General features: G+C 69.4%; 50 protein-coding genes and 1 tRNA gene (1 of these 51 running past the window's edge). 24 read left to right on the plus strand and 27 right to left on the minus strand.

The genetic code is table 11. The annotated features are described in order from the left end of the window. The 5 genes from rplA to LSF15_RS09170 form a co-directional block, all read right to left on the minus strand. Positions 1-16: the start of a 50S ribosomal protein L1 gene (rplA, locus tag LSF15_RS09150; protein ID WP_232498212.1), read on the minus strand. The gene continues 674 nt to the left of window position 1, outside the view; 16 of the gene's 690 nt are visible here — the first part of the coding sequence; it begins with the start codon at positions 14-16; the stop codon falls past the left edge of the window. Between the two features lie 145 nt (positions 17-161). Next, positions 162-590, minus strand: coding sequence for a 50S ribosomal protein L11 (rplK, locus tag LSF15_RS09155; protein ID WP_232498213.1), 429 nt, complete (start codon positions 588-590; stop codon positions 162-164). A 227-nt stretch (positions 591-817) separates the two neighbouring features. Then, a complete protein-coding gene (gene nusG, locus LSF15_RS09160; protein WP_232498214.1) occupies positions 818-1744 on the minus strand; it encodes a transcription termination/antitermination protein NusG in 927 nt (308 codons plus the stop codon). 70 nt (positions 1745-1814) lie between these two features. Beyond that, positions 1815-2084, minus strand: coding sequence for a preprotein translocase subunit SecE (gene secE / locus LSF15_RS09165; protein ID WP_232498215.1), 270 nt, complete (start codon positions 2082-2084; stop codon positions 1815-1817). A gap of 40 nt (positions 2085-2124) precedes the next feature. Next, positions 2125-2197: transfer RNA gene (locus tag LSF15_RS09170), tRNA-Trp, on the minus strand. A 314-nt stretch (positions 2198-2511) separates the two neighbouring features. On the opposite strand from LSF15_RS09170, the gene LSF15_RS09175 reads away from it, so the two are divergent. Together LSF15_RS09175 and dgt are read left to right on the plus strand one after the other, a co-directional pair. Next, a complete protein-coding gene (locus LSF15_RS09175; protein ID WP_232498216.1) occupies positions 2512-2922 on the plus strand; it encodes a DUF7144 family membrane protein in 411 nt (136 codons plus the stop codon). Positions 2923-2968: 46 nt separating this feature from the next. Next, on the plus strand, positions 2969-4486 hold the full coding sequence (gene dgt, locus LSF15_RS09180) for a dGTP triphosphohydrolase (protein WP_232498217.1): 1518 nt from the start codon (positions 2969-2971) through the stop codon (positions 4484-4486). Positions 4487-4493: 7 nt separating this feature from the next. On the opposite strand, the gene LSF15_RS09185 is transcribed toward dgt, so the two are convergent. Beyond that, positions 4494-4841 (minus strand): hypothetical protein, encoded by a 348-nt coding sequence (locus LSF15_RS09185; RefSeq protein WP_232498218.1) that lies wholly within the window; start codon positions 4839-4841, stop codon positions 4494-4496. Next, entirely contained in the window at positions 4822-5301 is a 480-nt protein-coding gene (locus tag LSF15_RS19195) for a Fic family protein (protein ID WP_486303316.1), read from the minus strand. The genes LSF15_RS09185 and LSF15_RS19195 overlap by 20 nt, the downstream gene beginning before the upstream one ends. 314 nt (positions 5302-5615) lie before the next feature. Between LSF15_RS19195 and LSF15_RS09195 the strand changes: the two genes are divergently transcribed. The 3 genes from LSF15_RS09195 to LSF15_RS09205 all read left to right on the plus strand — a co-directional run bounded on the left by LSF15_RS09195 (position 5616) and on the right by LSF15_RS09205 (position 9490). Continuing rightward, positions 5616-7868 carry an esterase-like activity of phytase family protein gene (locus LSF15_RS09195; RefSeq protein ID WP_232498219.1) on the plus strand — a complete coding sequence of 751 codons (2253 nt, stop codon included), beginning with the start codon at positions 5616-5618 and terminating at the stop codon, positions 7866-7868. 122 nt (positions 7869-7990) lie between these two features. Next, positions 7991-9208 (plus strand): pyridoxal phosphate-dependent aminotransferase, encoded by a 1218-nt coding sequence (locus tag LSF15_RS09200; RefSeq protein WP_232498220.1) that lies wholly within the window; start codon positions 7991-7993, stop codon positions 9206-9208. A 66-nt stretch (positions 9209-9274) separates the two neighbouring features. Next, positions 9275-9490: a dodecin gene (locus tag LSF15_RS09205; protein ID WP_232498221.1), complete on the plus strand. Its 216-nt coding sequence runs from the start codon at positions 9275-9277 to the stop codon at positions 9488-9490. Positions 9491-9499: 9 nt separating this feature from the next. Here the strand turns inward: LSF15_RS09205 and LSF15_RS09210 are convergent, their stop codons facing one another. Next, positions 9500-10414, minus strand: coding sequence for a LysR family transcriptional regulator ArgP (locus tag LSF15_RS09210; protein ID WP_232498222.1), 915 nt, complete (start codon positions 10412-10414; stop codon positions 9500-9502). A gap of 75 nt (positions 10415-10489) precedes the next feature. Between LSF15_RS09210 and LSF15_RS09215 the strand changes: the two genes are divergently transcribed. The 6 genes from LSF15_RS09215 to LSF15_RS09240 all read left to right on the plus strand — a co-directional run bounded on the left by LSF15_RS09215 (position 10490) and on the right by LSF15_RS09240 (position 16237). Further along, positions 10490-11215, plus strand: coding sequence for a LysE/ArgO family amino acid transporter (locus LSF15_RS09215; protein WP_232498273.1), 726 nt, complete (start codon positions 10490-10492; stop codon positions 11213-11215). A 296-nt stretch (positions 11216-11511) separates the two neighbouring features. Further along, positions 11512-12516: an isopenicillin N synthase family dioxygenase gene (locus LSF15_RS09220; protein WP_232498223.1), complete on the plus strand. Its 1005-nt coding sequence runs from the start codon at positions 11512-11514 to the stop codon at positions 12514-12516. A gap of 216 nt (positions 12517-12732) precedes the next feature. Further along, positions 12733-13617, plus strand: coding sequence for an ABC transporter ATP-binding protein (locus LSF15_RS09225; protein WP_232498224.1), 885 nt, complete (start codon positions 12733-12735; stop codon positions 13615-13617). After that, the gene (locus tag LSF15_RS09230; RefSeq protein ID WP_232498225.1) at positions 13614-14417 is read left to right on the plus strand and encodes an ABC transporter permease; all 804 of its coding nucleotides are present in this window, start codon (positions 13614-13616) and stop codon (positions 14415-14417) included. The genes LSF15_RS09225 and LSF15_RS09230 overlap by 4 nt, the downstream gene beginning before the upstream one ends. A 45-nt stretch (positions 14418-14462) precedes the next feature. After that, entirely contained in the window at positions 14463-15614 is a 1152-nt protein-coding gene (locus tag LSF15_RS09235; RefSeq protein ID WP_232498226.1) for a sensor histidine kinase, read from the plus strand. Continuing rightward, a complete protein-coding gene (locus LSF15_RS09240; protein WP_232498227.1) occupies positions 15611-16237 on the plus strand; it encodes a response regulator in 627 nt (208 codons plus the stop codon). Before LSF15_RS09235 ends, LSF15_RS09240 begins: the two co-directional genes overlap by 4 nt. Positions 16238-16248: 11 nt before the next feature. Here the strand turns inward: LSF15_RS09240 and LSF15_RS09245 are convergent, their stop codons facing one another. Next, positions 16249-16911: a response regulator gene (locus LSF15_RS09245; protein ID WP_232498228.1), complete on the minus strand. Its 663-nt coding sequence runs from the start codon at positions 16909-16911 to the stop codon at positions 16249-16251. After that, on the minus strand, positions 16908-17714 hold the full coding sequence (locus tag LSF15_RS19200) for a sensor histidine kinase (RefSeq protein WP_372459960.1): 807 nt from the start codon (positions 17712-17714) through the stop codon (positions 16908-16910). The genes LSF15_RS09245 and LSF15_RS19200 overlap by 4 nt, the downstream gene beginning before the upstream one ends. A gap of 278 nt (positions 17715-17992) precedes the next feature. Between LSF15_RS19200 and LSF15_RS09255 the strand changes: the two genes are divergently transcribed. The 5 genes from LSF15_RS09255 to LSF15_RS09275 all read left to right on the plus strand — a co-directional run bounded on the left by LSF15_RS09255 (position 17993) and on the right by LSF15_RS09275 (position 28195). Continuing rightward, on the plus strand, positions 17993-20428 hold the full coding sequence (locus tag LSF15_RS09255) for a glycosyltransferase (protein ID WP_232498230.1): 2436 nt from the start codon (positions 17993-17995) through the stop codon (positions 20426-20428). Between the two features lie 21 nt (positions 20429-20449). Beyond that, positions 20450-22021: an ArnT family glycosyltransferase gene (locus LSF15_RS09260; protein ID WP_232498231.1), complete on the plus strand. Its 1572-nt coding sequence runs from the start codon at positions 20450-20452 to the stop codon at positions 22019-22021. Next, positions 22018-23400 (plus strand): alkaline phosphatase family protein, encoded by a 1383-nt coding sequence (locus LSF15_RS09265; RefSeq protein WP_232498232.1) that lies wholly within the window; start codon positions 22018-22020, stop codon positions 23398-23400. The genes LSF15_RS09260 and LSF15_RS09265 overlap by 4 nt, the downstream gene beginning before the upstream one ends. Next, on the plus strand, positions 23397-25568 hold the full coding sequence (locus LSF15_RS09270; protein WP_232498233.1) for an endo-1,3-alpha-glucanase family glycosylhydrolase: 2172 nt from the start codon (positions 23397-23399) through the stop codon (positions 25566-25568). The genes LSF15_RS09265 and LSF15_RS09270 overlap by 4 nt, the downstream gene beginning before the upstream one ends. A 176-nt stretch (positions 25569-25744) precedes the next feature. Further along, positions 25745-28195, plus strand: coding sequence for a metallophosphoesterase (locus LSF15_RS09275; RefSeq protein WP_232498234.1), 2451 nt, complete (start codon positions 25745-25747; stop codon positions 28193-28195). Positions 28196-28212: 17 nt separating this feature from the next. Here LSF15_RS09275 and LSF15_RS09280 read toward each other — a convergent pair whose 3' ends face one another. After that, positions 28213-28911, minus strand: coding sequence for a LuxR C-terminal-related transcriptional regulator (locus LSF15_RS09280; protein WP_232498235.1), 699 nt, complete (start codon positions 28909-28911; stop codon positions 28213-28215). After that, positions 28904-30226, minus strand: coding sequence for an ATP-binding protein (locus LSF15_RS09285; protein ID WP_232498236.1), 1323 nt, complete (start codon positions 30224-30226; stop codon positions 28904-28906). Before LSF15_RS09285 ends, LSF15_RS09280 begins: the two co-directional genes overlap by 8 nt. Before the next feature lie 115 nt (positions 30227-30341). Between LSF15_RS09285 and LSF15_RS09290 the strand changes: the two genes are divergently transcribed. Together LSF15_RS09290 and LSF15_RS09295 are read left to right on the plus strand one after the other, a co-directional pair. Beyond that, positions 30342-32003 carry a PspC domain-containing protein gene (locus tag LSF15_RS09290; RefSeq protein WP_232498237.1) on the plus strand — a complete coding sequence of 554 codons (1662 nt, stop codon included), beginning with the start codon at positions 30342-30344 and terminating at the stop codon, positions 32001-32003. Positions 32004-32005: 2 nt separating this feature from the next. Next, positions 32006-32491, plus strand: a complete 486-nt coding sequence (locus LSF15_RS09295) for a tetraspanin family protein (RefSeq protein ID WP_232498238.1) — start codon at positions 32006-32008, stop codon at positions 32489-32491. Positions 32492-32547: 56 nt separating this feature from the next. Here the strand turns inward: LSF15_RS09295 and LSF15_RS09300 are convergent, their stop codons facing one another. From LSF15_RS09300 to LSF15_RS09320, 5 genes are all read right to left on the minus strand, one after another. Further along, positions 32548-33816 carry a UDP-N-acetylmuramate dehydrogenase gene (locus tag LSF15_RS09300; protein WP_232498239.1) on the minus strand — a complete coding sequence of 423 codons (1269 nt, stop codon included), beginning with the start codon at positions 33814-33816 and terminating at the stop codon, positions 32548-32550. Position 33817: 1 nt separating this feature from the next. Then, a complete protein-coding gene (locus LSF15_RS09305; protein WP_232498240.1) occupies positions 33818-34255 on the minus strand; it encodes a MaoC family dehydratase in 438 nt (145 codons plus the stop codon). Beyond that, positions 34255-34701, minus strand: coding sequence for an FAS1-like dehydratase domain-containing protein (locus LSF15_RS09310; RefSeq protein ID WP_232498241.1), 447 nt, complete (start codon positions 34699-34701; stop codon positions 34255-34257). The genes LSF15_RS09305 and LSF15_RS09310 overlap by 1 nt, the downstream gene beginning before the upstream one ends. Positions 34702-34883: 182 nt before the next feature. Further along, a complete protein-coding gene (locus LSF15_RS09315) occupies positions 34884-35528 on the minus strand; it encodes a DUF937 domain-containing protein (protein ID WP_232498242.1) in 645 nt (214 codons plus the stop codon). A 109-nt stretch (positions 35529-35637) separates the two neighbouring features. Further along, positions 35638-36252 (minus strand): TetR/AcrR family transcriptional regulator, encoded by a 615-nt coding sequence (locus LSF15_RS09320; protein ID WP_232498243.1) that lies wholly within the window; start codon positions 36250-36252, stop codon positions 35638-35640. Positions 36253-36389: 137 nt separating this feature from the next. Between LSF15_RS09320 and LSF15_RS09325 the strand changes: the two genes are divergently transcribed. Together LSF15_RS09325 and LSF15_RS09330 are read left to right on the plus strand one after the other, a co-directional pair. Beyond that, complete coding sequence (locus tag LSF15_RS09325; RefSeq protein ID WP_232498244.1) at positions 36390-37622, plus strand: MFS transporter; 1233 nt, start codon at positions 36390-36392, stop codon at positions 37620-37622. Further along, entirely contained in the window at positions 37619-39250 is a 1632-nt protein-coding gene (locus tag LSF15_RS09330) for an amidohydrolase (RefSeq protein ID WP_232498245.1), read from the plus strand. Before LSF15_RS09325 ends, LSF15_RS09330 begins: the two co-directional genes overlap by 4 nt. 84 nt (positions 39251-39334) lie before the next feature. Here LSF15_RS09330 and LSF15_RS09335 read toward each other — a convergent pair whose 3' ends face one another. The 6 genes from LSF15_RS09335 to gabT all read right to left on the minus strand — a co-directional run bounded on the left by LSF15_RS09335 (position 39335) and on the right by gabT (position 47649). Further along, entirely contained in the window at positions 39335-40888 is a 1554-nt protein-coding gene (locus LSF15_RS09335; RefSeq protein ID WP_232498246.1) for an APC family permease, read from the minus strand. A 42-nt stretch (positions 40889-40930) separates the two neighbouring features. Beyond that, positions 40931-41809 (minus strand): universal stress protein, encoded by an 879-nt coding sequence (locus LSF15_RS09340; protein WP_232498247.1) that lies wholly within the window; start codon positions 41807-41809, stop codon positions 40931-40933. Then, complete coding sequence (locus tag LSF15_RS09345) at positions 41809-43191, minus strand: flavin monoamine oxidase family protein (RefSeq protein WP_232498248.1); 1383 nt, start codon at positions 43189-43191, stop codon at positions 41809-41811. The genes LSF15_RS09340 and LSF15_RS09345 overlap by 1 nt, the downstream gene beginning before the upstream one ends. A gap of 128 nt (positions 43192-43319) precedes the next feature. Then, the gene (locus LSF15_RS09350) at positions 43320-44789 is read right to left on the minus strand and encodes an NAD-dependent succinate-semialdehyde dehydrogenase (protein ID WP_232498249.1); all 1470 of its coding nucleotides are present in this window, start codon (positions 44787-44789) and stop codon (positions 43320-43322) included. A gap of 95 nt (positions 44790-44884) precedes the next feature. Beyond that, positions 44885-46285, minus strand: coding sequence for a Glu/Leu/Phe/Val family dehydrogenase (locus LSF15_RS09355; RefSeq protein WP_232498250.1), 1401 nt, complete (start codon positions 46283-46285; stop codon positions 44885-44887). Continuing rightward, positions 46282-47649: a 4-aminobutyrate--2-oxoglutarate transaminase gene (gene gabT / locus LSF15_RS09360; RefSeq protein ID WP_232498251.1), complete on the minus strand. Its 1368-nt coding sequence runs from the start codon at positions 47647-47649 to the stop codon at positions 46282-46284. The genes LSF15_RS09355 and gabT overlap by 4 nt, the downstream gene beginning before the upstream one ends. 162 nt (positions 47650-47811) lie before the next feature. Between gabT and LSF15_RS09365 the strand changes: the two genes are divergently transcribed. After that, positions 47812-49440 (plus strand): PucR family transcriptional regulator, encoded by a 1629-nt coding sequence (locus LSF15_RS09365; RefSeq protein WP_232498252.1) that lies wholly within the window; start codon positions 47812-47814, stop codon positions 49438-49440. 28 nt (positions 49441-49468) lie between these two features. Here LSF15_RS09365 and LSF15_RS09370 read toward each other — a convergent pair whose 3' ends face one another. Then, the gene (locus LSF15_RS09370) at positions 49469-50848 is read right to left on the minus strand and encodes a GH1 family beta-glucosidase (protein ID WP_232498253.1); all 1380 of its coding nucleotides are present in this window, start codon (positions 50846-50848) and stop codon (positions 49469-49471) included. A gap of 195 nt (positions 50849-51043) precedes the next feature. Here LSF15_RS09370 and LSF15_RS09375 point away from each other — a divergent pair, with 195 nt between their 5' ends. Next, positions 51044-51238, plus strand: a complete 195-nt coding sequence (locus LSF15_RS09375; RefSeq protein ID WP_232498254.1) for a DUF1918 domain-containing protein — start codon at positions 51044-51046, stop codon at positions 51236-51238. Between the two features lie 83 nt (positions 51239-51321). Then, positions 51322-52083, plus strand: coding sequence for an SGNH/GDSL hydrolase family protein (locus LSF15_RS09380; protein WP_232498255.1), 762 nt, complete (start codon positions 51322-51324; stop codon positions 52081-52083). A 260-nt stretch (positions 52084-52343) separates the two neighbouring features. Here the strand turns inward: LSF15_RS09380 and LSF15_RS09385 are convergent, their stop codons facing one another. Continuing rightward, positions 52344-52925 carry a hypothetical protein gene (locus LSF15_RS09385; RefSeq protein WP_232498256.1) on the minus strand — a complete coding sequence of 194 codons (582 nt, stop codon included), beginning with the start codon at positions 52923-52925 and terminating at the stop codon, positions 52344-52346. A gap of 194 nt (positions 52926-53119) precedes the next feature. Beyond that, a complete protein-coding gene (locus LSF15_RS09390; RefSeq protein ID WP_232498257.1) occupies positions 53120-53869 on the minus strand; it encodes a hypothetical protein in 750 nt (249 codons plus the stop codon). 728 nt (positions 53870-54597) lie between these two features. Between LSF15_RS09390 and LSF15_RS09395 the strand changes: the two genes are divergently transcribed. Next, entirely contained in the window at positions 54598-55737 is a 1140-nt protein-coding gene (locus tag LSF15_RS09395) for a hypothetical protein (RefSeq protein WP_232498258.1), read from the plus strand. 612 nt (positions 55738-56349) lie between these two features. Here the strand turns inward: LSF15_RS09395 and LSF15_RS09400 are convergent. Then, the gene (locus tag LSF15_RS09400; protein WP_232498259.1) at positions 56350-57399 is read right to left on the minus strand and encodes a DUF3800 domain-containing protein; all 1050 of its coding nucleotides are present in this window, start codon (positions 57397-57399) and stop codon (positions 56350-56352) included. Between the last annotated feature and the right edge of the window lie 272 nt (positions 57400-57671).

Consider the following 57671-nt stretch of genomic DNA (forward strand, 5'->3'; position numbering starts at 1 on the left):
TGGACTTCTGTGCCATGTTGGTTCTCCTTGAGAGAGTGTGGTCATCTGCGCCTGGCGGGCGCTGCCACGAGTGTGAGTTCTGGTGAGCGGATGCCGCGACATCCGTCGGTCCGTGGGTTTCGAGACGGTCGCTGCGCGCCCTGCTCAACCCACTGGTGGGCCTATTCGACCGTGATGCCCATCGAGCGGGCGGTGCCCGCGATGATCTTCGACGCGGCGTCGAGGTCGTTCGCGTTGAGGTCGACCATCTTCGCCTCGGCGATCTCGCGCACCTGCGCCTGGGTCAGCTTGCCGACCTTGGTGGTGTGCGGGACGCCCGAGCCCTTGGCGACGCCGGCGGCCTTCTTGATGAGCTCGGCGGCGGGCGGGGTCTTCAGGATGAAGGTGAACGAGCGGTCTTCGTAGACCGTGATCTCGACGGGGATGACGTTGCCGCGCTGGGCTTCGGTCGCCGCGTTGTAGGCCTTGCAGAACTCCATGATGTTCACGCCGTGCTGACCCAGGGCCGGGCCGATGGGCGGGGCCGGGTTGGCGGCGCCGGCCTTGATCTGAAGCTTGATCAGACCAGTGACCTTCTTCTTCGGTGCCATGATTTCTCTCTTTCTGTTCGAACGCCCGCCCCTGAGCTTGTCGAAGGGCGGGGCACTCTCCCGCAGGCCCGGCGGATCCGGGATGCGGTGGTTTGGGGGTTTGTGCGCGCGCGCACAACCTGTCAATGATAACGGAAAGTCGCCGGTCGGGTAGCGAAGCGTATCGAGACCCCCTGCGAGGGTCTCGATACGGCGCTGGCGCGCCTACTCGACCGGCGACAGAGGTTCTACAGCTTCGTGACCTGGTCGAAGCTGAGTTCGACCGGGGTCTCGCGTTCGAAGAGCGAGACGAGCACGGTGAGCTTGCCGCTCTCGGGCTTGATCTCGCTGATCGTGCCGGGAAGGCCCGCGAACGAGCCGTCCTTGATGGTGATGGTCTCGCCGACCTCGAAGTCGACCTCGGCGGGAAGCTGGCGGGCGGCACCGGAGGCTGCGCCGGCCTTCGCGCCCTTGGCGGGGGCGACGTCCTTGATCTCGACGAGGCTCTTCAGCATGCCGAAGGACTCTTCGAAGCGAAGCGGGGTCGGGTTGTGCGCGTTGCCCACGAAGCCGGTGACGCCGGGGGTGTGGCGGATGACCGACCAGCTCTCTTCGTTGAGCTCCATGCGCACGAGCACGTAGCCGGGGATGCGTACGCGAGTGACCATCTTGCGCTGGCCGTTCTTGATCTCGACGACGTCTTCCATCGGCACTTCGACCTGGTAGATGTAGTCGGCCATGGCCATCGACTCGCGGCGCTGTTCGATGTTCGCCTTCACGCGACGCTCGAACCCGGCGTAGGAGTGGATGACGTACCACTTGCCCGGGAGGAACCGCAGCTCGGCGCGGAACTCGGCGTAGGGGTCGGTGGTCTCTTCTTCTTCTTCGGTGACGGCCTCGAAGGCGGCCTCGGCCTCTTCGGGCGAGTCGATGTCGAGGGCGTCGTCGATGACGGCGTCGGCCTCGGGGTCGTTCGACTCGGCCATGGCGTCGAGCACGGCATCGAGGTCGACCTCGTTGCCCTCGTCGTCGACGACGTGCACCGCACGCTGCTCGGCGGGCTCGACTGAGTTCTCGTCGTGCTCGAGCGAGTTGCCCGTCTGGGCCTCGTCGTCTTCGGCCGACTGCTCGGCGGCAGTGGCCCAGTCGACGTCGTCGCGCTCAATCTTTGACACTTGTCTCAATCCTTTTTCTTGCGTGCGCCTGCGGCGAACCGGATACCTCGAGCCGTAGGCCCGATCAGGCCTAGCCCGTTCCGAAGACGTACAGCACCAGCCACCCGAACAGTTGGTCGAGCCCGTAGACGATCGCCATCATGATGATGACGAACACGAGCACGACGACGGTGAAGCTGAAGAGCTCTCTGCGGGTCGGAGTGACGACCTTCTTCAGTTCAGCGATGACCTGCCGGATGAACAATGCAATGCGCGAAAAGGGATTCCGCTGCGCCGCGCGATCGCGCTTCGCGTTGGCGACGACGTCTTCACTCGGCTCGTCGATTACTTTTCGTGCCACTTCGTACACCTTTCGTGGGCCGGCATTCATCGCCGGCTCGCAGGGCGGACAGGACTCGAACCTGCAACCTGCGGTTTTGGAGACCGCTGCTCTACCAATTGAGCCACCGCCCTATGGACGCCCGGAACTCTCCCGAACCTTCCACGAGTTGAGATTCGTACGACCCGACCCCCCAGAGCCCGTGAAAACAGGCGCAGTGAAGCTTGGCCGACTCAACAACCTCACCAAGTGTATGCGACCGCGTAGGCAGAGTAAAACTGAGCCGCCAAGCGGGCGGATGCCCCGGCTCGGGCAGCGGCATCCGTCCGGCAATCACGCGAACTGCATGATGACAGGCCCCGGCCGCGTGCCTACCGTCACGATCAGCACCACCGTGCGCGGCCGAACCGCGTCTCGCACCCTGACGAATGCAAGGGAGTTGTTCCACATGAGTGACACCCAGGTGACCGGTTGGGTCGGATGGGGCTGGTTCGCCGGCATCGTCCTGCTGATCGCCGGTATCTTCGATGCCATCAGGGGGTTCATCGCCCTGCTCCAACCCGACAGCGCCTACTTCGTCGTCAACGGGAACCTGTTCCTGCTCGACGTGCAGGGATGGGGATGGTGGCACCTGATCATCGGCGTCCTGCTCATCCTCGTCGCGATCGCGCTCTTCACGGGGGCGACCTGGGCGCGCGTCATCGCGATCATCCTCGCGGCGGTGAGCGCCATCAGCCAGCTCGCGCTGTTGCCGGCGCAGCCGTGGTGGTCGCTCATCGTGATCATCCTCGACATCTTCGTGATCTACGCGCTCACGGTGCACGGCAAGGAGATGAAGGCGGCTCGCGAGGGCGACTGACGTCGGGGCCCCGGTCGACTCGGCGGCATGCGCCTAGATTGGGCGTATGTCGATCGAGCGTGCGTCACGCCGGGTTCCCGAGCCGCGCAGCAGCGCCGAGGTCACGGGCGAGCACTCGCAGTTCCGGCTCGACCTCGAGCGCATCAGGTTCTCGCCGTACTTCTCGCGGTTGTCGGCCGTCACGCAGGTGATCGCGCAGCCGGGCGCGGGTCCGTTGATCCACAATCGGTTGACGCACTCGATCAAGGTGACCGCGGTCTCGCGCGCGATCGCCGTGAAACTGACGGATGCCGCGTCACCGACCCGCGCGTTCGCACTGGCCCACGGCTGCGATGCGGTCGTGGTGCAGGCCGCGGCGAGCGCCCACGACCTCGGGCACCCGCCGTTCGGTCACCTCGGCGAGCGCGTGCTCGACCGCCTCGCCCGTGAGACGCTCGGCCTCGGTGACGGGTTCGAGGGCAACGCGCAGAGCTACCGCATCCTGACGGCGCTCGACGTGAGCGAGGCCGCGCCGCGCGGCCTCAACCTCACGGCGGCCGTGCGCACGGCGGTCGCGAAGTACCCGTGGACGCGGTACGTCGACGGCGACGCGCTCGGCGACGGCCCGGTGCCGCGCGGCATGCGCCGCACGGCCGAGGGCGTCGAGGCGCTGAAGTACTCGGCGTACGGCATCGACGCCCACGACCTCGAGCAGGCTCGGTCGGGACATCCGCCGCTGCAGCAGTCCCTCGAGTGCTCGATCATGGACATCGCCGACGACATCGCGTACTCGATCCACGACGTCGACGACTTCTACCGGGCCGGGGTGCTCAGCCAGGGCGCGGTCGCACGCGAGTTCCGGGGGTGGATGGACGACGGCGGCGGCCTTCGCGACCTCGACGACGAGGCGCTCGCGGTGCGGACGGCGCCGCCCGGAAGCGCGCTCGAGGGGCTGCGCCGCAAGCTGCGCCGCGGTGACCCGTGGATCGCCGACGACGACGCGTTCGCCGACGCCGTGCACGGGGTCGCCGACGACCTCGTCGACGGCCTGCTCGCGTCGCCGTTCGACGGTTCGATCGCGTCGGAGCGGGCGCTGTCGTCGTTCACGAACCGGTGGATCAGTCACCTGCAGTCGTCGGTCGTGCCGGCGCCGCCCGACGTGGTGCGCACCGGGCTCGTGACCCTCGACGTGCGCGCCTGGCACGAGGTCGAGATCCTGAAGTTCGTGCACCGCCACTTCATCCTCGACCGGGCCGACATCGTCATGTACCAGCGCGGCCTCAGCCGCGTGCTGGCCCGAGCCGTCAAGGGACTGAGCGCCTGGGCCACCGACGAGCACGACCGCGACCGGGTGCCGCAGCGCCTCAAAGAGCTCGTCGAGATCGCGACCGACGGCTACGCAGGGCTTCGCGAGTCGCGGCCCGAGGGCGTGCCCGTCCCCGACGCGACCGACGTTCGTCGGCTCGGGGTCGGTCGCGGCGTCATCGACTACGTGGCGTCGCTCTCGGACGACCAGGCGCTCGCGGTGTCGGAGGCGCTCGACGGGCGCCCCGACCGGCTCTGGGACATCGGCCGCAACCTCTGAGCGGTACTCACGTCGCGTTGCCGCGGCGGCCGGCGCGCTCGACGAACTGGTCGAGTGCTGCGAGCACCTCGTCGGCTCGCCAGACCTGCCCGAGCCGGTACTCGGCCTTCTGGTTGAAGATGCCGAGTTCCGCGAGTCTCCGGAGGTGCGGATAGACGTTCGGTGCGGCGATGCCGAGCGCGTCGGCCGCGGTGGCCGCGGTGAACACCGGCTGCCGTGCCGCGTACGCGAGCACCTGCTCGAGCTGGGAACCGGCGCGCGACTTGGCTTTCTCGCGCCAACCGGCGGTGATCTCGCGGAGCTGCCCGATGAGGATCTTCGCATTGCGGATGGCGTCATCCGAGGCGACGGACATCTGTTCGATGATGGGTTCGACGTCGCCGCCACGAAAGGCCGTGAGCGCTTCGTGGTAGGCGTTCACGTCGGTGAGGAGCCCGGCGGACGGGAACGGTCACAGAGCGGGTGATGTCCTTGCCGCGGAGCATCGACTGCACGAGTGCGCGTCCGGTGCGCCCATTGCCGTCGGTGAAGGGGTGGATGGTCTCGAACTGGGCGTGGACGATGGCCACCTGCGCGAGCACGGGGAGGTCATCTCGACGAGCGAACGCCATGACGTCGTCCATCAGGCCGGGCACTCGCTCGTGTTGCGGCGCGACGAAGGTGGCACCGACAGGGCTGCGGGCGCTCCTGCCGATCCACACTGGCTGGGTGCGCCAGTCCCCTGGTGTGTGGTTCGTGCCGTCCATGAGCACCCGGTGCATCTCGCGGACGGAGTCGGGGGTGAGCTCGTCGGCGAGTGTGAGCGCGGACTGCATCGCCCGGGTGTTCCCCACGATCTCGGTGGCGTTCCGTTTGCTGGTGTCGCCGATCTCGGCGGTGAGGATGGCACGGGCGCTGGCGGTGAGATGTTCGATCTGGGAGGACGCGGCCGCCTCTGAGCGGAGCAGTAGCGGGACGTAGCCGACATGGCTCAGATTATGATGATCTTCAATATCTCATCATTCGATGCTGAGTGATTCTCCACTCGTGTTGGTGCTGCGGGTGCTCGCGACCCCCGTTCACCCGGCCGCCTCCGAACCTTCGCTCTCCGGTCACGCGCGTGCCGCCCGCGCTCGATTGGCTGCGAGGCATGAGCCGAACATCCCTACGCCGCGCGATACCGCGCACCCTCGCGATCGCCACGGCTGTCGCCACCGCCATCGCACTCGTCCCGTCGGCCGCAGTCGCGGCCGACAACGACCAGGGCCGGGGCTCCGGTCCGACCGTCAAGACCCATGTGCCGACGCTCGTCGCCCGCGCGACGCTCTCGGCCGACCACCTCGAGGAGGGTCCCGCCTCGGGCGCGCTCGCCTCGGCGGCCAATGGCCGTCAGGGCCCGTGGGAGGGGCAGGTCATCCCCGGCTTCTCGGCCGCCATCGACAACGGCGACGGCACGTTCTGGGCGCAGCCCGACAACGGGTTCGGCTCGAAGGGCAACTCGGCCGACTTCCTGCTGCGCAACTACCTCGTGCGGCCGGCCTGGCAGACCGCCGAGGGCGGCGACGGCTCGATCGCGATCGAGCGCTTCATCTCGTACAACGACCGCAATGACGTGCTCGACTTCGAGATCGTCAATGACGGGACATCCGATCGCCTGCTCACCGGCGCCGACTTCGACATCGAGTCGGTCGTGCGCGCGAAGGACGGCACGTTCTGGGTCGGCGAGGAGTTCGGGCCGTTCCTGCTGCACTTCGACGCCGAGGGCACCCTGCTCGAGAAGCCGTACTCGCTCACGGGCGCGAAGTCCCCGCAGAACCCGTACCTGGCATCGGGCGAGACGCCTCGCGTTCGCGCGAGCCGCGGGTTCGAGGCGCTCGCCGCATCGACGAACGGCCGCTACCTCTACCCGGTCATCGAGGGCTCGTACGCCGACGAGACCGACCTGCGCCGCCGCGAGATCCACGAGTTCGACACGAAGGCCGGCGCCTACACCGGCCGCACCTGGGACTACGAGACCGACCAGGAGGCGAACGTCATCGGCGACGCCTTCACCGTGAAGAACGACGTGCTGCTGCTCGTCGAACGCGACGACTTCGAGGGTGACCAGTCGGTGACCAAGCGCGTCTACGAGATCGACCTGAAGCGCACCGACGCCCGCGGGTTCGTCGAGAAGACGCTCGTGCTCGACGCACTGCACATCGCCAATCCCGACGCCATCGGCACGGGCGACGGCTACGGCACCGGCGAGGTCTTCTCGCTGCCCGTGCAGTCGTTCGAGATCGTCGTGCAACTGAAGGACGGCCGCCTGCTGATCGGCAACGACAACAACTACCCCGGCAACGACGCGCGCATCCCGGGCTCGCCCGACGACACCGAGTTCGACATCATCGACCTGCGCAAGACCCGCATCGAGCCGTCCGACGTCACCCTCGTCGCCCACCGCGGCGCCAGCGGCCACCGCCCCGAGCACACGCTCGCCGCGTACGAGACCGCGATCGTGCAGTGCGCCGACTACATCGAGCCCGACGTGGTCGCGACCAAGGACGGCGTGCTCGTCGCCCGTCACGAGAACGAGATCAGCGGCACGACGGATGTCTCGTCACGAGCCGAGTTCGCGGACCGCCGTGCGACGAAGGTCATCGACGGGGTGCGCGTCACTGGATGGTTCACCGAGGACTTCACGTTCGCCGAGCTGAGGACCCTGCGGGCCAAGGAGCGCCTCCCGCTCACCCGGCCCGCGAACACCGCCTTCGATGGCCTCTACCAGGTGCCCACCCTCGACGAGGTCATCGATCTCGCCCGTCACTCGGTGAGCTGCGACGGCCGCCAGGTCGGCGTCTACCCCGAGACGAAGCATCCGACGTACTTCGACTCGATCGGGCTCTCGCTCGAAGAGCCGCTCGCGGCGGCGCTGCAGGCGAACGACGTCGATCGCACCGACGCACCCGTCATCCTGCAGAGCTTCGAGGTCGCCAACCTGCGCGACCTCGACGAGCTGACGAATGTGAAGATCGCGCAGCTCATCAGCCCGTCGGGCCGGCCCTACGACTTCGTCGCGGCAGGCGACCCGCGCACCTACGCCGACCTCGTGACCCCGGCAGGGCTCGCCGAGATCGCCGGGTACGCCGACGGCGTCGGCCTCGAGAAGTCGGTCATGATCCCGCGGACCGCGGCAGGCAACCTCGGCCAGCCGACGTCGGTCATCGCCGACGCGCACGCAGCCGGGCTGACCGTGCACGGCTGGACGTTCCGCCTCGAGAACCAGTTCCTGCCGGTCGAGTTCCGTTCGAGCGCCGACCCGAGCGCCCCCGGCGACCTCGTCGGCGAGATCGGCGTGTTCCTCGCGGCCGGCATGGACGGCTTCTTCAGCGACCAGCCCGATGTCGCGGTGACCGCGGGCTGATCGAACCTGCACCGCCGACGGGTGGGCGGATGCGAGACATCCGCCCACCCGACGCTTCTCCAGCATCTCGAGAGACCACAGAGATAACCCCACGAGGCATCCGCTCGTTCTAGGCTGTGAGGGTGACCGAGCACCCGCGCCTCTCCGCCCGAATCGCCGCCATCGCCGAGTCCGCGACCCTCAAGGTCGATGCGAAGGCGAAGGCCCTGCAGGCCGAGGGCCGGCCGGTCATCTCGTACGCGGCGGGCGAGCCCGACTTCTCGACGCCCGAGTACATCGTCGAGGCGGCGCTCGCGGCGACGCACGACCCCAAGAACTACCGCTACACGCCCGCCGCCGGCCTGCCCGACCTGCGCGAGGCGGTCGCGGCGAAGACGCTGCGCGATTCGGGCCTCGAGGTGTCGCCCGGCCAGGTCGTGGTGACGAACGGCGGCAAGCAGGCGGTGTACCAGGCCTTCCAGGTGCTGCTCGACGACGGCGACGAGGTGCTCGTGCCGACCCCGTACTGGACGACGTACCCCGAGTCCATCAAGCTCGCCGGCGGCGTGCAGGTCGACGTGTTCGCGGGCGCCGACCAGGGCTATCTCGTCACGGTCGAGCAGCTCGAGGCCGCACGCACCGAGCGCACCAAGGTGCTGCTGTTCGTGTCGCCGTCGAACCCGACCGGTGCCGTGTACTCGGCCGAGCAGACGAAGGCCATCGGCGAGTGGGCGCTCGAGCACGGCATCTGGGTCGTCAGCGACGAGATCTACCAGAACCTCACCTACTCCGACGAGGTCGGCGGCCCGGCGCCGCGCGCGGTCTCGATTGTCGAGGCCGTGCCCGGGCTCGCGAACCAGACGATCCTCGTCAACGGCGTCGCCAAGACCTACGCCATGACCGGCTGGCGCCTCGGCTGGATGGTCGGCCCCGCCGACGTGATCAAGGGCGCCGCGAACCTGCAGTCGCACCTCTCGTCGAACGTCTCGAACATCTCGCAGCGCGCCGCGATCGCCGCGCTCAACGGCCCGCAGGACGCGGTCGAGGAGATGCGGCAGGCGTTCGACCGCCGCCGCCGCACCATCGTCGCCGAGCTCTCGAAGATCGAGGGCGTCACGGTGCCCGTACCGCAGGGAGCGTTCTACGTGTACCCCGACGTGTCGGGGCTGCTCGGCCGCGAGTGGGGCGGGGTCACGCCGGCCACGTCGCTCGAGCTCGCCGACCTCATGCTCGAGCAGGCCGACGTCGCAGCGGTGCCGGGCGAGGCGTTCGGGCCGAGCGGATACCTGCGGTTCAGCTACGCGCTGGGTGACGCCCCGCTGCTCGAGGGCGTACAGCGACTGCAGCGGCTCTTCGGCTGAGCCGCCCCACGGGGTAGGGTCGGCATCAGCGGGCACAACGGCGTCCCCCGCGCGGAGGAGATCACGATGAGCAACCACACCTATCGCGTCACCGAGATCGTCGGCACGTCGCCCGATGGCATCGACACCGCGATCCGCAACGGCATCGCCCGAGCGTCGGCGACGATCCGCAACATGGACTGGTTCGAGGTCGTCTCGGTGCGGGGCGAGATCGAAGACGGGGCGGTCGCCCACTTCCAGGTCACCCTCAAGGTCGGCTTCAAGATCGAGGATCCCGCGTAGCGCCGAGGTTCAGGCGCGCAGTTCGCTGCGCGCCTCGGCGATGACCGCGCCGGCGATCGCATCGAGCAGCGGTGAGCGCAGGTTCCACTGCTGCCAGTACAGCGGCACGTCGACGGGCGACCCGCCGAGCCGAACGAGGTCGCCGCGCTCGAGTTCACCCGCCGACTGGAACGCCGGCAGCAGCCCCCAGCCGAGCCCGAGCTTGATCGCCGTGGCGAAGTCGTTCGACGCCGGCACGTAATGTCGCGGCGGCCGATCGGCATCGACACCCCGGCCCACGAGGTACTCGCGCTGCAGGTCGTCTCGGCGATCGAAGTCGACCACGGGCGCCGTGGCGAGCGCATCGCGCCGGCGCTCATCCGCAACGCCCCACCGCTCGGCGAACCCCGGCGTCGCCACCGCCTCGTACCGCATGACGCCGAGCGGGCGCACGAGGCACCCGGCCACCGGCGTCGCCTGCGACGTGACCGCGCCCATGACGGTTCCCGATTCGAGCAGGCCGGCGGTGAAGTCCTGGTCGTCGCGATGCAGGTCGAAGACCACCGGATGACGCTGCACGACCCGCTCGAGCGCCGCAAGGAACCACGTCGCGAGCGAGTCGGCGTTCACCGCGAGCGGCACCGACACCGGCCGGGCAGTGACCCCGCCCTCCTCGGAGTCGTAATCCCCTGAGCCGAACTCGGCGAGCGCGTCATGCTCGAGCAGTGCGAGCTGCCGCGCGAGCCGCACGATCGCCGCCCCCGCCTCGGTCGGTCGGGCGGGCTTCGACCGCACGACGAGCACCCGGCCGAGCTGGTGCTCGAGCGACTTCACCCGCTGTGAGACCGCCGACGGGGTGATGTGCAACCGTCGGGCGGCCGCATCGAAGGTGCCCTCGTCGATGACGGCGGCGAGCGTGCGGGCGAGGTCGAGTGGGATCTCCATCTGAAGCAATGCTAATGCAGAAGAAGAATCTCAAGCTGGATTGATCGGTCGATGCCTCATAGCCTCGAACCCGTGATCTTCTCCTCGGCGCTCGCCGGCCTCGGCGTCGGCCTCTCGCTCATCATCGCCATCGGCGCGCAGAACGTGTTCGTGCTGCGGCAGGGCATTCGTCGCGAACACGTGTTCGTCGTGGCCGCGATCTGCGCGCTCAGCGATCTCACCCTCATCCTCGTCGGGGTCTCGGGCATCGGTGCCGTGTTGAATGCGGTGCCGTGGCTCGTCGACGTGATCCGGTGGGTCGGTGCCGCCTTCCTCGTCGGGTACGGGGTGCTCGCCGCGCGGAGGGCGTTCACGCCCGGGGGTGAGGCGCTCGTCGCCGACGAGGCAGCGACGGATGCCGCGGGCGAAGGTCTCGATACGGCCGTGCGAACCTCCTCGACCGACGAGGAACGCCCCGGCCACGGGACATCCGCCACGGTGCTCGCGCCGACCCGCACTCGACCGGCCCGCTCGACGCTCACCGTCGCGGTGCTCACGTGCCTCGCGCTCACGTGGCTGAACCCGCACGTCTACCTCGACACGGTGTTCCTGCTCGGATCCGTCGCGAACACGCACGGCGACGGCCGTTGGGCGTTCGCCGCGGGCGCGGGCGTCGCGAGCATCGTCTGGTTCTTCAGTCTCGCCTACGGGGCGCGGCTGCTCGGCAGGGTGCTCGCGAGCCACCGTGCGTGGCGCATCCTCGACGCGCTGATCGCCGTCGTGATGGTCACCCTCGGCGTGCTGCTCGTACTTCCGCACTGACCCGGGTTTCCGACGCGACGTCCATCCGTGTTACCGTGACGGCATCGTGAGCACCAACACCTGTCGCTGCTGTCGCCGCTAGGCGGTCGTCTCCCCGACGACCCCAGGGCGCGTTTCCTCCCGCGCCGCCGACCGCAGCCCCCGTGCTCACGCCGCATCCGACGCGTCCGCGTCAGCTCCGCGGCATCCGCTCTCGAGGCACTCGCCCCGAATCGGATGCCACGCAGCCGACGTCGAAGGATGCCGGGGCCGCCTCATCGTCGGCGCACCATCCGGCACCTCGAAAGGACCACCTCATGTCCGGCATCCCCGTCCTCGACATCTCCCTCCTCAACGGCACCCCCGAGCAGCAGGCCGCGTTCCGCGACGACCTGCGGCGCGCGACCCACGAGGTCGGCTTCTTCTCGCTCATCGGGCACGGGGTTCCTGCCGAACTCATCGAGCGCGCGTACGCTGCGGCGCGCGCGTTCTTCGCGTTGCCCGAGTCGCACAAGCTCGCGATCGAGAACGTGAAGAGCCCGCACTTCCGCGGCTACACGCGGATGGGCGGCGAGCGCACGCTCGGCCGTGTCGACATCCGCGAGCAGATCGACATCGGCGCCGAGCGCACTGCCGTGCCGATCGACGTCGACACGCCTGACTATTGGGTACTCCAGGGCCCGAACCTGTGGCCTGCGGCACTGCCCGAGCTGCGCGAGGTCGCCGAGGAATGGATCGCGCGGCTCGACGAGGTCGGAACCCGACTGCTGCGTGCCTGGGCAGAGGCGCTCGGCGCGCCCTCCGACACCTTCGACGCCGCGTTCGCGCAGCCCTCGCCGTACATGAAGATCGCCCGCTACCCCGGCGTCGAGGCCGAGCAGCCCGCGCAGGGCGTCGGCGCCCACAAGGACCTGGGCGTGCTCACGCTGCTCTCGGTGGAGGACGGCAAGGCCGGCCTGCAGGTCGAGAAGGACGGCGAGTGGATCGACGTCACCCCGCCGTCCGGCGCGTTCATCGTGAACATCGGCGAACTGCTCGAGATCGCCACGGGCGGCTACCTCAAGGCGACCCTGCACCGCGTGGTCTCCCCCGCACCGGGCGTCGAGCGCATCTCGATCCCCTACTTCCACGGGCCCGCGCTCGATGCGACCATCCCCACGATCGACCTGCCGCCGACGCTCGCCGCCGAGGCCCGCGGCGTCACACAGGACCCGGCCAACCCGCTGCACGCGGTCTTCGGCGAGAACTGGCTGAAGAGCCGGCTGCGGGCTCACCCCAATGTCGTCGAGGCGCAGCACCCGCGGCTGCTCGTGGGGGCCTGACGGCCTCGGCGGTCGAGCAGCCGGCGAAGCCGGCGTATCGAGGCCTGGTGCCGCGGCAGGGGTGGTCTCGAGACGCGGTCTCGAGACGGCGCTGGCGCGCCTCCTCGACCCACCGCCTTCGTCGCTTCTCGATCGACGGCATCCACCGACCGGTGGATGCGGGAATCCGACGGTCGACCGCTGCCGCTGCAGCGCGCACGCTGTCACGCTGTACCCATGACAACCAACGACGCGGCCGTGCAGGTGCGCGATCTGCGCAAGACCTACGGCCAGAAGAATGCGGTCGACGGGGTGAGCTTCGACATCCGGCCCGGCGAGACCTTCGCCCTGCTCGGACCGAACGGCGCCGGCAAGTCGACGACGATCGAGATCCTCGAGGGCTACCGCAGCCGCACCGGCGGCGAGGTGAGCGTGCTCGGCACCGACCCGGCGAAGGGCGGCCTCGACTGGAAGGCGCGGCTCGGTATCGTGCTGCAGTCGACCGGTGAGACCGGCCTCGTCACCGTGGCCGAGCAGCTGCGACACTTCGCGGGCTTCTACCAGAACCCGCGCGACGTCGACGAGGTGATCGCCGCCGTGGGGCTCGAGCCGCAAGCCAAGACCCGCATCGCGAAGCTCTCGGGCGGCCAGCAGCGCCGCGTCGACGTGGCGCTCGGCATCATCGGCCGGCCCGAGCTGCTGTTCCTCGACGAGCCCACGACGGGATTCGACCCCGAGGCCCGCCGCCAGTTCTGGCAGGTCATCCGCGGTCTCAAGGCCGAGGGCACCACGATCCTCCTCACGACCCATTACCTCGACGAGGCGGCTCAGCTCGCTGATCGTGCGGGGGTGATCGCCGGCGGCCGACTCGTCGACATCGGCGGCATCGACGAGATCGGCGGGGCCGACGCCCGCGTGCCCCTCGTGCGGTGGCGCGACCGCGACGGCGTGCTGCGCGAGGAGCGCACCGACGAACCGGGCCGAGTCGTGGCATCCGTCGTTGCCTCGCTCGGCAGCGAACCCGCCGACCTCGAGGTGATCCGCCCGAGTCTCGAAGACATCTACCTGCAACTCGTGCGCAGCGTCGACGCTGCTGCCCAACCCGAGGAGGTGCTCGCATGAGCATGGCCACGCTCGGTGCCTCGCGCATCGGCTACGAGACGAAGACGTACTTCCGCTCACCCGACACGCTGTTCTTCACGTTCCTCTTCCCGTTCGTGATGCTCGCGATCTTCACGGCCGCGTTCAGCGCGCAGGGCGAGGTCGGCCCTCCCGGGTCGCAGGTCTCGGTCGGCGCGTACTATCTGCCGGGCATGATCGCCGCCGGCATCCTGCTCACCGGAGTGCAGAACCTCGCGGTCGACATCGCGATGGAGAAGAGCAACGGCACGCTCAAGCGGCTCGGTGGCACGCCGTTGTCGCCGATCAGCTACTTCCTCGGCAAGATCGGCCAGGTGTTCGTCACCGGCACGTTGCAGGCGGGCCTGCTGATCCTGGCGGGATGGCTCGTGCTCGGCATCGAACTGCCCACCGAGCCCGAGAAGTGGTTCACCTTCGGCTGGGTGTTCGTGCTCGGTCTCGTCACGTGCGCCCTCGTGGGCATCGCCCTGTCGGCACTGCCGCGCAGCGGCAAGAGCGCGACCGCCGTGGTGATCCCGATGGTGCTGCTGCTGCAGTTCATCTCGGGCGTCTACCTGCAGTGGAACATGCTGCCGTCCTGGCTGCAGGACATCGCGAGCCTCTTCCCCCTCAAGTGGATCGCCCAGGGCATGCGCTACGTGTTCCTGCCCGAGGGGTGGGAGACGCTCGAGCAGAACGGCTCGTGGAACCTGCCCGGCGTCGCGATCGCGCTCGGCATCTGGCTCGTGGTCGGACTCGTGCTCAGCAGGGTGACCTTCCGCTGGATCCGGCGCGACGCGTGAACGGTGCGACCACTCCGCGGGTCGGGCCGGTGCGAGAGTAGGGCCATGCAGAACATGCGATGGTGGGACGCCGCCGTGATCGGGATCGCCCTGATCACCGGTGGCGTCTTCGCCGTCGATCCTCCGTACGGACCGACTGACTACGGAGCCTGGGCCGCGCTCGGAGCGTTCGTCGTGCTGTACCTCGCGTACACGCGGCGGGCGCTGCAACTGCACCGCGCCCCGCACGACCTCATCGTCGCAGCGCTGATCGCGATCGTGCTCGGCGTCGGCGTCTCGTTCGAGCCGTTCCTGTCGTTCCTGCAGGCCATCGCCTACCCGATGGTCTGGGTCGCCGCCTCGAACGTGCGCCGGGCGATCATCGGCAACGTGATGGTGGCAGTGGGCGTCTTCGTGGGGTACTTCGCCGGGTCGGGCTTCGAGAACGTCCTGCTGGCCATCGGCGTCGCGGCGCTGTCGCTCCTCTTCAGCGTGGGCCTCGGGCTCTGGATCACCGGCATCGAGCAAGCCGGCGAGGAGCGCGGGCGCCTGCTCGCCGAACTCGAGTCGATGCAGGACGAACTCGCCGCGATGCACCGCGACGCGGGCGTGACGAGCGAACGCGAGCGGCTCGCCCGCGAGATCCACGACACGCTCGCGCAGAGCCTCACCGGCCTCGTGCTGCTCGCCCAGAGAGCTTCGCGAGAGATCGAACCGACGGATGCCGCAGCTCGGACCATCGCGCTCATCGAGCAGACCGCCCGCGAGGCGCTGGGCGAGGCGCGGGCGCTCGTGGCCGCGAACGCGGCGGTGCCGGTGGAGTCGGGCATCGCCGACGCGCTCGTTCGACTCGGCGACAGGTTCAGCCGGGAGACCGGCGTGCACGTCGAAACCCGGGTCGACCCGGTGCGCCTGGACCGCGACCTCGAGGTGGTGCTCCTGCGGTGCACGCAGGAAGCCCTCGCCAACGTGCGCAAGCACGCGCGGGCGACATCCGCGCGGGTCGACGTGGTCGCGCAGGGCGACGAGGTCGAGCTCACCGTGCAGGACGACGGCGTCGGCCCAGCCGGGGCCGACGAGGATTCGGGATTCGGCGTCAGCGGCATGCGCGAGCGCCTCGCGCTGGTGGGCGGGCGGCTGAGCCTCGAGCCGGGCGCGACGACGGGCACCGTGCTGCGTGCGACCGTGCCCGCGCGAACACGGGAGGTGGACGCATGATCCGCGTGCTGGTGGCCGACGACCACCCCATCGTGCGGGCCGGCATCGTCGGGCTGCTGTCAGCGGCGGTCGACATCGACGTCGTCGGCGAGGCGGTCGACGGGCTCGACGCGGTGCGGCTCGCCGACGAGCTCGAACCCGACCTCGTGCTCATGGACCTGCGCATGCCCGAGCTCGACGGCGCCGAGGCGACCGCACGCATCATCACCGCGCGCCCGACCGCGAAAGTGCTCGTGCTCACCACCTACGAGACCGACGAGCACATCCTCGGGGCGATCGAGGCCGGGGCATCGGGCTACCTGTTGAAGGCCGCGCCCGAAGCCGAGATCCTCGCCGGCGTGCGCTCGGTCGTCGCCGGTGAGACGGTGCTCGCGCCCTCGATCGCCGCGAAGCTCGTGTCACGGGTGCGACAGGATGCGACATCCGCCGCGCCCGCGCTCTCACCGCGAGAGCTCGAGGTGCTTCGACTCGTGGCCGACGGCCGCTCGAATCCCGAGATCGCGCGGGCGCTGTTCATCGGGGAGGCGACCGTGAAGACGCACCTGCTGCACGCGTTCGAGAAGCTCGAGGTGAACGACCGCACCCGCGCGGTCACGCGCGCGATGGAACTCGGGCTGCTGTGATCAGTCGTCGATCAATGGTGCTGGCGGTGCAGTAGGGCCACGGCCGACAGCTGCGAGGTGACCTCGAGCTTCCGGAGTACCGACTTGATCTGCGCGCGCACGGTGTGCACCGACACGACGAAATCGGTGGCGATCTCCTGTGCAGAGCGCCCTTCGACCATCTTGTCGAGCACCTCACGTTCACGCCGGCTGAGCATGGCGAGGCGGGATGCTCCGGCCGCCCCCTCGCGGGAGACGGCCAGAGCCCGCGCCCGCTCGTCATGCGAGACGATCTCGTCACCCGCCATCGCCCGGCGGATGAGCTCGACGATCTCGTCGAGCGGGAGATCCTTCCCGACCCATCCCGTTGCGCCTGCCGCGAGGCACGCACCCAGCACCTCGCGGTCGCGGTTTCCCGTCAGGATGATGACGCGCCAGCCCGCCGCGACGAGAATCGGCGTGATCCGTTCGCCCGCATCCTCGAGGCCGCTCCCGAGATCGATATCGAGGACGACGGAACCGGGGCGCAGCGTCGCGATCCATGCCGCCGCCGCGTCCGGGTCCGCGATCGAGCACTCGAATGCGGGCAGCCCACCCTGACTGAGCGCCGCGACGACGGCCCGGCGAATAAGGGGGTGATCGTCGACGACCACGACAGGGCGGGGGCCCTCGGATGTCGACTTCGGCGACGTCAACCCACGCACCTGTCCCTTCGACCCTGGTCTTCACTGCTCCGGGCGACCGCCGCTCGATCTGCGAGAGGCAGCGTGACCGTCGCGCGTGTGCCGCGCCCGGACTTCCCCGCGCCGAGGTTCAGGGTTCCGCCGTGCACGCGAACGGCGCGGCGTACGATCGACAGGCCCAGCCCATGCGGGTGGCGCGTGTCGAGATCAGGATTCCTGAAGACCGTTGCCGTCGGCGGGAGTCCCGGACCATCATCCGTCACCGCGATGAGAACACGATCGTCCACCCGACCGACGTCGACGACGACGCCCGCGCCCGGTGCGTGCCTGTGGCAATTGAGCAGCAGATTCGTGATGACTCCGGCCAGCGTCAGGTCGGACATCTCGGCATGTACGTCCTTCGCGCGCGGCTCCACCCGCAGGTCGACGACGTCGCCGGCTGCCCGGCGCATCGAGACGCACCGCGAGACCACGCTGGCGACGGCAGTTGTCTGGGGGCGGTCTTCGCGTTCGGCGACCAGTTGGGCGAGGTGGTTCAGCTCGTCGCCGAATGCCGTCTCGAGCTCGCTGTCGCGGCGCGCCCCCGACTCGAGTCGCGAGAGGAGATGCGCGCCCTCGAGGCTCGCGAGAGCATTGTTGACCTCGTGGCGCCACTCGGAGGTGCGGCGCGCGCGTACGAGCTCGCGTCGCTGCGCTTCGCGGCGGTACGAGACCCAACCACTCAGGAGCGCGGCCAGCACGACCGTGAATGCAAAAGCTCTGACGACGATGAAGGTCACATCGAGTGACCCAGCGACAATTCGTGTGGATTTCATGGTGCCCCCGCGACGGGGTGTGACACCGCTCGGGATGGACGGCGTTCCCACGCCGCTCGGGATGGACGGCGTTCATGCAGAGGATACTCCGATCCGCAACAAAATGAGATTCCCTCATTCAGGAGGTTTCGGCGACGGATCCCTAATTTTGGCGATGCCAGGTCGACCAGCGTATTGGCAGACTTCTGAATTTGGGGACGACTCTGATTTTGGGGACGACGAGCGCGCGCCTTCCGCCCCATCGATTCAGCGACACCCGGGGGCTGAATATGAATGACATGATCTCCGCCGCACAGACGAAGCGGTTCTCGGCGGCCGATGGGCGCGAACCCCTCGTGACGGTCATCGTCCCGACCCGCAACGAGGCCGGCAACATCGCGCCCCTGCTCGAGCGCATCGGCCGATCACGAACGGCGTCGTCCTTCGAAGTACTCTTCGTCGACGACAGCGACGACGCGACGCCCGAGCGGGTCGCCGAGTACGCGCGCGACGGCGACGTCCCCATCCGCATCGTGCACCGCGCCGCCGGAGAGCGGGTCGGCGGCCTCGGCGGCGCAGTTCTCACCGGATTGCGCGTTGCGCGCGGATGCTGGGCGGTCATCATGGACGGCGACCTCCAGCATCCGCCCGAGCTCGCCGTGCCACTCGCCGAGGTCGGGATCTCGAGGGGCATCGATCTCGTCATGGCGACGCGTCGCGTGGGCTCGGGCGACGCCTCCGGCCTCGGCTCGCGATCGCGCCGCGTCGTCTCGCAGGTGTCGAACCGCACGGCGAAGCTCATCTTCCCTCGCAGCCTCGGGCCGGCGAGCGATCCCATGAGCGGGTTCTTCGCCGTACGCATCGACGCCCTCGACCTCGACGAATTGCGGCCTCGGGGCTTCAAGATCCTGATGGAGCTCCTCGTGCGTACGCCCGACCTCCGCATAGCGGAGGTGCCGTTCACGATGGCGGAACGCAACGCCGGCACGAGCAAGGCCTCCCTGACCGAGGGAACCACGTTCCTCGGCAACCTGCTCCGGCTCCGCTTCCGTGGGTTCACCGAACACACGGGCGGCGGCAGACGGGCGAACGTCCTCGTGCGCGGGCTGCTCTTCGGCCTGGTCGGCCTCTCGGGAATCCTCGTCAACACGGCCGTGCTCTGGTACTTCAGCATCGGTCATTTCGAGATCAATTATCTGGTCGGCGCCATTATCGCAACCGAGGCATCGACGTTGTGGCTGTTCCTGCTGACCGAGACGCTCGTCTATCACGGCGACAAGCCCGGATCCGGCCTGTCGCGCGGGGCGAGATTCTTCCTGATCAACCACATCGGCCTCGCCATTCGGTTGCCATTGCTCGCGCTCCTCGTCAACGTCGCGGGCATGGCCGTCCTGTGGGCCAATCTCGTCACGCTGCTGGTCACGTTCGCGCTGCGCTTCTTCGTGACCGATTCAACCGTGTACGGAGCGAAGGTTCCCCACGACGATTCATCCCACGAGTACGTGGCAGAACCGATTCGCATCGTCGTCAACCTTCCGAATCCCGCCGCCACCTCGCCAACCCCCGCGACACCGAGTCTGTCGCCGACGCCCGACCGGTCGAGGCACCTGCCCTACCGCTACGCCATCCCGAGCGTTGTCACGATCGGCTCGCAGGTCGAGTTGCCCGAACTCGAATACTTCCGCGCACAGTGGCTGGGCAATGACACTGAGATCCAGGTTCGCATCGGCCACCTCGGCGCACGCACCCCCCGGCTGCACGCGACGGCCACGCAACTGGCGAGCCCCCCGGGGATGGGCTACACCGAACACTTGGGAAGTCTCAGCGCCAACTTCCGAGTGGAGATCGGCGACCTCATCGAGGTGGTCGTGTCGCCGAGCCTCGCGCACTCGCCCCATGTCGTATACACGAACGTCATCGAGGCACTCCTGCGATTCGAGGCGGTGTCGAAGGGATCGATGCTGCTGCACTCCGCCTGCCTCGAGCTCCAGGGCACCGGGATCCTGATCTCCGCCCGCACCGACACGGGCAAGACGGGCACGGTCCTGCGCATGGTCCGCGAGCGCGGCGCGAGATTCCTCTCCGACGACATGACGATCCTCCACGCCGACGGGAGCGTCGAGTGCTTCCCGAAGCCACTCACGATCAGCCGGCACACCCTGCGTGCCGTTGCGTCGAACGAACTCACGAAGAGCGAGTGGCGTCACCTGAGGTTGCAGAGCCGTCTGCACTCGAAGGAGGGGAGGGAATTCGCCCTGCTGCTCGCCAAGATGAACATTCCGATCATGGGGGTCAACGCCATGGTGCAACGCGTGGTGCCCCCGCCGAAGTTCGCAATCGACCGGCTTCTGTCCTGCAATATCATCGCGAGCACGAAGGTGAGCGAGCTCTTCATCATCGAGCGAGGTCCAGAGGAACAGCACGACCTCGCGCTCGAGGAGACCGTGGACACGCTCCTCGCCAACACCGAGGATGCCTACCAGTTCCCACCGTTCCGCCAGCTCGCCCCGTCGATCGTCATCGGCGAGGTCGACCATCAGGTGATGCGGGCCCGGGAACGCGAGATCCTCACGAGCGCGCTCGGCGTCATGCATCACAGGACCCTCTCGTCACCCCACTTCGGGTGGGCCGACGACATTCCCGAGTTGCTCGCCTCCGAGCGGGCGGCCGCGAAGCGGGCGAAGGCGGCGCCACACGTGCCGGATGCCGCGCGGGCGGCCGCGCTCACTTCGTGACGTCGACGAGGAACCCCGACCGTGTCCGCCGCGACTGATGCCCTGGAGGCGGTGCTCCGCGCACCGGACTCGGCGCCGCGACCCGCACGGCAGCGCGCTCGGCAGATGCTCAGCGTGGCCTGGCCGGTCGCATTGCTCGTCGCCGTGGCCGGTGCAGTGCGATTCGTCGGCCTCGACGCGGTCGGGTTCAACAGCGACGAGGCGGTGTACGCGGGAACCGCTGCGTCGCTCGCCGGCGACCGGAGCCTGGAGCAGTTCTTCCCGGTCTTCCGCGCCCACCCCGTCTTGTTCCAGACCCTCGTCGCCGGGGTCGAGCAGACGCTCGGGGCCGATTCCGATTGGGTGGCCAGGGCCGTGGCAGCCGTTGTCGGGATCGCGGCCGTACTCGTCACCTTCGCGCTCGGACGCCGGCTCTACGGGCACGGCGCCGGACTCATCGCCGGCCTCTTCCTCGCCGTGATGCCGTATCACGTGGTCGTCAGCCGGCAGGTGCTGCTCGACGGCTTGATGACCCTCTTCGTGACCGTGGCGCTGAGTTGCATCGTGCGTTATGCCGAATCGGGACGCGCGGCGTGGATGTTCGCGGCCGGGTCGGCCATGGGACTCGCGTTCCTCGCCAAGGAGACCGCGGTCGTCGTTCTGGGTGGGCTTTTCGCGTTCTTCGCGCTGACCCCGTGGGTCACCGTGCGCCTTCGCCACGTCGTCGCCGGGCTCGTGCCGTTCGCCGTGCTCGCTGCCGTCCACCCGCTCTCACAGGCACTCGCAGGCAAGGCCACGGCAGGTTCGAACTACCTCGTCTACCAGCTCTTCCGGCCGGAGAACCATCCGATGACCTTCTACGCCTCCGTCGTGCCGTGGGCGGTCGGCATCCTCGTGCTCGCCGCAGCGATCGTCGGACTCGTGTGGCTGCGACGGGAATCCACGTGGCGGGAGCGCTTGCTGCTGTGCTGGGCGGGCTTCCCGATCGTGTTCTTCACGATCTGGCCGGTACGCGGATACCAGTACCTGCTGCCCATCGCCCCCGTCGTCGCCGTGCTCGCCGGGCGCACCGTGTCGCGACTCGTGACACTCCGCGCGCTCCAGGGGCGCCGCCGCGCTGCCCGGGCCGCCGTCATCGCGGTCGCCACCATCCTGGCCGTCTCGCTCGCCATCCCGACCGCTCAGCAGATCAGCCCGTCGTCGACGGGTTCGTTCCTCGCCGGCACCGGTGGCGTGCCAGGCGGGCGCGAGGCCGGTCAGTGGGTGGCCGAGGAGGTACCGGCGAACGCGCACCTGCTCACCATCGGCCCCTCGATGGCCAACATCCTGCAGTACTACGGGCACCGCAAGGTCTACGGCCTGTCGGTGAGCCCGAATCCCGAAGTGCGCAACCCCACCTACACGCCGGTGCGCAACCCCGATCGCGCGCTCCGGCGCGGCGAGCTGCAATACCTGGTGTGGGACTCGTATTCGGCAGGGCGGTCGCCATCGTTTTCAGCGAAGCTGCGCAGCCTCGTCGACAAGTACAACGGCGTCCCCGTCTACTCCGGCATCGTGGGTTCGGGCACGAAGGAGCCGGTCATCGTCATCTACGCGGTCTGGCCAGACCCGTGAACGCACGCCTGCGCGCCATCGTCCTCGTCGCAGCTGCGGCCTCGGCGGCGTTCGGCGTGGTGCTCGGCGGCACGGGAGCAGCGGCATCCGAATCGTCACCGCGGCCCGCTACACCAGTCGAGCACTTCATCTCCGTCATGCAGGGCGGCGCGACGTTCGATCACTACTTCGGCACGTACGAGGGCGCCGACGGAATCCCCGCAGACGCGTGCCAGCCGGTCGCGTCGGCCGACTGCGTGCAACCCTTCGCGCTTCACGGCACTCACCCGGCGCCGCTCAGGGACATCGGCGGGATCGAGCATGCCCAATACAACGATGGCGCCATGGACGGCTTCGCCGCCGCATTCGAAGGGGCCGGTCTCGACCGTCGCGCGCCCATGGGCTACTTCGACCGCCGCGACCTTCCCGTGTCATGGCGCCTCGCCGAGGAATACGTGCTCTTCGATCGGTTCTTCGCCTCCTCGCAGGACGGCGCGCGCACGAACCGTTCGTTCTGGGTCGCCGCGGCGCCACCGAGGCAGGTCGCAACGAACGACACCACGGCCGCGCCGATCGATCAACCGACGATCTTCGACCGGCTCGACAGCGCAGGCGTCTCGTGGAAGTTCTACGTGCAGGATTACGACCCGGCCGAGACGTTCCAGGCGCGGCGCGGATCGATGCCGGCGACCCAGACCGTTCGAGTGCCACTGCTCGAGCAGGAGCGATTCGTGACGGATCCGGCGTTCGCCTCGCATATCGTCGACCTGGCGGAATACCGCTCAGACCTCGCGACGGGCACATTGCCCGCGGTTTCCTTCGTCGCGGCCTCGCGTTCGGGTGAGAGATCGCCGGCGTCGATCCCGGCCGGCCAGCGCCTGTTGGGCGGTATGGTCGATGCGCTCGCCGCGAGCCGCTATTGGACGAGTTCCGCGATGCTCATCACGTACGACGCACCCGGCGGCTGGTACGACCACGTCCCGCCACCTACGGCTGCGGACGGGGGGCTCCTCGGATTCCGTGTTCCGGCACTGCTCGTCGGTGCGCATGTGCGCTCCGGAGTCGTGGACAGCACTCCACTCGACAGCACCGCGGGCCTCGCGTTCGTCGAGCGCAACTGGGGGCTCGAACCGCTTTCGGCTCGGGACGCCGGCTCGATCGGACTCGAGTCCGCCTTCGACTTCTCGGCGCCGGCGCGCGAGGCCACGATCATCGCTCCGGCCCCTGAATCGACCCCGTCGTCCGCAGTCCGGACGGAGCCCGTGACGCGGCTGTACGGGGCCGCCGCGATCGCCGGTCTCGCGGTGATCGGTATCGCGTACCTGAGCCGTCGGGTGCGCCGGGGGCGGCGCGGTTCGGCGGCGCCCGCGACGCTCCCCTCGTCGGAGCGGCCGCCATGAGACGCTCCGCCACGAGGCGCCTCGCCGGCGCCATCGCCATCGTTCTCACCGCACTCGTGGCGCTTCTCACGTCTGCCGGGCCGGCGGCCGCTGCCCGTCCACCGTGGATCGTCACGCTCACCGTGCAGACCGTCCCCGTCTTGTCCGGAGTGCGCGTCGAGCTCGACGGTGTCACCGTGACGACGGATGCAACAGGGCAGGCCGTGTTCGCGCGACCCCATGACTTCGACGCTCACACGCTCGAGCTCGTCGACACTGAGATCGCCTCGGTGTCGGCGCGTGACCGCTTCGTACGCTGGGTCGGCCAACGCGACTCCCACCAGGCGTTCAGCCCCACCGTGACCGGGCTTCCGATGCGAGCGGACTACACGGTGACTGCCGCGTTCGCGACGCTATACCCGGTGACGATCGACGTCACCGACGATCGCGGCGCACCCCTCGATGCGGCTCGGCTCGGTGATGTATCGCTGCGCGACTCGGCGGGCCGCCGGGTCGTCGTCACCGCGGGCGAGGAGACGTGGCTCGACGGATGGCGACCGGTGTACCGCTCGGGGCGGCTCGTGCGCGATTCCGTCACCTACTCGGTCGACTCCATCCTCGTCGACGGCACCGGAGCCGTGACGGCGGGTGCGCAGCGCATCGACCCCGCTGCCTCGCCGCACGTGCAGCTCACCGTTCCACTCTTCCGAATGCAGGTGTCCGCCACCGATGCACTGTTCGACCGACGCGAGGGCGACGGCATCGTGGTCACACGGCCGGACGGAGTGCGGACGAGGATCACGTTCGGCCCCGACCGCGTCGCGGAACTGAGCGGCCTCCCTCGAGGCGCCTACGAGATCGAGGTGCAGGGCGCGTCCGGCGTCGTCGCGCCGCAGATCGTCCACCTGTCGAAGGACAAGGCGGTCACCCTCATGGTCATCACCCCCCTCGACCTGTTCGCCGTGGCGGCGATCTCGATGCTTGCGGCTGTCGGATTGCTCGCCGCCGGTCGGCTGATGCTGCGCCATCGCACGCGGCGGCTTGCGAGCTACCCCGGGATCGACTCGGAATCCGTCGAGGGCTCGGATACGACGGAGGACCCGGAATACCACCGAGGACTCGGAGCCCCACCACGGACTCCGAAGTCACGGTGGATCCCGAGACCGAAGTGGCGATGGGTGGGGATCCTCGTCGCGACGTTGCTCTGCTGCACACTCGGGATGTCACCCCAGTCCACGACCGCCCGGTCGCTCGCAGCACCCCCGGTCGCGGCATCCGTACGCATGGCACCCGCACTCACGGCGTCCGGACCCACAGTGCTCGCCTACTACTACCTGTGGTTCTCGAAGAACTCCTGGAATCGCGCGAAGATCGACTACCCGTGGCTCGGCCGCTATTCGAGCGGCGACCCGAGGGTGCTTCGCCAGCACATTCGCTGGGCGAAACAGGCGGGGATCAGCGGATTCATCGTCAGCTGGAAGAGCACCACGACCAACAATCGCCGCCTGCACCGGCTCATGGACGTGGCCCGGGACGAAGACTTCACGCTCGCGATGATCTACCAAGGGCTCGACTTCACGCGCGATCCGCTTCCGGTTGAACGCGTGCGTGCCGACTTCGAGGCGTTCGCACGGGACTTCGCCCCGGACGCCGTCTTCCATCGCCTCGACGGTAAGCCGCTCACGATCTTCAGCGGTACCTGGAAGTTCAGCGCCACCGATGTCGCCCACATCACGGATGCCGTGCGCTCCGACCTACTCGTGCTCTCGACCGAGAAGAACGTCGAGGGGTATGAGCGGATCGCGTCATCAACCGATGGCAACGCGTACTACTGGTCGTCGGTGAATCCGGCAACGAACACCAGGTACGCGGCAAAGTTGCGCGCCATGGGCGAGGCGGTGCACGCCGACGGCAAGTACTGGCTCGCCCCCTTCGCGCCGGGATTCGACGCGCGCCTCGTGGGCGGCACGCGCGTCGTCCATCGCCTCGACGGCTCGACGCTCCGCGCCGAGTACGCGGCGGCCGTGGCCTCGGATCCCGATCTGCTCGGGCTCATCAGCTGGAACGAGTTCAGTGAGAACAGCCACGTCGAGCCGTCCGAAACCTACGGCACGCAATCGCTCGACGTGCTCGGCGAACTGCTCTTGGGAGAGGAGTATGCGCCCGTGACGCTTCCCCGAAGCAGATAACCAGAATTGGTGATGTCAGCGCGAGCAGCGACCGGTAGCTTGGGGCTTTCATCGGCGAGAGCTCCTGGCCAGTGAACGGCGCGGGTGCATCGGGGCGGCACACCATGGCAGAAGCGGGCAGCGGCAGGGTTCGGCACCGCCTTGCCAGGGTCGCGATCGTCTCGACCGTCGCAGTCATGAGCATGCTCGCGCCAGCGCTCGCGGCGATACCCGCCTATGCTGCGGACTACTCCACTGCGCTGGCCCGGGCGCCGTACCTGACCGACCTGACCGGTCTCCACGTCAACATCAACTGGGCTACTGACAAGTCCGCCACCGTGGGCACCCTCAGGTGGGGGCCCGTCTCGGACGGCGCCTGCCAGCTCACCTCGACCGCGACGGCGAGCCGCGTTTCCGTGACGATCGGCAAGCTCGGGCGGTATCAGTGGAAGGTCCCGCTCAACCTCCCGGCGACCGGCACCTACTGCTACCGCCCCTACTTGGCGACGACCGACCTGCTCGGCACCGCCGCATCGCCAACATTCACGACACAGGTGCCGGCCGGGTCGACCGACCCGTTCAGTTTCGCCGTCTTCGGCGACTGGGGGCTGGTGGATGCCTCGGGCGTGAACGCCGAGCAGACCGGTGTCATGTCCGGGATCGCGGAGGCGGGGGTGCGGTTCGCCGTGACGACCGGCGACAACGGATATCCGTCGGGCAGTCAGACGAACTACGGCGATCTCCAGCAGACCGGCGGCAACACGAGCGCGATCTTCGGACCCGACTTCTGGACGCTCGCCGGGCCGACCGTTCCGCTCTTCACGACCCCCGGCAACCACGGGTTGAGCGGGACGACGGAGATCAAGACGTGGACTCAGGATGTCGTGGTCGCCGAGTCCGGCGGGCGGTACCAGAACGAGGTCTACTGCTGCGTCAACGGGACGTTCTCGGCGAACTACGGCAGCGCGTGGTATGCCTTCGACGCCGGGCCCGCCCGCTTCTACATCCTCACTTCTGCCTGGGGTAACACCAACAGGGGAACGGCCAACGTGTACGCGAACGACTACGCGGCGCACTTCGTGCCCGGCGCGCCCGAGTACGAGTGGCTCAAGCAGGATCTCGAGACACATCCGAGAGCGGTGAAGTTCGCGTTCTCGCATTACCCGTTCTACTCCGACAGCGCGACGGAGGCCTCCGACACGTACCTTCAGGGCCCGAACAGCCTCGAAGGGCTGCTCGGCAGCCACGGAGTCGACTTCGTCTTCAACGGCCATGCCCATAACTACCAGCGCAATCTCCGCAGTGCATCGGGGATGCCGGTCACCTACGTCACGGGCGGCGGCGGCGCCAAGGTCGGGCCCGTCGGTCCGTGCAGCGCAATCAACGCGTATGCCATCGGCTGGTCGAATTCCAAGGCCAAGGGATACGCGTGTGGTGCGGCGACGGTGCCGACGAGCAAGGCGCAGGTGTTCCACTTCCTCGAGGTGACGGTGGCAGGGTCGACGATCACGGTAGAGCCGACCGACTCGACCGGTCAGACGTTCGATGTGCAGACGTACGATCTCAACGCCACAGCCCCCCAAACCGTCATCGATTCCGCGCCGCCCGCCGCGACGACAGCGACGACCGCGACGATCGACTTCCACTCGACGTCGAACCCCGCCACGTTCACCTGCGCTGTCGACGGTGAGGCCGCTGTGCCGTGCACCAGTCCGCTCACGCTCGAGTCGCTCGCCGAGGGCGTGCACAGTGTCGCGGTCGCAGCCACGACGACAGCCGGCACCGATCCGACACCCGCGACCGCGTCGTGGCAGGTCGACACCACGGCACCGGCGGCGCCGCTCGGACTCGCGGCCTCTCCGGGACCCGGCACGGTGCAACTCGTCTGGCAGCCGGCGACCGACCCGAGCGGCATCGACGACTACATGGTCACTCGCGACGGCGCACCGCTCACGACCACCGGCGGCGCCCAATTCACGGATGCGGCGGTCACAGCGGGCGCAACGTACACCTACTCGGTGAGCGCGACGGATGGCGCGGGCAACCAGTCCGCGCCGAGCGAGTCTGTCACGACGACGGTTCCGTCCTCGATCCCCGTGATCTTCAGCGATGGGTTCGAAACGGGTACCCTGTCGGCCTGGACGACGCGGTCGGGGCTCACTGTGCAAACCGAAGAGACACACAACGGGGCATACGCGGCCCGCGCGACGACGACCAACGGCGCCACCTATGCAAAGAAGACCCTTCCCGCAACCTACGCCGACGGGTACGCGCGAGTGTGGTACAAACCGATCAGCACCCAGAGCCAGGTCAACATCCTGCGCTTCCGCGCCATCGACGGCACCTCACTCGGGTATCTCTATGCCACGCCGGCGGGTGCCCTCGCGTATCGCAACGAGGCGGCGGGCACCGCGATTGCGACGAGCGCGACGATCCCCGCGGGGTCGGGCTGGCACGCGCTCGAGTTGCACACGACGACGACAGGGCTGCTCGAGGTGTGGGTGGACGGCGTGTCCGCGCTGTCCACGACGACGAGCCTCTCGACATCACCTGTCGGCCAGTTCCAGATCGGTGAGGTGAATGCCGGGCGCACCTATGACGTGGTGTTCGACGACGCCGCATTCGCGACGGCGCGCGTCGGACCCTGACTCCTCAAGCCACCGACCTACAGCAACCGACGCGCATTCGCCCACGCCGTGAGTTCGTGCCGGCTCGAGAGCTGCAGCTTGCGCAGCACGGCCGACACATGCGTCTCGACCGTCTTGGTCGAGATGAAGAGCTCGGCCGCCACTTCTTTGTAGGCGTAGCCGCGCGCGATGAGGCGCATGACCTCCTGCTCGCGCGCCGACAGCCGATCGAGTTCGTCGCTCGCGGCGGCGGTCTCGCCGACCGCCGCCCCGAACGCGTCGAGCACGAACCCCGCGAGCTTCGGCGAGAACACGGCGTCTCCGCCCGCGACCGCGTGCACCGCGCGGCTCACATCGGCCCCCGATGAGCCTTTGGTGATGTACCCGCGCGCCCCGGCACGGATGACCCCGACCACGTCTTCGGCCTTGTCCGAGACGCTCAGGGCCAGGAAGCGGGTGCCCGGCACGCTCGGCGCCGCGCGCCGGATCACCTCGGCCCCGCCTGTGGTGCCGGCAGGCACGGCGAGCCCCGGCAGGTGCACGTCGAGCAGCACGACGTCGGGAGCGACATCCGTCACCACTCGCACCGCGGATTCGACGTCGTGCGCCTCGCCGACCACCTCGATCGAATCGGCGAGGTCGGCCTTCAGGCCCGATCGGAAGATCGAGTGGTCGTCGACCACCACGACGCGCACGGTCGGGCGCGCCTCGAGTGCGCGATCGGATGCCTCAGCCACGGCCGTTCTCCGATCCCACGCGTTCGGCGGGGTAGCGCAGCCGCACCTCGGTGCCGACTCCGCCGGCGCCCGGCCGCACCTCACCCGAACCGCCGACCCGGCGCATGCGACCGATGATCGACTGGCGCACGCCGAGCCGGTCGCCCGGCACGTCGGCGAGCGCGAACCCCGGGCCGCGGTCGCGCACGAACACCTCGACCGACTCAGGGCTCGACTCCACGTACACCGACACCTCTCCCCCGGCGTGCCTCGCCGCGTTCAGCATGGCCTCACGGGCGGCCGCCGCGAGTTCGCCGCTCGCCCGCTCGCGCGACTCCCCGACCACGACCACGTCGAACGTGACGGGGTAGTCGATCTCGAGGGCGCCGCCGTAGTCGCGCAGGTCGGTCGCGAGGTTGCTGTCGAGGGGCGCATCACCCGCGAAGAGCCAGTCGCGCAGCTCGCGCTCCTGTGCGCGGGCGATGCGGGCGACCTCGCTCGTGGCGCCCGCCCGGTTCTGGATGAGGGCGAGGGTCTGCAGCACCGAGTCGTGCAGGTGCGCGGCGATCTCGCTGCGCTCCTCCTCACGGATGCGCCGGGTGCGCTCGGCCGTGAGGTCGCGCCACTGCGCGATGAGCGTCGGTGCGAAGACGAGCGCGATGCCCACAAGGGCGGCGAGCGCGGTGAATGCGGCGCCGAACGTCTTCGTCGTGGTCGTGGACTGGCCGAGCACGACCACGAAGACGAGCACGGTGACCGAGAGCATCGCCGTCGCGGCGATGCGGATCGTCAGCTCGTGGCGCGGCCCCCGGATCGACTCGGCCCGGTCGATGAACGTCGCCCACGCACCGGCCGCGACGGCCGCACCGATGCCGGCCAGGGTCGGGCCGAACCAGGTGCCGACGGCGGCGACGTACCCAGGACCCGAGGCCTGTGTCAGCCACACCGGAACGAGGCAGACGGTCGACGCCGCGATCAGGATCCACGCGACCGGTGCGCTGCGGCTCGGCCGCTCGTCGCCCGGCGCCCACGGCGTCAACGCCCACAGCCAGAGGTAGAGCAGCAGCCCCGCGCCGGCGGCGAGGCTCGCGACGATGAACGCGGTGCGCACGATCCACACCGGCCAGCCGAGGTGCTCGGCGAGGCCCGCCGACACGCCGGTGGCCACGCAGGCCCGGGGCCGGGTCATCCGGCGTTCGGAGGGAAGGGTCGGAGCCGCCTCGGCCGTGCCGTCGGCTGATGCCGTGCTGCCGGCACCGGCCGCGGGCACGCCTGAGCCGGCGGGCACGTCGGGCCCCGGGGCATCCGCCGCCCGCGCCGCACCGCTGGTCTCCATGCCTGCAATCCAAGCAGACCCGGCCGCGACCACCCCGGGTCGCGACCGACGCTCAGGGTCGAATCAGGGATTCACCCCATGGCGGGCACCGAGCCGACGCTGCCACCATCGAGACATGGAGACGAACCAGACCGCCCCCGGGGCAGGCCCAGTGCCGGAAGATGCGCAGGGGGACTCCGCGTCCGCCGGCCCGCAGGCCGAGGGGGCGGTCGGTTCGTCTTCTGCGAACCCCGCCGGATCGACGGGCGGTGGTGCGACCGCGGGCGGCACGACGGCGGATGCCTCGGGCCCCGGGTTCTACTCCTGGCTGCGCCGTCTCGGGGTGCCCCGCCGGGCCGGCTGGCTCGGCGGCGTGTGCGCCGGCGTCGGCGCCCGCCTCGGCATCGACCCGATCATCGTGCGCGGCATCGTCGTCGTGATCGCCGTGCTCGGCGCACCGTTCGTGCTGCTCTACGCGATCGCGTGGCTGCTGCTGCCCGACACCGAGGGCCAGATCCAGCTCGAGCGCCTCACCCGCGGCATCGTCGATCCCGCGATCGTCGGCATCGCCGTCATGGGCGTGATCGGCCTCATCCCGCTCGTGCAGGGCGGATGGCTCGGCTGGCGCTGGTGGCCCGAATGGTCGATCAGCGACCCCATCTTCGGCTTCAACCTCACCTGGCCGCTGCGCGTGCTGTGGGTGCTCATCGTCGTCGGCGCGATCATCGCGCTCGTCGTGTGGCTGGCGAGGCGCGCCGCGGCGGGCCCCCGGGCCGCTGCGACCGGGCAGGGCGGCCCGACTCCCCCCGCATACGGCGCGCCGGATGCCCCGACCGCGACCACCGCGACCACCCTCGCCTTCGCCGCCGGAGCCGCGAACACCGCGACGGCGCCGGCCGCGACATCCGCTGGGCCGAACCCGGCCACCGAACCGCCCTTGCCCGCAGCCGGGGCTGATGCCGACGCCATCGCCGAATGGCGCGCCCAGCACGAGGCCTGGCGCGTCTCGCACGCCGAATGGAAGGCCGGCCAGGCCGAGGCCGATCGCGAGGCCCGCGCTCGCGCCGCCGTCGAGAACAAGGCGCGGGCGCAAGAGCTGACCGCGCAAGCCGAGGCCGCGCGCGCCGCACGGCGGGCGCTCCGGCCACGAACGAGCGCCGCCTACGTCGTGACCGTGCTCGGTGTCGCGCTCATCGGCGGAGCGATCGCCGCCCTTCGGGCGCTCGGCGTACCCGGCACCGCGGGCTTCGCGATCCCGATCGCCCTCGCCGTCGCCGCGCTCGCCATCGCGGTCGGCATGCTGATCGCGGCACTGCGTCGTCGCCGCGCCGGGTTCCTCGCCTTCACGGCGATCATCGCCACCGTCGCGATGCTCACCGCCACCGCGGGCGCCTCGATCATGCCGCAGGGCGCACTCGTGCCGCCCGGGTACGGCATCTCACTCGACCACTCGCAGCGGCTCGTGCAGCCGTTCGGCGACGCCTACATGTACGCCTTCCCGACCGGCGACGGCGACACCCCCGTCGTCGAACTGACCCAGGGCACGGGCAACACCTGGATCACGATCGACGAGAACGCGAGCGTCGTGCTCTTCGCGGCCGATGCCGGGGATGTGCGCGTGTACTCGGTCTCCCCCGACGGAATGGTCTCGCCGGTGCAGATCGACCCGGACGACGAGGTGCTCACGCTCGGCGGTGACCCGATCGTCAGTGACCGGGCCGAGAGCGGTGCCGACGTGCACCTCGTGCTGAATCAGACCTCCGGCGACGTGCACATCGAGATCCGCGAAGGAGCATGACCGTGACCGACACCACGAACCCGGGCGACGCGAACGCCCGCGAGGCGAACTCCGGCGAGGCGAACTCCGGCGACACGACCGCCTTCGCCTCGACGCCCATCGACTCGAGCGTCGCCGACGCCGACCGCACCACGACCGTGCTGCCCGAGTGGGTCACGGCGGGGCAGACGCCCGCCGAGGCCGCGGTGATCGCGCCTCCCCCGGCCCCTGCCCCGGCTCCGGCGACAGCGCCCGCTCCGGCTGACACCGTCGCGCGTCCCACGATCCGCTGGGGCGCCCTCGTCTGGAGCCTGCTGTTCGGCGCCACCGCCGCGTTCACCCTGTGGGTGCTCATCGACCCGGCGCGTCGGCTCGCCGTCGGCGAATGGCTCACGACGCTGAACCCGCTCGCGGCCGCCCTCTACGGGCTCATCGCCGTCGGGGTGATCCTCGCGCTGTTCGGCGTCGTGGGCCTCATCCGCCGGGGCGAGCGCGCCCGCCGCGCCTGACCGCCCGCGCCTGACCGCCCGCCCGCGCCTGACCGCGTGCGCGGCTCCTGAGTTCGCTAGAGCTCGAGGCCCACAAGCACGGGCTCGGGGTGCAGCACGATGCCGAACTCCCCCTGCACGCGCTGCTGCACGAGTCGGGCGAGCTGTACGATCTCGTCGGCAGTGGCGTCGCCGCGGTTGGTCAGCGCGAGGGTGTGCTTCGACGAGATCGCGGCGCGCGATCCGGGCAGCGCGAACCCACGACGGATGCCCGAGTGCTCGATGAGCCACGCGGCCGAGAGCTTCACGAGGGGCTCGGATTCTGCGACATCCGATTCGATGACGGATGTCTCGAGCGACGCCTGGAGCTCGAGGAACGCATCGAGCGGGGTGGCCGAGGCGAGCGTCGACAGCGGGGTGATCTCGTCGGGCGCCTCGGGCTCGACGTACCAGCGCGGTGCCGCGGCCGGCAGGGTGCGTGCGGTGTGTTCGCCGACGATCGGGTTGGTGAAGAATGAGCCGGCGCTCACCGAGTCGGGGTCGGCCGGGTCGAGCACCATGCCCTTCGAGGCGCGCAGCGCGAGCACGGTCTCGCGCACGCTCGCGATGGGCACCCGGTCGCCCTGCTGCACGTGCAGCGCGTCGGCGAGCTGCGCGTAGGCGATGGGCTGGCCGAGCGCCTCGCCGAGCACGGCACGTTCGGAGGCCGTGTCGTGCAGGTCGAGCTCGACCGAGACCACGATGCCGCGCATGCCCTGCTTCAGCACCGAGGTGCGGTAACCGAGTCCGAGCTCGGCGGCGGCCATGCGGCGGGGGACGTCGGCGCCCTCGTCGAGGAACTCGATCGCCACGAGCGTCGCCTCGAGCTCTTGCCCGTAGGCGCCGATGTTCTGCACGGGCGCTGCCCCGACTGACCCCGGAATGCCCGACAGCGCCTCGATGCCCGAATAGCCGTGCTCGACGGTCCACGCGACGAGGTCGTCCCAGCTCTCGCCGGCCTGCACCCGGAGGCGAACGGTGGATCCGGTCGCCGTCGATCGAGCAGCGGACGAAGGAGGCGTGCCGAGATCACCCTGCGACGGGTCTCGATCCGCTTCGCTACTCGACCGACGAGCGGGCAGCACCTCGATGCCCTTCGTTGCGATGCGGATGACGGTGCCGTCGAAGCCCTCGTCGCTCACGAGCAGGTTCGAGCCGCCGCCGAGGGCGAGCCACGGGGCATCCGTCGACCAGGCCTCGCGCGCGAGGTCGACGAGGTCGCGCTGCGTCGTCGCCGTGACGAGCCGCCCGATCGGTCCGCCGACGCGCAGCGTCGTGAGGTCGGCGAAGCGGATGTCGCTGCCCATGTCAGCCGAGCGCGACGCGCACTTGCGCCTTGCCGAGCACGGTGTCGTCGCCGAGCTTCACGGTGAGGTCGATGCGGGCGACTGCCGCGGACTCGTCGAGCTGGCCGACCTTCGCGACGACCGTGACGAGCGCGCCCTGCTCGGGGTCGACGACCACCGGACGGGTGAACTTCACCTGGTAGTCGGCGACCCGGCCGGGGTCGCCCGCCCAGTCGACGACCGGCTGCACGGCGAATCCCATGGTGAGCATGCCGTGCGCGAGCACGCCGGGCAGGCCCACCGAAGCGGCGACGTCGTCGCGGTAGTGGATGGGGTTGAAGTCACCCGACGCGCCGGCGTAGCGCACGAGCGAGTCGCGGGTGAGGGGGAACTCGCGTTCGGCGACGACGTCACCCACGGTGAGCGTGGCGAAGTCGGGGGCGGCGGTGGCGGAGGCCATCAGTCTTCTCCTCGGATCACGATCGTCGAGATCGCGGTGACGACGGGCGAGCCGGACTCGTCGGCGATCGCCGACTGGGCCGTGACGATCGAGTGCGGACCGAGGGTCTTCACGCTCGACACGGTGAGGGTCGCGGTGAGCAGGTCGCCCGCGACGATCGGCCGCGTCGAGATGAAGCGTTGGTCGCCGTGCACGACGCGCGAGAAATCGATGCCGGAGGCGGGGTCGGCCAGGAGTTGCGCGATCGCGTGCTCCTGCACGACGACCGCGAACGTCGGAGGCGCGACGACATCGTCGTAGCCTGCGGCACGCGCGGCCTCGGGGTCGAGGTTGATCGGGTTCGTCGCGAACACGGCGCGCGCGAACTCGCGCACCTTCTCACGACCGACGAGGTACGGCTCGGTGGGCGGGAAGACCCGCCCCTGCAGCTCGGGGTTCAGTGGCACCCCGACAGTCTATTCGGGGGCGGGTTGAGGAGCGACGCAGGGTGGGTTGAGGAGCGACGCAGGCGTTGGGTCGAGGAGGCGCGCAGCGCCGTCTCGAGACCAGCGTCTCGAAACCCGGATGCCACCACCTCGGGTTTCGAGACGGCGCTGACGCGCCTCCTCAACCCGCCAAGCTCAGGGACTCAGCGCTTGCCGCCGCCGAGCAGCCCGCCGAGGATGTCGCCGAGGCCGCCGCCGCCCGAGCCGCCCGACGCGCCGCCGCCGCCGCCGAGGAGCCCACCGAGCAGGTCGCCGAGGCCACCGCCGCCGCCGCTCGGAGCGCCACCACCGCCGCCGAGGAGCCCGCCGAGGATGTCGCCGATGCCGCCGCCCTCGCCGCCGCCCTCGCCATCGCCAGCCTCGGCCTGCGCCGCGGGCGCCTGCTGCTTCTTCTGGAACTGCGCCGCAAGGAAGCTCATCACGATCGGTGCGAGGATCGGCAGCAGCTTGACGACCACGCCGCCGATGCCGCCGCCCGACTTCGTGTCGAGCGCGTTCACGACCTGGTCGGTGTTGCCGCCGAACACGTTCTTCACGATCTTCTCGCCATCGGCCTCGTCGACATCGCCGAGGTTCACGCCGCCCCGCACGAGTTGCGGATCGTGCTGCGCGACGGCCTTCTCGAGCGATGCCGCGCCCGCGGGGTCGGTGGCGTTCGCGCCCATGCCGGCGAGCAGTGCCGGCAGCGCCTCGTTCACGGCGCTCGTCGCCGTCGCCTCGTCGACGCCGAGCTTCGCGGCGATGTCGCCGATCGGCAGGTCGGCGATGATGTCTTCGATTCCAGCCATTGCGCGTTCCCCAATCTGCACGCCCCGCCGTCGGGGCGCCCCGGGATCACCGTATCGTCGCGAGCGTGCCGCGCGGAAGGGACATCCGCCCGCGTCTGCTGCTGCAGGCTCAGTCGAGGACGTACCGTGCCAGGCGAAGGCGCAGGCCGTCGAGCAGCAGTTCGAGCCCCGACTCGAACGCCCGGTCGCTGCGCGACCGTCCGCGGGGGCCCGCTTCGACGAGGCGGCCGAGCGTCTCGGTCGCGGTCTCGGGCCGCCACACCTCGTCGGGCGAGGCGAGATCGAGGCCGAAGCCGATCGAGAAGGCGTCGATGATGGCCACGATCTCCAGCACGTCGTCTTCGGGGAAGCCGCCGTCGACGAGTGCAGTGGCGAGCCGGTCGTAGCTCGCGATGACGGTGGGGTCGGTGATCGTCTTGCCGACGATGAGCGGGATGAGGAACGGATGCTCCGCGTACATCCGCCGCTCGGCGCGGAGCGTCGCCTCGACGACCGCGTCCCAGGTGCCGGCGACGGCCTCGGACATGTACCGCTCGCCGAGCCGGCCGCGCATGAGCTCGACGATCTCGTCGCGGCCGGCCACGTGATTGTAGAGCGAGGACGGCGTCACGCCCAGCCGTCTCGCGATGGCGTTGACGCCGAACGGCAGCCCCTCCTCGACGAGCTGCATCGCGGCATCGGCGATGCGGTCGGGCGACAGCAGCGGTGTCCTCGGCCTCGGCATCGGCGCCTCCTTCGTCGACGTCAGCCTACGGGTCGCGAAATCCCCTCTTCCCGAATCCCGCTCACTTCTGCATAATAAACGAATACCATTCGTTTACCTCGCGCACACTGTCGTGCCGAACCCCCCGGAGGTCCCCCGTGTCCAACTCCCTCCCATCCGTCCGGATCCCCCTGCGGGTGCCGAGCGCCGCCGCCACGTTCGGGATCGGCATCGCCGGCTACCTCGGCGTGAACCTCTCGCCGTACATGATCGCCGCGGCGCAATCGGCGCTCGGGGTCGACGTGCTCACCGCGAGCTGGCTCGTGACGGGCACCCTGCTCCTCACGGCCGTCACCGGCCTCGCCACTGCGAGGCTCAGCGCAGGACCGCACCGCGTGCTCGTCGCGCGCGTCGGGCTGGTGCTCGCCGCGGTCGGCTTCGGCGCCGCCGCGCTCGTGCCCGCCCCCGCGGTGGTCGTGGCGGGTCTGCTCCTCGGCGGCATCGGCGCAGGCGGCGCCGTCTCGTCCTCGGGCGCCGCGCTGGCCGCGTTCATCGACCCCGACCGGGTCGCCGGGTTCAACGGGCTCGCCAACCGTGCGATCGTGACCGTGATCCTCGCGCTGATCCCGCTCGTGCCGCTCGTGCCGATCAGCGTCTTCGGCACGCTCGCGCTCTTCGCCCTCGTGGTGCTGTTCATGTCGGCGTGGCTGCCGTCCGCCCCCGTCGTGGAGCACGCCGCCGTACCGGTCGCCGGCGCCGCGGCATCCGATGCCGTCGCCCGACGGCCGCACCGCGTCGAGACGATCGCGGGCTTCGCGCTGCTCGGCACGTTCGCGTTCTGGGCCGTCAGCGAGGATTCGCTCTGGGCCATGGCGGGGGTCATGGGCGCCGACCAGGCCGGCCTCACCCCGGAGGGCCTCGGCATCGCGCTGAGCGGCGCCACCGCGGGCGGCATCGTCGGCGCCGTCCTGCTCATGGTCGTCGGCAACCGCCTCGGCCGGGCGGTGCCGCTCGCGATGCTGCTCGCCATCGGCGGCGTGCTGAAGATCGTCGAGGGCTTCGTGACCGACCCGACCGCGTTCATCGTCGTGTTCATCGCGTGGAACACCATCTACGCGATCGCCTTCCTCTACTTCGTCTCGACCGCGGCGGCCCTCGACGCGGACGGCCGGTGGTCGGGTCCGCTCCTGGCGGTGTACCTCGTGGGGTCGGCCCTCACGCCGGTGATCGGCGCGGCGCTCGTCGAGTCGTTCGGCTATCAGGGCTTCGTCGTGGTGCTGGGCGTCGCGAGCTTCGTCCTGGCCGTGCCCGCCTTCCTCGTCGCGCGCATCTCGAGCCGGCTCCAGCGAACCGAGGAACCCGCCGCCGTGGCCGAAGGGGTGGCGGCATGAACCTCACCGTCCACGCGAACGGCCGCGTGTTCACTGCCGATGAGCCCGCGTGGGCACAGGCCGTCGTCGTCGAGGGTGAGCGCATCTCGTTCGTGGGGTCCGACGCCGATGCCGCGGCGTTCGCCGGGCCGGATGCCGCGGTCGTGGACCTGGAGGGCCGGGTCGTGGTGCCCGGCTTCATCGACGCCCACACCCACCTCGTCATGATGGGCGAGGCGCTCGGCAAGGTCGGCCTCACCGACGCGCGCACGCTCCCGGAGATCCAGGACCGGCTGCGCGCCGCACGCGACGCCGAGCCCGACGCACCCCGCCTGCTCGGTCGCGGCTGGCTCTTCGACTCGGTGCCGGGCGGCACGCCCACGGCGGCGATGCTCGACGCCGTCGTCGCCGACGTGCCCGTGTACCTCGACGCGAACGACTACCACTCCGCGTGGGTCAACTCGGCCGCACTGCGCGAGCTGGGCATCGACCGGGACACCCCTGATCCGCTCGGCGGGCGCATCGGCCGCGACGCCCGCGGCGAGCCCGACGGCATGCTCTACGAGACTGCCGCACAACAGCATGTGTGGTCGCTGCTCGCCGAGGTCGCGACCGACGCCGACCGCGACGCGGCCGTCGAGCGCACCATCGCCGCCTACCTCGCGACGGGCGTCACGGGCGTGGTCGACATGGCGTTCGACGAACTCGGCCTCGCGGCGTTCGATCGTGCGGCCGAACGCCGCGGCGACACGCTGCCGATCCGCGTGCTCGCGCACTGGTTCATCGCCAACACCGGCGAAGATGCGCAGAACCTTGCGCAGGTCGCTCGCGCCGTCGAGCTCGCGGGAGAGCGCAGGCCGTGGCTGAAGATCGCCGGCATCAAGCTCGTGCTGGACGGCGTGATCGACGCGTGCACGGCCGCGATGCGGCATCCGTACGCCGACGGCTCGAACGCCGAGCCGATCTGGCCGCTCGAGCGGCTGCGCCCGGTGGTGGCCGCGGCCGACGCGGCCGGACTCCAGGTTGCGTTGCACGCGATCGGCGACCTCGCGAGCGATGTGGCGCTCGACGCGCTCGAGCACGCGCACGCCGTGAACGGCGACCGCCCGCGGCGCCACCGCATCGAGCACCTCGAGTACGCCGCCCCCGCGACGGCCGCCCGCATGGCCGCGCTCGGCGTCACCGCCTCGATGCAGCCCGTGCACGCCGACCCCGCGATCTGGGCCAACTGGGCGGCGATGCTCGGTGACGAGCGCACCGACCGCGGATTCGCCTGGCCGGAGTTCCGCGAGGCGGGTGCGCTGCTCGCGTTCTCGACGGATGCCCCGACCGCCCCGCACGAGGCGCTGCCCAACCTGTACATCGCGGCGACGCGACGGTCGGCCCTCGACTCCTCGTACCCCGCGAACCACCCCGAGTACGCGGTGCCGCTCGCGGACGCGGTCGCCCACGCGACGCGAGATGCCGCCGCGAGCTGCCTCGAGGAGCACGAGCGGGGCCGCATCGCACCGGGCCTCGCGGCCGACTTCGCGGTGCTCGACCGTGACCCGTTCATCGAGGGAGCCGAAGTGCTGCTCGAGGCGCGCGTGGTGCGCACGGTCGTGGCGGGGCATCCGGTGTATGAAGCCGCCGCGGCATCCGTCGGCTGAAACTCCACTCGACGACAGAACCGCCCCCGGTCTCTCGGGGGCGGTTCTGCAGGTCTGCTCGCGCTCGGAGGCGGTCTCCGAACCTCAGTCTTCGGCGGTCGCGCGCGTCAGCGTCTCGCCGCGGAAGAAGCCCGGCCGCTTCCACCACTGCCACAGCATGATCACGACACCCGAGAGCAGCACGACCATGCCGAGCACGAACACGAGGCCGAGACCGAAGATGTTCGAGCCGCTGCCGTAGTCGGGGTTCATGCTGTCGATGAGCGTCGTGAAGAACAGCACGCCGAGGATCACGCCACCGACGAGCGGGAACAGCAGGGTGAAGAAGAAGTTGCGCACCGAGCGCCACCACACCTTGCGGAAGAACCACACGCACGCGAACGCGGTGATGCCGTAGTAGAAGCAGATCATCATGCCGAGCGCGGTGATCGTGTCCCAGAGCACGTCTTCGCTGAGGAACCGCATGACGGCGTAGAAGACCGACGCCACGACCGCCGAGACGATCGTCGCGTAGCCGGGGGTGAAGAACCGCGGGCTGACCGTCGCGAACTTCTCGGGCAGGGCGCCGTAGTGGCCCATCGCGAGCAGCGTGCGCGCGGGCGACACGAACGTCGACTGCAGCGACGACGCCGACGAGGTGAGCACCGCGAGCGACACGAGCACCGCGAGCGGGCCGAGGATCGGACCGGCGAGGTGGAAGAACACGTTGTCCTGGATGTCGGGGTTGCCGAGTCCGAACTCGCCCGTGCCGACACCCGCGTAGGCGATGAGCGCGACCGCGATGAGCAGGTACAGCACCACGATCGTGATGACCGTGATGGTCGCCGCACGGCCGGGAGTCTTCTCGGATCCCTTCGTCTCCTCGTTCATGGTGAGGGTGACGTCCCAGCCCCAGAAGATGAAGATCGACAGCGAGAGGCCGGCGGCGAATGCCGAGAACGACTCGACTGCGAACGGGTTGAACCAGCTCAGCTCGATCGCGGTGGCGTCGAAGGCGTTGCCGTTGGCGACCTCGACGAGGGCCGCCCCCGCGAAGATCAGCAGCACGAGCACCTGGAAGCCGACGAGCCAGTACTGCAGTCGCTGCGTGGTCTGCATGTCGCGGTACGACACCCACGTCGCCGCGGCGACGAACAGCAGACAGACGGTGACATTGATGAGCGGATTCGCCGCGAGGCCGGCGATCTCGGGGTTGCCCGTGATCTGCGAGATCAGCAGGAACAGGAAGTCGACGGCGATGCCCGCGAGGTTCGAGAGCACCAGGATCGTCGCGGCGATGAGGCCCCAGCCCGCCATCCAGCCGATCCATGGGCCGAAGGCCCGGGTCGCCCACGTGAACGACGTGCCCGAGTCGGGCATGCGGCGGTTGAGCTCGCGGTAGCCGAACGCGACGAGCAACATCGGAATGAACCCCACGAGGATGATCGCGGGCACCTGCACCCCGACCTCCGACACGGTCGGGCCGAGGGCGGCCGTGAGCGTGTACGCGGGCGCGATGCACGAGATGCCGATGACGATCGCGCCGATGAGGCCGACGGCTCCCGCCGACAGCCCCTTCTTCGTGATGCCGTGCTCGGCGCCGTCGACCGCGCGGGTCGCTTCGGTCAGCGGGGGCAGGTGGTCAGGTTGTTGCGTCATTGCAGTCTCTTTCAGGAGGTCGTGGTGCGCGGCACCGCGACGTCAGGGGGTCGTGGTGCGCGGCACCACGATGACGGGCACCGGGAGTTCGCGAAGCATCTTCGCGGCGGTGGAACCGAGGAACAGGTGATGCGGGGTGGCGAGCCGGCTCGAACCGACGAGCACGACCTCGCCGGCGTGCCACTCGAGGTCGCGCACCGACTCCTCGATGGTCGCGCCCGTGGCGGTCACGACGGTCGCGTCGACGCCGGCCGGCAGCGAGCGCTGCGCTTCGGCGAGCACCTCGTCGGCGTGCGCACTGCTCGCGAGGTCGGCGAGCCCCTCGTCCATGCCCGACGGCAGGTCGATGGGCACGAGCGAGAGCAGGCGCAGCGGCGCGTGCGCCGAACGCGCGAAGCGAACGGATGCCTCGAGCACGGCGCTCGACCCCGCACGCGTGCCGATCGCCGCCGTGATGCGGGTAACCCCCTGTGCGGGTGCGACCTCGCGAGCGCCCGCGGGCGCGAGCGCCACCGGCACATCCGACGAGTGCAGCAGCGCGCTCGCGACCGAGCCGATGCGCATGCGTCCGAGCAGGCCGCCGCGGGCCGCGCCGACGACGATGAACGACGCGGCGAACTCGTGCGCGGCCTCGATGAGCCCCTCGGCGAACGACTCGGCGTAGCGGATGTGCAGCTGCTGCGCGATGTCGTCGTCGAGCGTGGCCGAGGCTTCGGCGAGCCAGGTGCGCGAGCGCTCCTTGACGTAACGCTCATAGCCGGTGTCAGGCGGGATGACGCCGCCGCGCACCTCGATCGGCAGCACCATGACCACCTCGAGCAGCGCCTCGGTCGCGGCGGCGAGCCGCGCGCCGAGGGCGAGGGCGTCGGCACCCGATTCGTTGGCCGTGTAGCCGACGACGATGCGATCGGGCCCCGACATCAGCGGCCCTCGAGGATCGCGTCGGCGACGAGTCGACCCATGCGAATGGCGCCGTCGACGTGCTGGTAGCCCTTGCCCGCCATGTCGCTGCACGCGAAGTGGATCGGGCCGACGGGCGTGCGCAGGTCGGCGCCGTAGCGCGCGAGGCCGCCCATGTCGAAGCTCGCGGCATAGGCGCCACGGGTCCACTCCTCGCTGCCCCAGTCGCTCTCGTAGTACACGACCGGGGTGAGCGCCTGCTCGCCGTAGTAATGCGAGATCGACTCGAGGATGCGCGCCTTGCGCTCCTCGGCGCTCAGCGAGAACACACCATCGGCCTCTTCGTCGGAGACGAAGCCGACGAGCGTGCCGCGCGGGTCGTCGTGGTTCGTGTTGTCATAGGCCTCGTGGCAGAGCTCGTAGGGGCTGAACGCGGTGCCGCTGAGGCCGGAGTCGCGCCAGAACGGCGTCTCGTAGACGGCGTGCACCTTGATGACGAAGCCCATCGACAGGTGCTGGTGCAACTGGTGCTGGCGGCGCGGCAGCGGCGGCTCGTATGAGATTCGGCTGATGAGGATCGGCGGGACGGCCAGGATGACCCGGTCCGCGTGCACCTCGAGGCTGTCGGTCACGGCGACGACACCGTGGCCCACGGCATCACCCTGTCCCCCGACAGACTGAGCCCAGCGGATCGTGCGCACCGGCTGGCCCAGCCGGATGCGCTCGCCCAGCCGCTCGGCGAGCCCCAGCGGCACCTGCTGCAGGCCGCCGACGACGCGCTTGTCGAGGATGAAGTCGGCGTCGACGAGGTTCGAGAACGAGCCGGCCGAGGCGGCCATGAGCAGCGCCTGCAGCGCCGAGAACGCGTGGTCGGGCTTGGTGAGCATCGCACCCGCGATGAACATGCCGATGTTCAGGCGCGCCTCGTCGTCGTCGGTCTGCGTCTCGAGCCAGTGCGCGAACGAGATCTCGTCGAGCTCCTTGGCCTTCGGGTGCGCCCACGGCTCGTCGGGATCGATCTGCGCGACGAGTGCATCGAGCTTCTCGATGAGGCCGACGATCTCGCCCTCGGTCTTCGCCGGAACCGGGAAGATCTCGCCCTCGAAGAGGCGCCGCACGCCGTCCTTGTCGATGTAGACGTTCTCGCCCTCGCGGTAGCGCGAGTAGGTCTCGAGGCCGAGCTCGTCGAGCGTCTCGATGAGGGCGTCCTGATCGGGCGAGACCCACTGGCCGCCGATCTCGAGCATGGCGCCCTCGATCGTGTCGGTCCAGAGGCGGCCGCCGACGCGGTCGCGAGCCTCGAGCACGACGACCGAGCGGCCCGCGTTCACCAGCTTGGTGGCGGCGGTGAGGCCGGCGGCGCCGGCCCCGACGATGACGACATCCGTGTCGATGCGTTCCATGATTCCTGTCTTCTCAGTTCCGTGGGTTGAGGAGCGCTCGACGAAGGAGGCCGCGTCTCGTAACCCGAGTCATGACGTAGCGGGTTTCGAGACGGTCGCTTCGCTCCCCCCTCAACCCACGGTTCTGCTCAGCTCACCGGGATGAGCGTGTACTTGGTGTCGAGGTACTCGTGGATGCCTTCGAACCCGCCCTCGCGGCCGATGCCCGATTGCTTGATGCCGCCGAACGGTGCGGCGGCGTTCGAGACGAGGCCGGTGTTCAGGCCCATCATGCCGGTGGCGAGCCGCTCGATCATGCGGTGCCCGCGCGCCAGGTCTTGCGTGAACACGTACGAGACGAGCCCGTATTCGGTGTTGTTCGCGAGGCGGACGGCCTCGTCTTCGTCGGCGAAGGTCGTGATGCCGAGCACCGGGCCGAAGATCTCCTCGCGCAGCAGGCGCGCGTCGGCCGGAACCGAGCCGAGCACCGTGGGCGAGTAGAACGAGCCCGCACCCGAGATCACGGCGCCGCCGGTGAGCAGCGTCGCGCCCTTGTCGACGGCGTCCTGGACGAGTTCGTCGGTCGTCGCGACCGCCTTGTCGTCGATCAGCGGGCCGATCGCGATGCCGTCTTCGGTGCCGCGACCCACCCGCATCGCCGAGACCCGCTCGGTGACGCGGCGGGCGAACTCGGCGGCGACGTCTTCGTGCACGATGAAGCGGTTGGCCGCGGTGCACGCCTGGCCGATGTTGCGGAACTTCGCCAGCATCGCCCCGTCGACCGCCTTGTCGAGGTCGGCGTCGTCGAACACGACGAACGGCGCGTTGCCGCCGAGCTCCATGCTCGTGCGAAGGATGCCCTGCGCCGACTGCGCCATGAGCGCGCGGCCGACCTCGGTCGAACCGGTGAAGCTCAGCTTGCGCAGCCGCGGGTCTGCGATGATCGGCGCCGACACCTTCGACGACGTCGAGGTGGCGATGACGTTGACGACACCGGCGGGCAGGCCGACCTCTTCGAGCAGCTGCACGAAGGCGATGGTCGTCAGCGGCGTGAGGGCCGGGGGCTTGATCACCACGGTGCATCCGGCAGCCAGCGCAGGCGCGATCTTGCGCGTCGCCATCGCGAGCGGGAAGTTCCACGGGGTGATGAAGAACGAAGGACCGACCGGCCGCTGCGACACGACCATGTGGCCGGTGCCCTCGGGGTTCAGGCCGTAGCGGCCCGAGATGCGCACTGCCTCTTCGCTGAACCAGCGCAGGAACTCGCCGCCGTAGGCGACCTCGCCGCGTGCCTCGGCGAGCGGCTTGCCCATCTCGACCGTCATGAGCAGCGCGAACTCCTCTTTGCGCTCCTGCAGCAGGTCGAACGCACGACGGAGCAGCTCACCGCGCTGGCGCGGCGGGGTGGCGGCCCACGCCTCCTGCGCGGCCACGGCGGCGTCGAGCGCACGAATGCCGTCGGCCGGCGAGGCATCCGCGATCTCCTTGATCGTCTCGCCCGTCGAAGGATCGCTGACGGCGAGGGTCTTGCCGCCCTCGGCGTCGACCCACTCGCCGGCGATGAACAGCCCGCCGTTGACCTTGTCGAGCACGGTGGCTTCGAGTGTTGCGTTCGTCATGCGTGTCGTTTCCGTTTCGTGATTCTCGGTGGCGGTTCGGTGGCTGTCGGATGTCCCGGCGGGGGTTCCCCGTCGATCAGGGGGTTCCCCGTCGATCAGGGGTAGAGGCCGCGGAGCTTGTGCGCCTCGGCGACGCGTTCGACCGCCAGCGCGGTCGCCGCGGTGCGAAGTGACAGCCCTCGCGCGTCGGCGTAGCCGAGCACGCACTGCCAGGCGCTCAGCATCCGCTCCTCCAGTCTGCTCTCGACCTCGTCGGCGCGCCACCAGTAGGCCTGGTTCGCCTGCACCCATTCGAAGTACGAGACGATCACGCCGCCCGCGTTCGCGAGGATGTCGGGTACCACGAGGACGCCGCGCTCGCGCATGATGCGGTCGGCGGCGGGGGTCGTGGGACCGTTCGCGCCCTCGACGACGACCTTCGCTCCGACGCGGGCGGCGTTGCCGTCGTGCAGCACGCCCTCGACGGCGGCCGGCACGAGCAGGTCGACGTCGAGCGTGAGCAGGTCGGCGCCGTCGATGGGCTCGGCGCCCGCGAAGCCGACGACCGAACCCGTCGCACGCACGTGGTCGTTGAGTGCCCCGATATCGAGGCCCGCGGCACTGAACACGGCGCCGTACTGGTCGCTCACGCCCGTGACGGTCACGCCCGCCTCGGCGAGGAAGCGCGCCGCGTCGGCGCCGACCTTGCCGAAGCCCTGCACGGCGGCGGTCGAGCTGGCGGGCTCGAGGCCGACGTGGCGCAGCGCGGCGAGGGCGATGTGGGTGACACCGCGGCTGGTCGCGCTCGCGCGACCCTGCGACCCTCCGAGCGAGATGGGCTTGCCGGTCACGATGCCGGGCACCGTGTAACCGCTGTTGACGGAATACGTGTCCATCATCCAGGCCATCGTCTGCTCGTCGGTGCCGATGTCGGGCGCGGGGATGTCGCGCTCGGGCCCGATGATCGGCAGGATCTCGCTCGTGTACCGACGCGTGACGCGCTCGAGCTCGGCCATCGAGTGCTCGCGCGGGTCGATGGCGAGGCCGCCCTTCGCACCGCCGTAGGGCACGTCGAGCAGCGCACACTTCCAGGTCATCCACATCGCGAGCGCGCGCACCTCGTCGAGGTTCACGTTGGGCGCGTAGCGCAGGCCGCCCTTCGCGGGACCCCGCGAGAAGTTGTGCTGCACGCGGTGGCCGATGTAGAGGCGGCTCTCACCCGAGTCGAGGCGCAGGGGCACCGCGACGGTGAGCTCGCGACGCGGGGTCGCGAGCATCTGGTGCAGGCCGTCGGTGAGGCCGAGCAGCCCCACCGCCTCGGCGAGCTGCGACCGCGCGTCGCTCAGCGGCGTCGCGACGTGCGCGTCGGCGGCGTGGCCTGCTGCCCGATCAGGGGATATCGACGTAGTGCCGCGTGTCGCCACCGGTTCGAACGGCGTGTCGCGCAAATCCCCTGATCCGGCAGACTGCACGGCCGCGGATGTCGCGGACGACGTCATTGTCGTCGTGTCGGTCATGCGGTCTTGAGTCCTTCTGCGATGACGCCGAGGCCCTCGATGAGGAGCTCGTCGGAGATGGTGAGCGGGGGGAGGAACCTGATGACGTTGCCGTAGGTGCCGCACGTGAGCACGACGACGCCGTTCTGGTGGGCGTGCTTCGCGATGGCGTTCGTGAGGGCCGCGTCGGGGGCACCGGTCGCGGGGTCGACGAGCTCGATCGCGACCATCGCGCCGCGGCCGCGCACGTCGCCGATGCGGGGGTCTGCGGTTCGCATGGCGTTGAGGCGTCCGATGAGCACGGCGCCGATCTCGCGGGCGCGCTCGATGAGGCCGTCGGACTCATAGGACTCGATCGCGGCGAGCGCGGCGGCGCACGCGAGCGGGTTGCCGCCGTAGGTGCCGCCGAGGCCGCCCGCCATCGCCGAGTCCATGATCTCGGCACGGCCGGTCACGGCCGACAGCGGCAGGCCGCCCGCGATGCCCTTCGCCGTGACGACGAGGTCGGGGACGATGCCGTCGTGCTCGCTCGCGAACCATGCGCCCGTGCGGCCGAAGCCGGTCTGCACCTCGTCGGCGATGAACACGACATCGTTGGCGCGCGCCCACTCGACGAGCGCCGGAAGGAAGCCCTGTGCGGGCACGATGAAGCCGCCCTCGCCCTGGATGGGCTCGATGATGATCGCGGCGAGGTTCTCGGCGCCGACCTGCTTCTCGATCTGCGTGATCGCACGGGCCGCCGCCTCGGCGCCCGACAGGCCGCCGTCGCGGAACGGATAGCTGAGCGGCGCGCGGTAGACCTCGGACGCGAACGGGCCGAAGCCGCTCTTGTACGGGATGTTCTTCGCGGTGAGCCCCATGGTGAGGTTCGTGCGGCCGTGGTAGGCGTGGTCGAACGCGACGACGGCCTGCTTCTTCGTGAAGTGACGGGCGATCTTCACGGCGTTCTCGACGGCCTCGGCGCCCGAGTTGAACAGCGCCGAGCGCTTGACGTGGTCGCCGGGCGTGAGCTCGTTGAGCTTCTCGGCGACGGCCACGTAGTTCTCGTACGGCGCGACGGTGAAGCACGTGTGCGTGAACGCGTCGAGCTGGGCCTTCACGGCCGCGACCACGCGCGGGTTGGCGTTGCCGACACCGGTGACGGCGATGCCCGAGCCGAGGTCGATGAGCGAGTTGTCGTCGGCGTCGACGAGCACCCCGCCGCCTGCAGCGACGACCGAGACGGGAATCGTGGTGCCGACGCCCGAGGCGACGGCCTCGGCCTTGCGGGCCATGAGCTCCTGCGAGCGCGGGCCGGGGATGGCGGTGACGAGGCGGCGCTCCTGCGCGAGCGCGGGCCCTCCGGTGGCGGTGGTCGGCGTGGCCGAGGTGTCGACGAGAGTCATGGCTGCTCCGATGCAAGGTGGCGGCGGTGGCTGATGCTCGATGCTAGGTCGCGATGATCGGATGCCTCAGCGCCCACGTGTACACTCAGGTACAGGTTGTTGGACGTCGCGTACAAACCCGCGTCGAGACATCCGTCGCCCGAATCGCAACCCGGAGGCGCAATGAAGCCCACCGTGCAGACCCTGCTCGACCGTGCCGATCTCGGACTCGGGCTGCTCACGCCACCCGACGCGCTCGCTCCGGGCGCGCTCGAGACCCCGGTCGTGTGGGCGCACAGTTCAGACCTGCCCGACCCGACCCCGTTCCTCGACGCCGGCCACGTGCTGCTCACGACCGGCACGCAGTTCGGCGACGCGACAGCCGACGACGGGGCAACCGCAGATGGGGCATCCGATGACGGCGCCTTCGCCGACGGCTACGTGCGCCGCCTCCGCGAGGCGGGCGTCGCGGCGCTCGGGTTCGGAACCGAGGTCATCCGCGCGGGCACTCCCGACACGCTCGTCGCCGCCTGTACCGCGCAAGGCCTGCCGCTGTTCGAGGTGCCCTACCGGGTGCCGTTCATCGCGATCGCGCGGACGGTCGCCGACCTGCTCGCCGAAGACGCCTACGCGCGCCAGGCGTGGGCGCTCGCCGCACAACGGGCGATCTCGCTCGCGGCCCTGCGCCCCGACGGGCTCTCGGCGACCCTCGCCGAGCTCTCGCGGCGGCTGGGCACGTGGGTCGGGCTCATCGACACGACCGGGTCGGTCGACCGCGAGGCGCCACTCGGCGGACTCGGCCAGCCCGCGCTCGGCGAGGTCGTCGGCGAAGCCAGGTCGATGCTGCGGCGCGGCCAGCGTGCGAGCCGCACGCTGCTCGCCGCCGAATCGACGGAAGCCCCGCAGCGACTCACCCTGCAGACCCTCGGGGGTGGCGGCGCGCTCCGCGGAGTGCTCGCGATCGGCGACTCCCCCGAGCTCGACCAGGCCGGCCGCGAGGTCGTCACCGCCGTCATCGCGCTCGCCGGGCTCGCCCTCGAGCAGAACCGCGACCTCGACCGGGCGCGTGGCCACCTGCGGTCGGGGCTGCTGCGCAGCATCCTCGCCGGCGACACCGCGCTCGCCGAGCGGGTGGCCGCCGAGATGTGGGGCGAGTTGCCGCATGCGCCGGTGCGGGTCATGGTGACGGATGCACCGTTGGCCCACGTCGATCGCCTCACCGAGTTGCTCGAGCTGCGCGTCGAAGAGCGCAACGGCCGCCTGTTCTTCGGGCGCGACGACGAGCAGTTCGTGCTCGTGGTCGAGCAGCACGATGCGGGGCTCGCCGATGAGCTCGCGTCCGAGTTCGAGCTGCCGGTGGGCGTGTCCGATCCGGTCGCGGGCGACGGTGGCGGCAGCAGCGGCGGCGCGGGCGGCGGCGGGGGCGCGACCGGCGGCATCGCGCTCGCGCACGAGCAGGCGATGCGCGCGCTCGAGCGCGCCCGCGAGACCGGCGCCGGAGTCTCGTACTTCGAGGAGATCAGCCGCCAGGGCGTGCTCGCGTTCCTGGCCCGCACCGACGCGCGTGCCGTCGCGCTCGCGACCCTCGCCCCGCTGACCGAGCACGACGCCACGACCGGCACGACCCTCGTCACCACGACGCGCACCTGGCTCGAGCACGGCGGGCAGTTCGACGCCACCGCGCAGGCCCTGGGCGTGCACCGGCACACCGTGCGCAGCCGCATCGCCCTCGCCGAGCGGCTGCTCGGCCGCGACCTCTCGGGCTTCCATGCGCGCGCCGACCTCTGGGCCGCGCTGCTCGCCGTCGGCTGACGGGTGCCGCCACGCTGGGTTCGGACCGTCAGCGCGACTGGGCAGCGATGAGCCGGCGGTACCAGTCGAACGAGTCCTTGCGGGTGCGCTCGCCCGTGGCGAAGTCGACATGCACGAGGCCGAAGCGCTGCGTGTACCCCTCGGCCCACTCGAAGTTGTCGATGAGCGACCAGACGAAGTACCCGCGCACGTCGACGCCGAGCTCGATCGCGTGCCTGACCGCACGCAGGTGCCCGTCGAGATAGTCGATGCGCTCGCCGTCGCGCACGGCGCCGTCGACCACGAGGTCGGGGAACGACGCCCCGTTCTCGGTGATCACGATCGGCGGCAGTCGGTCGCCGTAGTCATCCTGCAGTCCGACGAGCAGGTCGGCGAACGCGGCGGGAACGATCGGCCAGCCGAACCCGGTCACGGCCACGTCCGCCGACTCGACGGGTTCGAACGGCAAGCCTGCCGCGGCGAATTCGGAGCCGTCGGATGCCGCTGCCACGCGCGTGGGGTTGTAGAAGTTCACCCCGTAGAAGTCCAACGGGGCGGCGATCACCTCGAGGTCGCCGGGCTGTGCGCCCGGGAACCCGTCGATGCCGAACGCCGAAAGGTCGGGGTATGCGCCCGTGAGCACAGGGTCGGCGAAGACACGGTTGTAGATGAGATCGAACGCCGCCGCCGCGAGCTGATCATCGGGGGCACCGGACGCAGGCACGACGAGCGTGTGGTTGTTCGTGATGCCGACCTCGGCAGTGCCGGCCGCACGGATCGCGGCGACCGCGAGGCCGTGCGCGAGCAGCTGGTGGTGGGCGGTCGGAAGGGCGCCCATCATGAGGGCGCGGCCGGGCGCCTGGGTGCCGAGAGCGTAGCCCTGCAGGGTCATCATCGCGGGCTCGTTCAGCGTGATCCACCGGGGAACGCGGTCGCCGAGCCGGTCGAGCACGAGCCCCGTGTATTCGGCGAACCTCGCCGCGGTGTCGCGGGCGAGCCAACCCCCGGCGTCCTCGAGCTGCTGCGGCAGGTCCCAGTGGAAGAGCGTGGGCAGCGGCGCGATGCCCGCGGCGATCAGCGCGTCGACGAGACGCTCGTAGTAGTCGAGTCCCGCCGAGTTCGCCGGTCCGCTTCCACCCGGCTGCACCCTCGGCCACGAGATCGAGAAGCGGTAGTCGGTGACGCCGAGCTCGGCGAGCAACTCGACGTCGTCGCGGTAGCGCCGGTAGCTGTCGGCGGCGACGTCGGCGGTCGCACCCTCGAGGATGCGACCGGGCGTGTGCGAGAACGTGTCCCAGATCGAGGGGCCGCGGCCCGCGGCATCCGTCGCTCCTTCGATCTGGAACGCGGCGGTCGCGGCGCCCCAGCGGAAGCCCGGGGCGAACGGCGGAAGGTCCGCCAGCGGTGGTTCGTGCCGGTGTCCGGTCATCTCGAGTCGCGCCGCCTCTGGTCGTTGCGGGGTGGATGCCCCCGCGCGTCCCCCCGCATGTGGGTCACATGACCCACATCGATCACCCTAGCCGGTGTGCCCGATGAGGGGAAGGCGCCTCCGCTGCCTGACTGCGCGAACCCTTCCGCCCCGCCGAACCCGGGCGTACTCTGGGATGAGTCGAGAGGGGACGCCATGCAGGCAGTGGTCGGCGATCGATTGGTCATCCACGGCAAACTGGTCGGCCAGGCCGATCGACACGGCGAGATCCTCGAGGTGCGCGGCGAGAACGGCGCACCGCCGTGGCTCGTGCGGTTCGACGACGGCCACGAGACCCTGCTCTACCCGGGGGCCGACTGCGAGCTCGAGCGCGAGCGTCAGGCGCGCTGAGCCCGGTCGATCCGGGTGCGCCGCGAGCACGTGCGATCCGGCCGGCGGATGCTCCGCCACGCGGCCGCGCTAGCGTGGAGAGCATGTTCACCTCCTATGCGGCGATCGGCGACAGCTTCACCGAGGGCGTCGGCGACGAGATGCCCGACGGCAGCGTGCGCGGCTGGGCCGACTTCGTCGCCCTCGGCCTCGCGCAGGCCGCGCGCCAGCCGATCGGCTATGCGAACCTCGCGATCCGCGGCCGCAAGCTCGGCCCGATCATCGACGAGCAGCTCGACGTCGCGATCGCGCTGAAGCCCGACCTGCTGAGCTTCAACGGCGGCGGCAACGACATGTTGCGCCCCCGCATGGACGAGCAGGCCACGGCCACCAAGTTCCGCGAGGCGATCGAGCGCATCCGCGCGGCCGGCATCCACGTGCTCATGCTCAGCGGGGCGAACCCCACCGAGCACATTCCGATGGGCAAGGTGTTCGACTCGCGCGGGGCGCGGCTCACCGCCGCCCTCGTCGACCTGGCCGAGGTGCCGGGAGTGACCTTCGTCGACAACTTCAACGACCGTAAGCTCCGCGACATCCGTTACTGGTCGCCCGACAAGTTGCACCTGAACGCGCTCGGCCACGCGCGGGTGGCGAGCAACGTGCTCACCGGGCTGGACGTTCCGGTGCCCGATGAGTGGGGTGTCGCCGAGGTGGCGGCCGCTCCCGCCGGTGCGCGCAGCCGGAACACCGCCGCCTACTATCGCGAGTTCGTGCTGCCGTGGATCGGGCGCCGACTCACCGGGCGTTCGTCGGGCGACGGCCGCACCGCCAAACGCCCCACGCTCGAACCGACGCCGGCCGACTGACCGAGCCAGTGCAGGCGACGCTCGGCGGTGGGTGGCGCCGCTCGGTCACCGCGAACTGACGGCTGGGTGTCCCGTGAGCGGATCCCCGAGCGGGTCGAGGTTGCGGGTTCAAACCCCCGCTTCACCGCGTGTTGGTTAGCGGCACCGCGTAAGGCGCAACCGGGCGAACAATTTGGCGGCCGATTGGCGATCCCCTTGGCGATCAACGGGTGGAGCTCGGGTTCTGTAGCGGGGACCCCACACCACAGGAACTTCGGGAACTACGCGCCCGCGAAGAACACAGTGGCGGTGCTGTCGACCATGGACGTCACCTTCCAAGTGCCGCCCGAGATATCGGCGGCCGGGACTACAGCGCACGCGAGGAAGTCCGCCTGTGCGCCCCCGTACATCGTGCCAACGTCGTACACGCTTCCGGGCGCCGGCAAGGCAGCCTGGCAGGTGGTGTCACCGAAGGAGTTTCCGGCCGCCGTCACGTATTCGAGCTTGAAAGAAGCCCACGTGTCAAAACCAGCAGCGGCGGCCTCGCTGTCAGCCATCTCAACATGAACCGGGACGAGGATGTACGCGCTTCCCTCGGCAGGTGCCTCGTTGAACTGGTTTGCAGCCGAAATCTCCGGCCATGCATCGGTGTCGGTTTCCCCAACGGTGTAGGTCCAAGCCGAGGCCTCCGAGTGCTTCGCCCCCGTCCCGACCGGAACCGGGTTCTCACGCGACCCCGCCCCGGCGGTAGGCGACTCCGGCGTCTCGCTCGGCTTGCTCGACGCCGAGGCTTCTGCAGCCGGCTCCTCTTCGATGACGGGGCCCTGGCTGGCGCACCCGCTGAGTATGAGAGCGGCGCCCAATAGCGCAGCCGAGAGAGCGGGGAATCGTATGGGCATGAAATCAACGTATCGGTCAGGCATCCCGCGCACGGTCTCTGCGCGCCTGCGTGCCTACAACTGGGTACAGATCTCTGATCTCGCCCCGCGCAACCCGATCCCTTCGCGGTCACCGACTTAATAGCCCGCGGCGCGAACGGGGACTCGACCTAGGGACGTCAGGGAATGGGCTGTTTTCCCCGAAGCCGGCGCATGAGACGGTGATACTTCACTCGGAGAGAGGGCTTCGGTTCCGGGTCGAGCTCTTTCCCAAACCACTCGCGAACGCGGATTGCCCGCTCGGCACGCTCTGTCGGCGTTTCGGCGAGATTATTCGGGTCGTCATGGATTCGCTCGATCGGCTCGTACTGGTGACGCTTCCACCATCGGCCGCTCGAGTCGCGGAAGATGATGACCGGGCTCAAGCTCGGTTCGCCGCCCGGGAAGTGTGCGTTGATGACTGAGAAGTCGACGAGCTTGTCGGTTTCCGGCTCGATGGGCCCAATCGTGAGCGCCACGCGATCGAAAAGCTTCTTCGCGCCGGGATCCCAGAGTTGAAGCTTGAGCGGCCCGATGAGCTCCTTGCTCCCGTTGTGGATTGCGACCGTCGTTCGCATGATGCCGGCGGTCGTCACCATCCCGTGCTTACCGTCGTCTCCGATGCCGGGAACGATTGCCGTGCCCTCGCCGTAACCAATATCTACACCGTCAGTCGAGATGGGGATCACTTCGCCAGGGGGATACGACTTGACGTCTTTGAACGTCGCGTACACAAGTCGGGCTTGTCCCTCGCGATGGTCTCGCGTGCTGCGCGCGTAGGTGATCGCCGCGATCAGGAAGGCAAGGCCCGTGGCAATCGCGGCGATCCAATCGGGCCACGATCCGAACGTGATCCCGACCGACTCTGATCCGCGTTGAAGCCACTCCATCTGGCCATCATGGCGACTCGGCCTGGTGATCGCACTTCGACGTACCGGAATCACTCGTGGTCGGTGACCATATCGCGATCCGTAAGCGGGCAGTGAACGATGAGCGGGCCTGAGCGTGCTCTATCGATCCTGAGGTACCGCCGGGGTGTGATGCCCGTGGGCTCGTCTACCGGTGCACTGAGCGGTTCGTGTTCCCATCTGGAAGCTGCGACAACCGCGGGAACCGCCCGGTCGCGGCTTGGCCGAAGCGCTCCGACCAGAAGCCCACGAATCGGTCCAGATCACCGATGTCGAGAGGCACAATGCAATACCCGAGTTGGAATCCACCGAACCCACCTACGAACGCACCGAGCCCTTCGCCGGGCTGAGCGGGAGCAAGTGCGCCCACTGTTCTCGAGCCGAACCTGACCGTAGGCGATGACATCGAATGGCGATGACTCGCTGCCGGGGAAATCTGCCACGCCCGAGATGGCCAGACGCGCATCCTGCTCATGCGGACCGGTGTAGTGCCGGAGACGATCCATCTGGCGACGCCGCGAGCAGTCGCACTGGAGCGGATGCAAGTGCGCGGTCACCAGCACGCCGACGACTACGCGCTTCCGACGACGTCGCGGCTAAGTACTTCGACCATTTCGAGCCCCCGACCGCCGATGAAGGTCCGCTCACCGTCCTCGGTGCGGCCCCGCCACAATAGACGATCGCTGTTGCCGCACCAGTAATCTGACCTCGTGACCGACGTTCCATCTGAGAAGCCCAAGTCCAGCCGACGCATGCTGCTGGAAGTATTCTGGTCTGTGGTCGTGGGGGCGGGAATCATCGGTCTGCTTGTGGCTGTGTCGGCACCGTTCATGGAGGACTGGATTCGGGACGGAGTCGCTAAGCAGGGCATCGATGGGTTCTGGGCTCCTATCCTGCGATGGGCGCTGGTCTTGTTCGTAGGAGCTGTGGTGGTCGCGCTGCTCGTGCTTCTGGCGGTCTCCGTGTTCCGTCGATCCTGGCGCGAGCGAATCTGGCTCCCCCTGGGGCGGCTTGTGCGGGACACCTGGCCCGTGCGATCGATCACTCATCGGCGAGCGGTGGCTGCCGCTGATACTGCCGGTTACGCACGTCGGAGTGGCGAGGTCGATTCAGAGCGCGAGTCCGCACCGCGACCCGCATGGCGAATCCGGTACGGCGATGGGCACTTCGGCGCGGCCAACATCCACTGGCTCTACAACTGGGGTCACGACGTGCGCGACGTTTCCCTGACTTGCGACCGCGAGTTCTTCGAGCTCGACGGAGAGGCGTTCTTCGGAGGTAGCTGGGGCTCCGGTGTGGGCGGCGCCACCGGCAAACAGTTCCACGGAGTGCCCACGGTGAAGGGCCTTGCCGAGGGTGTCGACTTCACGGCCACCTGGTTCGACGCCAACGGCGACGAGCAACACGCGACGGTGCATGTACCGCCAGAAGAGATCCGCCTGGGCAGGGATGCCGTTGCGGAGAAGGCTCACGCGGACGGCTATAAGGAGGGCTTCGAGAAAGGTCGCGAGTCCGCATCGCCCCGGCTGACGGGCGAACAGATGCACGCGATGAACGTCGCAGCAGACCCGTCGCTCGCGGATGCACCCCCGAAGGCACCGGCGAAGTCATCGCCGCCTATGACCAAGGCGCGGCGACTCGAAATCATTGAGCACAAGGCCAAGCAGATCGAGACCGAGCGCCAGGTTCTTCAGCAGATGATGGGTCGGGCGACGGACACGCCAACGATCAATAAGTTTCTCGACGCCAAGGCTGACCTCGATGACCGAGAAACGATGCTCCAGGGAGAGCGGAGGGTCGTCGAGCTGATGGACGAGATGGGTGACAAGGTCATCCGTCGCAAGGCCTGAGCGCATTCGTCACGCGGCGCCGAGAGCGGTCGGGCGCTGACCCGGGAGATTCGGTCGTGAGCGAACCATCGCCGGCACTGCTCAGATACACGTAATCCCGAGGGTGCCGTGGCCACCGAACGAAAATGAGGGACTGCCCGCGCCGCACGGCCGAGTCCCGCATTTCACCGAGTACTTGCTCAACTTCGACGCGAGCCAATCACCCTCGCGCCGCCCGCGAGAGGGCCCGCGGATGCTTAGGGAGCAAGAGGTCTTCAATTGGAGATGTCGACCTACTCCAGAATGTAAGGTTCCCCTCGATGAGCCACTCCCACAGCGGTTCGCGTGACATCCCGACGGTCTCGGCGGGCGCCCGGATCGAGTTGGTCCTGGCGTTCCATCGTGATCGACCGGTCAGAACCTCTCCAGTACGCGTTCCACACGGCGTCGACCGATTGCTAGTCCGTGAAGAATCCTCGCCGCTCCGCGCGCTGGGAACTGGTGACTAAAGCGCTGTTGCATTGTGCCGACCTGAGCACCGCCGACGAGCGGTGAAGATCGATCGCGGCGAGGCCTGACGGATGCCGCGGAGGGAGGCGGCGGCCCGGCTGAACGTCGAGATCGCCGAGCCGGTTAGAACTGAGAGAGCATCGCCTCACGAGCATTCTCGACGTTCATGTTCTCCCGTATCGGCCACAGACTGGCTCCGCTCACCATCGGAACCAGGTTCAGACCCAGCGGATGCTGTTGCTCGTTGACCATCGATTCCCCGACGATGCGACCGATGCCAGCGAGCAGATCAGCCACTTGGACACACGGATCGTCCTTCGAGTCGACGAGCCGAACATCAGTCAGCTCGCTAGCCAAGCCTTGTCGCGAAGGGGCAATGTCCCCCGGGCGAGCAAGAGACCGCTTCGCCCATTCGATCTTGACCGGGGTCAGTTCCCTGGCGGCATCGTGGACCAACTCCACGGGCCTGCCTGAGATCGACGCCCAGAAGTGCACCGCCGCCCCGACTGCGGAGATGAGTGGATCCATTGTACGAAGCCTTTCCTCGACGCCCTCGCCGAGTTGCAGCTTCGACAGCGACCCGAGATGGCTGAATCCAGCGAACACCGTTCCCAGCACATCTCGTGCAAGCGCGTCCTCAACGGACAACAGCTCCATCATGCTTCCGATCAAGCGCGCCAGATGCTCCTGCGCCTGAACTGCGCTTTTCGCTCGCATGAAGTGCTGGAAAGTCATCAAGAGCCTGTCCCACGCGGTCCCGTAGCTCTGAGGCGCAAGGAAGAAGAGCAGGTTCGCGCCCGCCAAGGCGACACCGGTCTCGTAGATGTCGTACCCAAGTTCATGCGCGAGTTCTTCCGCCGTCGAGTCGAACAGCTTCGAAACGACGAAGTACTTCTTGTGGGTGAGGTGCACGGATGCGCTGCCTTCGATCGAAGGATGCGAGAGCAGCCACTTCGCCGTGGCCTGGTGCCGGGGCTGAAGGATCGTCTTCGATTTCAGCTCCGTGGTCTGGCTGCGCGTGCGCGCACGGATCTCATCCATCAGCTCGGCAGCATCGTCTGACGGCAACGTCACGCTAGCGTGGGCGAAGACGGTCGATTGCCCAGAGAGCATGTTCTCGCCGTCGTTGCCGGATTCATCACAGGCCACCACCAAGGGCGTAGTTGCAATCACAGTGCGTCAGCCTCACGTCGATCCATCTCGAAGACACCATCTTCGTCGATCACGAGCCACGCCGATTTGGCTCCGCTCCGCGACCGCTCCGAACTGACTGATCATGGGGCGCTCACTCCGGCGGTGTAGCGATCACCGTCCTCGCCTAACTGCCCCTGCCCGGACCGCCAGTCTGCACCGTTCAGCACCGCGCATTCGGAGCGCAGCGCGCATGACGGTCGATGACCGGGACACTCGCACTGCCGATTGCGACGTAGGCGTTCTGCACGGTT

It is taken from the genome of Agromyces humatus (genome assembly GCF_021228295.1).
In the GTDB taxonomy this organism is placed as follows: Bacteria; Actinomycetota; Actinomycetes; order Actinomycetales; family Microbacteriaceae; genus Agromyces; species Agromyces humatus.

Coding starts and splice junctions, on each gene's coding strand:
- LSF15_RS09220 (WP_232498223.1), top strand. CDS start 11,512: ATGTCCGGCATCCCCGTCCTCGACATCTCCCTCCTCAACGGCACCCCC.
- gabT (WP_232498251.1), bottom strand. CDS start 47,649: ATGACTCTCGTCGACACCTCGGCCACGCCGACCACCGCCACCGGAGGG.
- LSF15_RS09300 (WP_232498239.1), bottom strand. CDS start 33,816: ATGGGCAGCGACATCCGCTTCGCCGACCTCACGACGCTGCGCGTCGGC.
- LSF15_RS09315 (WP_232498242.1), bottom strand. CDS start 35,528: ATGGCTGGAATCGAAGACATCATCGCCGACCTGCCGATCGGCGACATC.
- LSF15_RS09230 (WP_232498225.1), top strand. CDS start 13,614: ATGAGCATGGCCACGCTCGGTGCCTCGCGCATCGGCTACGAGACGAAG.
- LSF15_RS09345 (WP_232498248.1), bottom strand. CDS start 43,191: ATGGAACGCATCGACACGGATGTCGTCATCGTCGGGGCCGGCGCCGCC.
- LSF15_RS09205 (WP_232498221.1), top strand. CDS start 9,275: ATGAGCAACCACACCTATCGCGTCACCGAGATCGTCGGCACGTCGCCC.
- LSF15_RS09355 (WP_232498250.1), bottom strand. CDS start 46,285: ATGACCGACACGACGACAATGACGTCGTCCGCGACATCCGCGGCCGTG.
- LSF15_RS09380 (WP_232498255.1), top strand. CDS start 51,322: ATGTTCACCTCCTATGCGGCGATCGGCGACAGCTTCACCGAGGGCGTC.
- LSF15_RS09305 (WP_232498240.1), bottom strand. CDS start 34,255: ATGGCCTCCGCCACCGCCGCCCCCGACTTCGCCACGCTCACCGTGGGT.
- LSF15_RS09255 (WP_232498230.1), top strand. CDS start 17,993: ATGATCTCCGCCGCACAGACGAAGCGGTTCTCGGCGGCCGATGGGCGC.
- LSF15_RS09365 (WP_232498252.1), top strand. CDS start 47,812: ATGAAGCCCACCGTGCAGACCCTGCTCGACCGTGCCGATCTCGGACTC.
- LSF15_RS09195 (WP_232498219.1), top strand. CDS start 5,616: ATGAGCCGAACATCCCTACGCCGCGCGATACCGCGCACCCTCGCGATC.
- LSF15_RS09185 (WP_232498218.1), bottom strand. CDS start 4,841: ATGTCCGTCGCCTCGGATGACGCCATCCGCAATGCGAAGATCCTCATC.
- LSF15_RS09285 (WP_232498236.1), bottom strand. CDS start 30,226: ATGGAGACCAGCGGTGCGGCGCGGGCGGCGGATGCCCCGGGGCCCGAC.
- LSF15_RS19195 (WP_486303316.1), bottom strand. CDS start 5,301: ATGCAGTCCGCGCTCACACTCGCCGACGAGCTCACCCCCGACTCCGTC.
- LSF15_RS09320 (WP_232498243.1), bottom strand. CDS start 36,252: ATGCCGAGGCCGAGGACACCGCTGCTGTCGCCCGACCGCATCGCCGAT.
- LSF15_RS09270 (WP_232498233.1), top strand. CDS start 23,397: ATGAGACGCTCCGCCACGAGGCGCCTCGCCGGCGCCATCGCCATCGTT.
- LSF15_RS09275 (WP_232498234.1), top strand. CDS start 25,745: ATGAGCATGCTCGCGCCAGCGCTCGCGGCGATACCCGCCTATGCTGCG.
- LSF15_RS09240 (WP_232498227.1), top strand. CDS start 15,611: ATGATCCGCGTGCTGGTGGCCGACGACCACCCCATCGTGCGGGCCGGC.
- dgt (WP_232498217.1), top strand. CDS start 2,969: ATGTCGATCGAGCGTGCGTCACGCCGGGTTCCCGAGCCGCGCAGCAGC.
- LSF15_RS09390 (WP_232498257.1), bottom strand. CDS start 53,869: ATGGAGTGGCTTCAACGCGGATCAGAGTCGGTCGGGATCACGTTCGGA.
- LSF15_RS09375 (WP_232498254.1), top strand. CDS start 51,044: ATGCAGGCAGTGGTCGGCGATCGATTGGTCATCCACGGCAAACTGGTC.
- LSF15_RS09340 (WP_232498247.1), bottom strand. CDS start 41,809: ATGTCGGGGCCCGATCGCATCGTCGTCGGCTACACGGCCAACGAATCG.
- LSF15_RS09335 (WP_232498246.1), bottom strand. CDS start 40,888: ATGACGCAACAACCTGACCACCTGCCCCCGCTGACCGAAGCGACCCGC.
- LSF15_RS09290 (WP_232498237.1), top strand. CDS start 30,342: ATGGAGACGAACCAGACCGCCCCCGGGGCAGGCCCAGTGCCGGAAGAT.
- LSF15_RS09370 (WP_232498253.1), bottom strand. CDS start 50,848: ATGACCGGACACCGGCACGAACCACCGCTGGCGGACCTTCCGCCGTTC.
- LSF15_RS09225 (WP_232498224.1), top strand. CDS start 12,733: ATGACAACCAACGACGCGGCCGTGCAGGTGCGCGATCTGCGCAAGACC.
- rplK (WP_232498213.1), bottom strand. CDS start 590: ATGGCACCGAAGAAGAAGGTCACTGGTCTGATCAAGCTTCAGATCAAG.
- LSF15_RS09330 (WP_232498245.1), top strand. CDS start 37,619: ATGAACCTCACCGTCCACGCGAACGGCCGCGTGTTCACTGCCGATGAG.
- LSF15_RS09350 (WP_232498249.1), bottom strand. CDS start 44,789: ATGACGAACGCAACACTCGAAGCCACCGTGCTCGACAAGGTCAACGGC.
- LSF15_RS09175 (WP_232498216.1), top strand. CDS start 2,512: ATGAGTGACACCCAGGTGACCGGTTGGGTCGGATGGGGCTGGTTCGCC.
- LSF15_RS09235 (WP_232498226.1), top strand. CDS start 14,463: ATGCAGAACATGCGATGGTGGGACGCCGCCGTGATCGGGATCGCCCTG.
- LSF15_RS19200 (WP_372459960.1), bottom strand. CDS start 17,714: ATGAAATCCACACGAATTGTCGCTGGGTCACTCGATGTGACCTTCATC.
- LSF15_RS09210 (WP_232498222.1), bottom strand. CDS start 10,414: ATGGAGATCCCACTCGACCTCGCCCGCACGCTCGCCGCCGTCATCGAC.